The organism is Nocardia sp. NPDC019323, from assembly GCF_044389845.1.
GTDB lineage: Bacteria > Actinomycetota > Actinomycetes > Mycobacteriales > Mycobacteriaceae > Nocardia > Nocardia implantans.
Window position 1 is genome coordinate 305,652 of record NZ_JBIRYN010000008.1, and the last position, 56,101, is coordinate 361,752.

General features: G+C 68.3%; 57 protein-coding genes and 1 tRNA gene (1 of these 58 running past the window's edge). 24 read left to right on the plus strand and 34 right to left on the minus strand.

What is annotated here, in order from left to right; all coding sequences use genetic code 11:
- Nucleotides 1-43: 43 nt before the first annotated feature.
- From ACH49X_RS27030 to ACH49X_RS27040, 3 genes are all read right to left on the minus strand, one after another.
- Nucleotides 44-118, minus strand: a tRNA-Thr gene (locus ACH49X_RS27030).
- Nucleotides 119-336: 218 nt separating this feature from the next.
- Complete coding sequence (locus tag ACH49X_RS27035) at nt 337-576, minus strand: MbtH family protein (RefSeq protein WP_067795192.1); 240 nt, start codon at nt 574-576, stop codon at nt 337-339.
- 169 nt (nt 577-745) lie between these two features.
- Complete coding sequence (locus ACH49X_RS27040; protein ID WP_067795070.1) at nt 746-1,564, minus strand: alpha/beta fold hydrolase; 819 nt, start codon at nt 1,562-1,564, stop codon at nt 746-748.
- Between the two features lie 178 nt (nt 1,565-1,742).
- On the opposite strand from ACH49X_RS27040, the gene ACH49X_RS27045 reads away from it, so the two are divergent.
- From ACH49X_RS27045 to ACH49X_RS27060, 4 genes are all read left to right on the plus strand, one after another.
- A complete protein-coding gene (locus ACH49X_RS27045) occupies nt 1,743-1,913 on the plus strand; it encodes a hypothetical protein (RefSeq protein ID WP_168434172.1) in 171 nt (56 codons plus the stop codon).
- 85 nt (nt 1,914-1,998) lie between these two features.
- On the plus strand, nt 1,999-3,549 hold the full coding sequence (locus ACH49X_RS27050; RefSeq protein WP_195078414.1) for a trehalose-6-phosphate synthase: 1,551 nt from the start codon (nt 1,999-2,001) through the stop codon (nt 3,547-3,549).
- A 71-nt stretch (nt 3,550-3,620) separates the two neighbouring features.
- On the plus strand, nt 3,621-4,349 hold the full coding sequence (locus ACH49X_RS27055) for a response regulator transcription factor (RefSeq protein WP_195078138.1): 729 nt from the start codon (nt 3,621-3,623) through the stop codon (nt 4,347-4,349).
- Nucleotides 4,346-5,806, plus strand: coding sequence for a HAMP domain-containing sensor histidine kinase (locus ACH49X_RS27060; protein WP_357110192.1), 1,461 nt, complete (start codon nt 4,346-4,348; stop codon nt 5,804-5,806). The genes ACH49X_RS27055 and ACH49X_RS27060 overlap by 4 nt, the downstream gene beginning before the upstream one ends.
- Nucleotides 5,807-5,822: 16 nt before the next feature.
- On the opposite strand, the gene ACH49X_RS27065 is transcribed toward ACH49X_RS27060, so the two are convergent.
- The 12 genes from ACH49X_RS27065 to ACH49X_RS27120 form a co-directional block, all read right to left on the minus strand.
- Complete coding sequence (locus tag ACH49X_RS27065) at nt 5,823-6,311, minus strand: h domain protein (RefSeq protein WP_357206604.1); 489 nt, start codon at nt 6,309-6,311, stop codon at nt 5,823-5,825.
- 220 nt (nt 6,312-6,531) lie between these two features.
- Nucleotides 6,532-7,308, minus strand: a complete 777-nt coding sequence (locus ACH49X_RS27070) for a hypothetical protein (protein WP_357110195.1) — start codon at nt 7,306-7,308, stop codon at nt 6,532-6,534.
- Complete coding sequence (locus tag ACH49X_RS27075) at nt 7,305-8,729, minus strand: MCE family protein (protein WP_195078134.1); 1,425 nt, start codon at nt 8,727-8,729, stop codon at nt 7,305-7,307. Before ACH49X_RS27075 ends, ACH49X_RS27070 begins: the two co-directional genes overlap by 4 nt.
- The gene (locus ACH49X_RS27080; protein ID WP_397071175.1) at nt 8,726-9,979 is read right to left on the minus strand and encodes an MCE family protein; all 1,254 of its coding nucleotides are present in this window, start codon (nt 9,977-9,979) and stop codon (nt 8,726-8,728) included. The genes ACH49X_RS27075 and ACH49X_RS27080 overlap by 4 nt, the downstream gene beginning before the upstream one ends.
- Nucleotides 9,976-11,256 (minus strand): MCE family protein, encoded by a 1,281-nt coding sequence (locus ACH49X_RS27085; RefSeq protein ID WP_357206609.1) that lies wholly within the window; start codon nt 11,254-11,256, stop codon nt 9,976-9,978. Before ACH49X_RS27085 ends, ACH49X_RS27080 begins: the two co-directional genes overlap by 4 nt.
- Nucleotides 11,257-11,317: 61 nt before the next feature.
- A complete protein-coding gene (locus tag ACH49X_RS27090) occupies nt 11,318-12,379 on the minus strand; it encodes an MCE family protein (protein WP_195078132.1) in 1,062 nt (353 codons plus the stop codon).
- Entirely contained in the window at nt 12,376-13,404 is a 1,029-nt protein-coding gene (locus ACH49X_RS27095) for an MCE family protein (RefSeq protein WP_195078131.1), read from the minus strand. Before ACH49X_RS27095 ends, ACH49X_RS27090 begins: the two co-directional genes overlap by 4 nt.
- Entirely contained in the window at nt 13,401-14,615 is a 1,215-nt protein-coding gene (locus tag ACH49X_RS27100; protein ID WP_195078130.1) for an MCE family protein, read from the minus strand. The genes ACH49X_RS27095 and ACH49X_RS27100 overlap by 4 nt, the downstream gene beginning before the upstream one ends.
- Nucleotides 14,616-14,620: 5 nt before the next feature.
- Entirely contained in the window at nt 14,621-15,472 is an 852-nt protein-coding gene (locus ACH49X_RS27105; protein WP_039794910.1) for an ABC transporter permease, read from the minus strand.
- A 4-nt stretch (nt 15,473-15,476) separates the two neighbouring features.
- A complete protein-coding gene (locus ACH49X_RS27110) occupies nt 15,477-16,241 on the minus strand; it encodes an ABC transporter permease (RefSeq protein ID WP_067795040.1) in 765 nt (254 codons plus the stop codon).
- A 289-nt stretch (nt 16,242-16,530) separates the two neighbouring features.
- Entirely contained in the window at nt 16,531-17,433 is a 903-nt protein-coding gene (locus ACH49X_RS27115; RefSeq protein ID WP_357110209.1) for a 3-oxoacyl-ACP reductase, read from the minus strand.
- 44 nt (nt 17,434-17,477) lie between these two features.
- The gene (locus ACH49X_RS27120) at nt 17,478-17,666 is read right to left on the minus strand and encodes a ferredoxin (RefSeq protein WP_195078128.1); all 189 of its coding nucleotides are present in this window, start codon (nt 17,664-17,666) and stop codon (nt 17,478-17,480) included.
- Nucleotides 17,667-17,819: 153 nt separating this feature from the next.
- Here ACH49X_RS27120 and ACH49X_RS27125 point away from each other — a divergent pair, with 153 nt between their 5' ends.
- Nucleotides 17,820-19,013 carry an acyl-CoA dehydrogenase family protein gene (locus ACH49X_RS27125; protein ID WP_195078127.1) on the plus strand — a complete coding sequence of 398 codons (1,194 nt, stop codon included), beginning with the start codon at nt 17,820-17,822 and terminating at the stop codon, nt 19,011-19,013.
- A gap of 20 nt (nt 19,014-19,033) precedes the next feature.
- Complete coding sequence (locus tag ACH49X_RS27130; RefSeq protein ID WP_195078126.1) at nt 19,034-20,128, plus strand: acyl-CoA dehydrogenase family protein; 1,095 nt, start codon at nt 19,034-19,036, stop codon at nt 20,126-20,128.
- A gap of 64 nt (nt 20,129-20,192) precedes the next feature.
- On the opposite strand, the gene ACH49X_RS27135 is transcribed toward ACH49X_RS27130, so the two are convergent.
- Both ACH49X_RS27135 and ACH49X_RS27140 read right to left on the minus strand, forming a co-directional pair.
- On the minus strand, nt 20,193-20,324 hold the full coding sequence (locus tag ACH49X_RS27135; RefSeq protein ID WP_323124117.1) for a hypothetical protein: 132 nt from the start codon (nt 20,322-20,324) through the stop codon (nt 20,193-20,195).
- Between the two features lie 36 nt (nt 20,325-20,360).
- The gene (locus tag ACH49X_RS27140) at nt 20,361-20,948 is read right to left on the minus strand and encodes a TetR family transcriptional regulator (protein WP_357206611.1); all 588 of its coding nucleotides are present in this window, start codon (nt 20,946-20,948) and stop codon (nt 20,361-20,363) included.
- 100 nt (nt 20,949-21,048) lie between these two features.
- Between ACH49X_RS27140 and ACH49X_RS27145 the strand changes: the two genes are divergently transcribed.
- Nucleotides 21,049-22,236 (plus strand): FAD-dependent monooxygenase, encoded by a 1,188-nt coding sequence (locus tag ACH49X_RS27145; RefSeq protein ID WP_357206613.1) that lies wholly within the window; start codon nt 21,049-21,051, stop codon nt 22,234-22,236.
- A 65-nt stretch (nt 22,237-22,301) separates the two neighbouring features.
- Here the strand turns inward: ACH49X_RS27145 and ACH49X_RS27150 are convergent, their stop codons facing one another.
- On the minus strand, nt 22,302-23,951 hold the full coding sequence (locus tag ACH49X_RS27150) for an acyl-CoA synthetase (protein WP_357110224.1): 1,650 nt from the start codon (nt 23,949-23,951) through the stop codon (nt 22,302-22,304).
- A gap of 61 nt (nt 23,952-24,012) precedes the next feature.
- Between ACH49X_RS27150 and ACH49X_RS27155 the strand changes: the two genes are divergently transcribed.
- Nucleotides 24,013-24,795, plus strand: a complete 783-nt coding sequence (locus ACH49X_RS27155) for a crotonase/enoyl-CoA hydratase family protein (protein WP_195078121.1) — start codon at nt 24,013-24,015, stop codon at nt 24,793-24,795.
- A gap of 60 nt (nt 24,796-24,855) precedes the next feature.
- Here the strand turns inward: ACH49X_RS27155 and ACH49X_RS27160 are convergent, their stop codons facing one another.
- Nucleotides 24,856-25,275, minus strand: a complete 420-nt coding sequence (locus tag ACH49X_RS27160; RefSeq protein ID WP_357206615.1) for a VOC family protein — start codon at nt 25,273-25,275, stop codon at nt 24,856-24,858.
- A 181-nt stretch (nt 25,276-25,456) separates the two neighbouring features.
- Between ACH49X_RS27160 and ACH49X_RS27165 the strand changes: the two genes are divergently transcribed.
- Nucleotides 25,457-26,455, plus strand: coding sequence for a sigma-70 family RNA polymerase sigma factor (locus ACH49X_RS27165; protein ID WP_357206617.1), 999 nt, complete (start codon nt 25,457-25,459; stop codon nt 26,453-26,455).
- A gap of 174 nt (nt 26,456-26,629) precedes the next feature.
- Here the strand turns inward: ACH49X_RS27165 and ACH49X_RS27170 are convergent, their stop codons facing one another.
- Together ACH49X_RS27170 and ACH49X_RS27175 are read right to left on the minus strand one after the other, a co-directional pair.
- Nucleotides 26,630-27,472, minus strand: coding sequence for a helix-turn-helix transcriptional regulator (locus tag ACH49X_RS27170; protein ID WP_356963628.1), 843 nt, complete (start codon nt 27,470-27,472; stop codon nt 26,630-26,632).
- Complete coding sequence (locus ACH49X_RS27175; protein WP_357110235.1) at nt 27,469-27,969, minus strand: DUF6879 family protein; 501 nt, start codon at nt 27,967-27,969, stop codon at nt 27,469-27,471. Before ACH49X_RS27175 ends, ACH49X_RS27170 begins: the two co-directional genes overlap by 4 nt.
- Nucleotides 27,970-28,685: 716 nt before the next feature.
- Between ACH49X_RS27175 and ACH49X_RS27180 the strand changes: the two genes are divergently transcribed.
- Both ACH49X_RS27180 and ACH49X_RS27185 read left to right on the plus strand, forming a co-directional pair.
- The gene (locus ACH49X_RS27180) at nt 28,686-29,117 is read left to right on the plus strand and encodes a hypothetical protein (RefSeq protein WP_357206619.1); all 432 of its coding nucleotides are present in this window, start codon (nt 28,686-28,688) and stop codon (nt 29,115-29,117) included.
- Nucleotides 29,118-29,130: 13 nt separating this feature from the next.
- Nucleotides 29,131-29,337, plus strand: a complete 207-nt coding sequence (locus ACH49X_RS27185) for a hypothetical protein (RefSeq protein ID WP_357206621.1) — start codon at nt 29,131-29,133, stop codon at nt 29,335-29,337.
- A 198-nt stretch (nt 29,338-29,535) separates the two neighbouring features.
- Here ACH49X_RS27185 and ACH49X_RS27190 read toward each other — a convergent pair whose 3' ends face one another.
- Nucleotides 29,536-31,074, minus strand: coding sequence for an acyl-CoA synthetase (locus ACH49X_RS27190; protein WP_357110244.1), 1,539 nt, complete (start codon nt 31,072-31,074; stop codon nt 29,536-29,538).
- Nucleotides 31,075-31,156: 82 nt separating this feature from the next.
- Nucleotides 31,157-32,194, minus strand: a complete 1,038-nt coding sequence (locus ACH49X_RS27195) for an LLM class F420-dependent oxidoreductase (RefSeq protein ID WP_357206623.1) — start codon at nt 32,192-32,194, stop codon at nt 31,157-31,159.
- A gap of 115 nt (nt 32,195-32,309) precedes the next feature.
- On the opposite strand from ACH49X_RS27195, the gene ACH49X_RS27200 reads away from it, so the two are divergent.
- Genes ACH49X_RS27200 through ACH49X_RS27220 form a run of 5 tightly spaced genes read left to right on the plus strand, consistent with a single transcriptional unit; the run spans nt 32,310 to nt 36,820 of the window.
- The gene (locus tag ACH49X_RS27200) at nt 32,310-33,275 is read left to right on the plus strand and encodes an OB-fold domain-containing protein (RefSeq protein WP_357206625.1); all 966 of its coding nucleotides are present in this window, start codon (nt 32,310-32,312) and stop codon (nt 33,273-33,275) included.
- A gap of 12 nt (nt 33,276-33,287) precedes the next feature.
- The gene (locus ACH49X_RS27205) at nt 33,288-34,322 is read left to right on the plus strand and encodes a thiolase domain-containing protein (protein WP_357206627.1); all 1,035 of its coding nucleotides are present in this window, start codon (nt 33,288-33,290) and stop codon (nt 34,320-34,322) included.
- Entirely contained in the window at nt 34,319-35,485 is a 1,167-nt protein-coding gene (locus tag ACH49X_RS27210; RefSeq protein WP_195078109.1) for a thiolase domain-containing protein, read from the plus strand. The genes ACH49X_RS27205 and ACH49X_RS27210 overlap by 4 nt, the downstream gene beginning before the upstream one ends.
- Nucleotides 35,486-35,490: 5 nt before the next feature.
- A complete protein-coding gene (locus tag ACH49X_RS27215) occupies nt 35,491-36,375 on the plus strand; it encodes a TIGR03619 family F420-dependent LLM class oxidoreductase (protein WP_357206660.1) in 885 nt (294 codons plus the stop codon).
- Nucleotides 36,376-36,403: 28 nt separating this feature from the next.
- Nucleotides 36,404-36,820, plus strand: a complete 417-nt coding sequence (locus tag ACH49X_RS27220; RefSeq protein ID WP_357206629.1) for a nuclear transport factor 2 family protein — start codon at nt 36,404-36,406, stop codon at nt 36,818-36,820.
- A 54-nt stretch (nt 36,821-36,874) separates the two neighbouring features.
- Here ACH49X_RS27220 and ACH49X_RS27225 read toward each other — a convergent pair whose 3' ends face one another.
- Nucleotides 36,875-38,176 carry a cytochrome P450 gene (locus ACH49X_RS27225; protein ID WP_323124115.1) on the minus strand — a complete coding sequence of 434 codons (1,302 nt, stop codon included), beginning with the start codon at nt 38,174-38,176 and terminating at the stop codon, nt 36,875-36,877.
- A 101-nt stretch (nt 38,177-38,277) separates the two neighbouring features.
- Between ACH49X_RS27225 and ACH49X_RS27230 the strand changes: the two genes are divergently transcribed.
- Complete coding sequence (locus tag ACH49X_RS27230) at nt 38,278-39,441, plus strand: steroid 3-ketoacyl-CoA thiolase (protein ID WP_357110253.1); 1,164 nt, start codon at nt 38,278-38,280, stop codon at nt 39,439-39,441.
- A 359-nt stretch (nt 39,442-39,800) separates the two neighbouring features.
- Entirely contained in the window at nt 39,801-40,217 is a 417-nt protein-coding gene (locus ACH49X_RS27235; protein ID WP_011207048.1) for a helix-turn-helix domain-containing protein, read from the plus strand.
- Nucleotides 40,218-40,505: 288 nt separating this feature from the next.
- Here the strand turns inward: ACH49X_RS27235 and ACH49X_RS27240 are convergent, their stop codons facing one another.
- The 5 genes from ACH49X_RS27240 to ACH49X_RS27260 all read right to left on the minus strand — a co-directional run bounded on the left by ACH49X_RS27240 (nt 40,506) and on the right by ACH49X_RS27260 (nt 45,211).
- The gene (locus ACH49X_RS27240) at nt 40,506-41,504 is read right to left on the minus strand and encodes a hypothetical protein (protein WP_195078105.1); all 999 of its coding nucleotides are present in this window, start codon (nt 41,502-41,504) and stop codon (nt 40,506-40,508) included.
- Nucleotides 41,501-42,016, minus strand: coding sequence for an ImmA/IrrE family metallo-endopeptidase (locus ACH49X_RS27245; RefSeq protein WP_195078104.1), 516 nt, complete (start codon nt 42,014-42,016; stop codon nt 41,501-41,503). The genes ACH49X_RS27240 and ACH49X_RS27245 overlap by 4 nt, the downstream gene beginning before the upstream one ends.
- The gene (locus tag ACH49X_RS27250; RefSeq protein WP_357206631.1) at nt 42,013-42,387 is read right to left on the minus strand and encodes a hypothetical protein; all 375 of its coding nucleotides are present in this window, start codon (nt 42,385-42,387) and stop codon (nt 42,013-42,015) included. The genes ACH49X_RS27245 and ACH49X_RS27250 overlap by 4 nt, the downstream gene beginning before the upstream one ends.
- 1,101 nt (nt 42,388-43,488) lie before the next feature.
- The gene (locus ACH49X_RS27255; RefSeq protein ID WP_195078102.1) at nt 43,489-44,400 is read right to left on the minus strand and encodes an SDR family oxidoreductase; all 912 of its coding nucleotides are present in this window, start codon (nt 44,398-44,400) and stop codon (nt 43,489-43,491) included.
- Between the two features lie 28 nt (nt 44,401-44,428).
- Nucleotides 44,429-45,211 (minus strand): SDR family oxidoreductase, encoded by a 783-nt coding sequence (locus tag ACH49X_RS27260; protein WP_195078101.1) that lies wholly within the window; start codon nt 45,209-45,211, stop codon nt 44,429-44,431.
- Between the two features lie 62 nt (nt 45,212-45,273).
- On the opposite strand from ACH49X_RS27260, the gene ACH49X_RS27265 reads away from it, so the two are divergent.
- The 5 genes from ACH49X_RS27265 to ACH49X_RS27285 all read left to right on the plus strand — a co-directional run bounded on the left by ACH49X_RS27265 (nt 45,274) and on the right by ACH49X_RS27285 (nt 49,549).
- Entirely contained in the window at nt 45,274-46,038 is a 765-nt protein-coding gene (locus tag ACH49X_RS27265; RefSeq protein WP_195078100.1) for an enoyl-CoA hydratase family protein, read from the plus strand.
- Nucleotides 46,039-46,051: 13 nt separating this feature from the next.
- Nucleotides 46,052-46,927, plus strand: a complete 876-nt coding sequence (locus tag ACH49X_RS27270) for a CoA-transferase (protein WP_357206633.1) — start codon at nt 46,052-46,054, stop codon at nt 46,925-46,927.
- Entirely contained in the window at nt 46,927-47,685 is a 759-nt protein-coding gene (locus ACH49X_RS27275) for a CoA-transferase (RefSeq protein WP_357206635.1), read from the plus strand. Before ACH49X_RS27270 ends, ACH49X_RS27275 begins: the two co-directional genes overlap by 1 nt.
- Nucleotides 47,682-48,776, plus strand: a complete 1,095-nt coding sequence (locus ACH49X_RS27280; protein ID WP_195078097.1) for a nitronate monooxygenase family protein — start codon at nt 47,682-47,684, stop codon at nt 48,774-48,776. Before ACH49X_RS27275 ends, ACH49X_RS27280 begins: the two co-directional genes overlap by 4 nt.
- 311 nt (nt 48,777-49,087) lie before the next feature.
- Nucleotides 49,088-49,549, plus strand: coding sequence for a YbhB/YbcL family Raf kinase inhibitor-like protein (locus ACH49X_RS27285; protein WP_357111213.1), 462 nt, complete (start codon nt 49,088-49,090; stop codon nt 49,547-49,549).
- Between the two features lie 183 nt (nt 49,550-49,732).
- Here the strand turns inward: ACH49X_RS27285 and ACH49X_RS27290 are convergent, their stop codons facing one another.
- From ACH49X_RS27290 to ACH49X_RS27310, 5 genes are all read right to left on the minus strand, one after another.
- The gene (locus ACH49X_RS27290) at nt 49,733-50,926 is read right to left on the minus strand and encodes an acetyl-CoA C-acetyltransferase (RefSeq protein ID WP_397071193.1); all 1,194 of its coding nucleotides are present in this window, start codon (nt 50,924-50,926) and stop codon (nt 49,733-49,735) included.
- A gap of 10 nt (nt 50,927-50,936) precedes the next feature.
- Nucleotides 50,937-51,545: a TetR/AcrR family transcriptional regulator gene (locus ACH49X_RS27295; protein WP_039794829.1), complete on the minus strand. Its 609-nt coding sequence runs from the start codon at nt 51,543-51,545 to the stop codon at nt 50,937-50,939.
- Nucleotides 51,546-51,590: 45 nt separating this feature from the next.
- Nucleotides 51,591-52,364, minus strand: coding sequence for a hypothetical protein (locus ACH49X_RS27300; RefSeq protein ID WP_323124114.1), 774 nt, complete (start codon nt 52,362-52,364; stop codon nt 51,591-51,593).
- A 197-nt stretch (nt 52,365-52,561) separates the two neighbouring features.
- Nucleotides 52,562-53,359, minus strand: a complete 798-nt coding sequence (locus ACH49X_RS27305; protein ID WP_067794941.1) for an SDR family oxidoreductase — start codon at nt 53,357-53,359, stop codon at nt 52,562-52,564.
- Complete coding sequence (locus ACH49X_RS27310; protein WP_357206637.1) at nt 53,356-54,573, minus strand: acyl-CoA dehydrogenase family protein; 1,218 nt, start codon at nt 54,571-54,573, stop codon at nt 53,356-53,358. The genes ACH49X_RS27305 and ACH49X_RS27310 overlap by 4 nt, the downstream gene beginning before the upstream one ends.
- A gap of 75 nt (nt 54,574-54,648) precedes the next feature.
- Here ACH49X_RS27310 and ACH49X_RS27315 point away from each other — a divergent pair, with 75 nt between their 5' ends.
- A protein-coding gene (locus ACH49X_RS27315; protein WP_357206639.1) for a FadD3 family acyl-CoA ligase crosses the window boundary here: on the plus strand, nt 54,649-56,101 show its 5' portion. The gene runs 98 nt beyond the window's last position; 1,453 of the gene's 1,551 nt are visible here — the first part of the coding sequence; its start codon is at nt 54,649-54,651; its stop codon lies beyond the right edge, outside the window.

Sequence of the window (56,101 nt, forward strand, 5' to 3'; positions counted from 1 at the left end):
TGCACGGCCTCTACCACTGAGCTACAGCCGCGCAGCGGCTGGATGGAGCCCCCTGTCAGGATTGAACTGACGACCGCTCGCTTACAAGGCGAGTGCTCTACCACTGAGCTAAGGAGGCGGGAAAGCGGTTGTCATCATAGCCCGGCACGCCGTCCGCATCACAACGGATTCGCGTTCGGCACCGAACGCGGCCCACCGGCCCGACAACCGCTTTCGGCTCACAGCCGAGTGACCGCCGCGTCCGCGACGAAGTCGCGAGCGGCGGCCACTCGGACGTGAGCCATCAGGGGGCCGCGAACACGCCGCGCCGGAGCGCGGCAGATCGAGCGCTGCCGATCAGACCGAGCCCTGCCGAGCCGCGTCGTCCGCGGCCATGGCGTCGCGCAGGCTCTTCGGACGCATGTCGGTCCAGTTCTTCTCCACGTACTCGACGCAGGCGGCGCGGCTGTCCTCACCGAACACGACTCGCCATCCGGCCGGAACCTCTGCGAAGGCGGGCCACAGGGAATGCTGTTCCTCGTCGTTGACCAGGACGAAGAAGCGGCCGTCTTCATCATCGAAGGGGTTGGTGCTCAATTTCACCTCACTGGATACTGGCGCTATGTACGGGATCGCTCCTGGTTCGCACGGTGCCGGGTTGCTGCCAACCCCTGGCGCCGAGAGACCCCGAGCGTTGTTTCGACACTAGCAAGCAAGACGTTACGCCTGGGCGGTTACCTATGCTGGGACCTCGGCCGACTCGCGATCAGGCCGCGAAGAAGTCCAGGAGAATCTTGTTCACCGCTTCCGGCCGCTCCAAATATCCGAAATGCCCGGCATCCGGTACCTCTTGGTACCGCGCACCCGGAATGACCTCGGCGATCTCCCTGGACAGATACGGCGGAATCATCCGGTCGTCGGCGAATCCGACCGAAAGACATGGCACCCGGATCGCCCGGTAGGCCTGCACCCGGTCGAAATCGTGATCCATCCTGCGCTGGGCGCGAATGCCCGGCGAGACCGGCCCTCCGGTGAACTCGAACAGGTCGAGCCAGTCGCGCGCGGCGTTCGGCTCGGCCATGGTCGCCGGCGAGAGATTCATGACCGCGGTGATCGCCGCCTCGTATTTCGGCGGCAGTTTCACCCCGCTCGCGTCGAGTTCGTGTTCACCGAGCGACAGCGTCTTCTGGAACTGGTCCAGCCGCCCGTGCCCGGCCATGAACACGGCCTTGCGGACCAGGTCGGGGCGGGCCAGCGCCAGCTCCTGCGCCACGCGCGCCCCCATCGAGGTGCCCACCACCAGCGCCGGGCCCTCGTCCAGGAACTCGATCAGCGCGGCGGTGTCGGCGACCAGGTCGTCGATGGTCATGCCGGACGCGGCCTCGAACGACGGCGCGATCCCGCGGTTGTCGAAGGTGCACACCCGGTAGCCTGCCGCGACCAGCGCGGGCACCTGGTGCAGCTCCCACACCCGGCCGGGACTGCCGGTGCCCATGATCATGACCACCAGCGGCGCCGATCCCTTGGCGCGGTCACCCTTCACCTGATAGTTGAGGGAAATCCCGTTCACCGTGGCCAGCGGCATATCGACCCTTTCGTGGAGTTGGTGCTGCGCTCCCCACGGTATAGGGACCAGCGCGGAAGGTGCGCGGACCGGGGGTCGTGGCGCGCTCGCGCCAACGCCGCGGCAAGCGCACCTCCCAGCGTCGCATACCATTGATTTTTCGCAGGGTAAGTGCGCACTGAGCCGGGAGGACTTGACGATGGCCGTGAAGGGCAGCGCCAACGACATTGCGGACGACGATCTGGAACCGCTCGCCGACGAAACCGCGCGTCAGGCGCAGCGGGTGGTCGCGGCCTACGCCGAAGACGCGGACGAATGCCGGATGTTGTTGTCCATGCTGGGTATTGGACCGAACGCTCGGGGCGAATAACCTCGTTCTCGACGCCAACGGCGACGTCGACCACACAACTCCAGCGGGATACAGCAACGCGCAAAGGATGCGGTGAGTGGACCAGATGAATCCGTCCGACGATTCCGAGCACGCCGCAGGCACCTCGACTGCTGACGCCGCGGCGGAAACCACCGGCTCCGGCGCGGGCTCCGGTTTCGTCGTCGTCGCCAACCGGCTCCCCGTCGACCTCGAACGCCTGCCCGACGGCAGCACCCGGTGGAAACGCAGTCCGGGCGGTCTGGTGACCGCGCTGGAATCGGTCTTGCGCAACAACAAGGGGGCGTGGGTCGGCTGGGCGGGCGTCCCGAACGTCGATGTGGACCCGATCATCGAGGACGGCCTCGAACTGCATCCGGTCCCGTTGTCCGCGGACGAGGTGGCCGACTACTACGAAGGCTTCTCCAACGGCACCCTGTGGCCGCTCTATCACGACGTCATCGTGCGGCCGGTCTACGACCGCAGGTGGTGGAGCGCCTACGTCACCGTGAACCGGCGCTTCGCCGAGGCCACCGCCAAGGTCGCCGCCGAGGGCGCGACGGTGTGGGTGCAGGACTATCAGCTGCAGCTGGTGCCCAAGATGCTGCGCATGCTGCGCCCGGATCTCACCATCGGGTTCTTCCTGCACATCCCGTTCCCGCCGGTCGAGCTGTTCATGCAGATGCCGTGGCGAACGGAGATCGTGGAGGGCCTGCTCGGCGCCGACCTCATCGGCTTCCACCTGCCCGGCGGCGCGCAGAACTTCCTCTACCTGGCGCGCAGGCTGGCCGGCCAGCCGACCTCGCGCGGTTCGGTCGGTGTGCGCTCCAAGCTCGGCGTCGTCCAGGTCGGCTTCCGCACGGTGCGGGTCGGCGCGTTCCCCATCTCCATCGCCTCCGCCGAACTGGACGAGCACTCCAGGCGCAGGTCGGTGCGCGAGCGCGCCGCGAAGATCCGCGCCGAGCTGGGCAACCCGAAGAACATCCTGCTCGGCGTGGACCGGCTCGACTACACCAAGGGCATCGACATCCGCCTCAACGCCCTCGAAGAACTGCTGGTCGAGGGCCGGATCGACCCCGCGGACACGGTCATGATCCAGCTCGCCACCCCCAGCCGGGAGCGGGTCGAGAGCTATATCCAGATGCGCGGCGACATCGAACGCCAGGTCGGCCGGATCAACGGCGAGTTCGCCAGGGTGGGCTACCCGGTGGTGCACTACCTGCACCGCCCGATCCCGCGCGACGAGCTGGTCGCGTTCTTCGTCGCCGCCGACGTGATGCTGGTGACGCCGCTGCGCGACGGCATGAACCTGGTCGCCAAGGAATACGTCGCGTGTCACAGCGGGCTCAACGGCGCCCTGGTGCTGAGCGAGTTCACGGGCGCGGCGGCCGAGCTGCGGCAGGCCTACCTGTGCAACCCGCACGACCTCGACGACGTGAAGGACGCCATCGTCGCGGCGCTGGAGGACGAGCGCGACGTCAAACGCAGGCGGATGCGCTCGCTGCGCAGACAGGTGCTGGCCCACGACGTGGATCGCTGGGCGCGGGCCTTCCTCGACGCGCTGGCGCAGGACCAGGTCGCGGGCAGCGCGCTGCTGACCGACGACGACGTCTACCCGGAGGACCGTGAGCCGCGCTGAATTCCGGCGTTCACAGGAAGCTCCCAGCTTCGGCCCAGCGACATCGCAGCCCGAGAGCGGACGATGTAGCCATGAGTGGCGCCCCCGTGCAGACCCCCGAGGCCAGGGTTCTGGTGGTCGATGACGAGCCGATGATCGTCGAACTGCTCGCGGTGAGTCTGCGCTACCAGGGCTTCGAGGTCGACACGGCGTCCGATGGCGCGCAGGCGCTGGACAAAGCGCGCACCTTCCGTCCGCAGGCGCTGATCGTGGACGTGATGATGCCGGGCATGGACGGCTTCGGTCTGCTGCGCCGGTTGCGTGCCGACGGGATCGACGCGCCCGTGCTGTTCCTGACCGCGCGCGACGACGTACAGGACAAGATCACCGGTCTCACCCTGGGGGCCGACGACTACGTCACCAAGCCGTTCAGCCTGGAGGAAGTCGTCGCCCGGCTGCGGGTGATCCTGCGCCGCGCGGGGCACGCCGCTCCGCAGCGGGAGAGTTCGCGCCTCCGTTTCGAGGACATCGAACTCGACGACGACACCCACGAGGTGTGGAAGGCGGGCGAGCCGGTCGCGCTCTCGCCCACCGAGTTCACGCTGCTGCGCTACTTCATGGTCAACGCGGGCACCGTGCTGAGCAAGCCGCGCATCCTCGACCACGTCTGGCGCTACGACTTCGGCGGCGAGGTCGGCGTCGTGGAAACCTACGTCTCCTACCTGCGCAAGAAGGTCGACACCGGCGATACCCGGCTGATCCACACGCTGCGCGGCGTCGGCTACGTGATGCGCGCGCCCCACCGCAAGAGCGGTTCATGAGTCCGGGCCGCAGCGGCGCAGTGCGGGCGAAGGTCTCCGCCTGGCTGTCCGCCGTTCCGCTGCGGGTGACGCTGATGGTCCTGCTGGTGCTCACGGCGGGGCTCGGGCTGCTCGTCTCCGGCCTTGTGGTCACCTCGGCGCTGGAGCAGCAGCTGACCGACCGCACCGACCAGCAGTTGCGCGGTGGCGCGATGGAATGGTCCCGGCGCGGGCCGCCGCCCCCGGTCTTGCCGCCCGATCCGCGCCACGCTCCGAGTCAGTTCTGGGTGCGCTCGATCCGCGCCGACGGGCGCTTGTTCCTCATCCCGGCGTTCGCTGTCGACGCCGAGCCGAGCCTGCCCGACACCCCGCCCTCCGGCCCGTACACCGTCGACTCCGCGAACGGCGGCGCCATCCGGTGGCGGGTGCTGACGCTGCGCACACCGGAGGGCACGACGACGGTGGCGCTGCCGCTCACGCAGAACACCGACACGGTGCACCGGCTCGTGGTGCTGGAGCTGATCGTCGGGGCGGTGGTGCTGGCCGTGCTGGCGGTGCTCGCGTACTTCGTGGTGCGGCGCAGTCTGCGGCCGCTGCGCCGGGTGGAGAGCACCGCCGCGGCCATCGCCCGCGGCGACCTGCACCGCCGGGTGCCGGTGCGCGACACCAACACCGAGGTCGACCGGCTGTCCAGATCGCTGAACGGGATGCTGGCGCAGATCCAGCGCGCGTTCACCGCGACCGCCGCCTCCGAGGAGGCGGCGCGCCGCTCCGAGGAGCGGATGCGCCGCTTCATCGCCGACGCCAGTCACGAGTTGCGCACGCCGCTGACCACGATCCGCGGCTTCGCCGAGCTGTATCGCCAGGGAGCCACCGACGACCCCGCCGCGTTCATGGACCGGATCGAGCGCGAAGCCCAGCGGATGGGCGTGCTCGTGGAAGACCTGCTGATGCTCGCGCGGCTGGATGCCCAGCGCCCGCTGGAACTCGGCCCGGTGGACCTGCTCGCCGTCGCCAGCGACGGGGTGCACAACGCGCGCGCCGTGGTCGCCGCCGGACACTGCGAGGGGCCCGTCCGCACCATCGAGCTGAAGATCGAGCCCGGTGAGGGGACGCTCGAGGTGATCGGCGACGAGGCACGGCTGCGCCAAGTCCTTGGCAATCTGCTGAACAATGCCCTCACGCACACCGCGCCCGACGCGAAGGTGACGGTACTGCTCACTCCAGGCCCCGACGACGTGCTGCTCGAGGTGGCGGACACCGGTCCCGGCCTGGCGGCGGAGGACGCCGAACGCGTCTTCGAGCGCTTCTACCGCGCCGACACCTCCCGCGCCCGCAGCAGCGGCGGCACCGGGCTCGGCTTGTCCATCGTGCAGGCGCTGGTGACGGCGCACGGCGGCGAGGTCGGCGTGCGGAGTTCGCCCGAGGCCGGGACGACGTTCACGGTGCGGCTACCGCGCACACCGGCGTCGTCCTAGCGGGGCCGCAGCGGCGTCAGACCGGAGTCACCGCCGACACCAACCAGTGCGAATCGGACTTCGTCAGCGAGACCCGGACCCGGCTGCCGGTCGTGGTGCCCTGCGGGGTGTCCTTGCTCGTCATCACCTGGTTGAGGAACAGCAGGACTTGCGCGTGGGAGCGGTCGGCGGAGATGACACCGGCCGCCTGGGTGGTCGCGGTGACGGTGAGTTGCTTCTCCTTGGCGCCGGGCGCGATCTGCTTCTCGATCAGTGTCAAGTAGTCGGCGCGGAAGTCGCCGGTGAGGTTGTCGGCCGACTTGGGCAGTTCGGTGTCCACGGTCTGCGGGGTGTAGGTGAACATGGCCTCGACGGTGCGTCCCGCCGTCGCGACCGCGTCCTTGCGCGCCTGCTCGCTCTGCGCACGGTCCCAGTACCGGTAACCGTTGACGCCCCCGACCACCGCGGCCGCGGCGATTACCACGCCGAGCAGGGCGAGCAGGATCTTGGCTCGAATTCCGTTCATGCTGTGTCCTCTCCGGCATGAACGGGGCGCTGCGTGGTCACGCTGCGCTGCCGCCTCCGGGCCTGACCGTTCATGCTCTGTCCGATTCCGGCATGAACGGGGCCCTGCGTGGTCACGCTGCGCTGCCGCCTCCGGGCCTGACCGTTCATGCTCTGTCCGATTCCGGCATGAACGGGGCCCTGCGTGGTCACGCTGCGCTGCCGCCTCCGGGCCTGACCGTTCATGCCACGAACTCCACGTTGGACACCGTCAGCCCGGAATCGCCGCGCGACACGGTGACGCGGAACCGGTAGTACCTGGTCTGCGGCTCGGCCTGGCCCGCGTTGGTCAGCGTCTGTTTGGCGGCGACCAGCACCCGTCCGGAGGAGTCGTCGTCGCTTTCCAGGGCGGCTTCCACGATCTCGCCGCTGGAGACCACTTTGGCCTGCTGCACGATGCTGGTGAACGGGTCCACCCGGCCGTCGAACTCGGTCTTGAACTCCCCCGAGGCCAGCGAGAGGATCCGGTCGATGTCCTGCTTGGCCGTGTCGGCGCGAATAGTGGTCAGGTTGACGATCGCCTGCCTGGCGGTGTCCACGTATTCCGCGCGGCGCTCGTCGCGTTCGTGCGCCCGGTGCATCACGAGCGCCGAGACGACCGCACCGGTCACGAGCACGACGACCAGCAGCGCCGCCGCGGCCGTGGCGAGGATGCGCGAGAGGCCACGCCGCTCGCTGCGGGCGGGCTCGGCCGGTGTTGTCTCGGAAGCCGGCTCTGGGTCGGCTTTCCGCACAGAGACTTTCGGCGCGTCGGCGGGCAGTGGCTGGTCGGACGAGGTCTTCGGCTCCGCGGCAGCCGAACTCGGCTCGCTGTCCTTGACGTCGATACCGGTCGTGGCGACGGGGGCCCGCACGGTCACCGCCGGCACGCCGCCGGTCGCGTTCTCCTCGACCGGAGGCCCGGCCGAGCGCACCGCACGCCGTCGGGTGCGGTGACCTTCTCCGTTGCTCTCACTCATCGTTGCTGCTCCTCGAGCATCGCCTGCCAGCTCGACGGTACCGTGCCCGAACCGCTCGGTCCGATATCGCCCTGCCGGTATGTCCGACCGTCGGGGCCGATGTAGACGCCGGTGGCCGGGTCGTACGACCGCGCGGCGGCCGGTGTGCCGCCGCCGTAACTCGCCGGTGCGACGACCGGGGGCTCTTGCGCGGGCGCCGCGGCGGGCGCCACCGGGTGCGGCGGCCCGAACGGCGGGTTGTCGCCGATCGGAACGTACCCCGTGCGGCACAGTTCCGGCGTCGGGGCGCGCATGCCAGGCACCTCGGCGCACGGCGTGTTGCGGATGCCGCGCACCGCCTCCGGAGCGTCTTGCGGCACCTTGCAGTACAGGCCGGGCGGCGTGTCGGGGGTGTCGAGTTCGCTCGGCGAGCGCCGCTGGTCCGGCGGGAGGAAACCGGTCGTGCACGCGGGCGGGTCGTTGACCAGCGCCATGAAGTCGACCAGCGCGCCGTATTCGAGCGGACCGCGAACGGCGGTCAGCAGCGCGGCGACCAGCGGCGGATAGACCACCAGGATCTGCTCGAGCCCCGCGTGATACGTGACGGCGACCTGCCCGACGCTGACCAGATTCGACAGCAGCAGCGGCAGGGTCGGACGCAGGTCCTCGAACAGGTTGGTCACCCGCTGCATCGAGGACGGACCGTCGCGCAGGATGCCACGCAGCGCGGGGTCGTGCCCGCGCAACTGGTCGGTGACCGTCGCGAGATCGGCGGTCCAGGAACGGATCGCGGCATCCGAGCGGGTCTGGGTGTCCAGCAGCGGCCCGATCTGATCGAGCAGTCGCTTCGTCGGTTCCGCGTTCGCCTGTGCTTCCTGCACCAGCAGCGAGGCGGAGTCGATGAACCGTTGCAGGTCCGGTCCGGCGCCGTTGAACGCGAGGAACGCCTCGTCGATGACCTGCTTCAACCGGGTGTCCGCGACGCTCGACAGCAGCCGGTCGGCTTGGTCGAGCAGCGCGCCGACATCCTGCGGCAACTTGGTGCGCTCCACCGGGATCACGCTGCCGTCGCGCAGATTGCCGCCCGTGCGGTTCTGCGCGGGCACCAAGTCCACGTACTGCTCACCGACCGCGGAGACGCTGCGCACCCACGCGTCCACATCGGCGGGAATCTTGTAGTCGCTGGCGATGGACAGCTTCGCGTCCACCCCGACCGGCGTCAGCCGGACCTCCTTGACCACACCGACGTTGGTGCCGCGATAGGCGACGTTGGCCGTCGGGTAGAGCCCGCCGGTCGCGGCGAGTTTCACGGTGACCTCGTAGCGCCCGATGCCGAACATCGCGGGCAGTTTGACGTAAGTGCCGCCCATGACCACCAGGCCGACCACCGTCAGCACGGAGAAGATGATCAGCTGGGTACGGACGAACCGGGTGAGCTTCACTGTCCCGGACCCCCTTGCGGCGCGGTGTCGCCCGGCATGGGCACGGTCAACCCCGGAATGGCGGGAATGCCCGGGATCGGCGGCAGTCCCGGAATGGTCGGGGCCGGCTGGCTCGGCGCGGGCGGCGGCGCCTGCAACGGCCCGGTGGCCGGGTCGCCGTTCTGCGCGGCCGTGCCCGGCGCGAAGCTGCCGAGCGCGCCTTCCACGCCGCCGAACCGTCCGCCCAGCGGCGTCCCGGTGAGAAAGTTCGAATCCAGCCGCTTGCCGGTGATGTCCACGGTCATGAACAGATTCAGGTAGTCGCCCTTGATCGCGTGATCCAGGTTCTTCATCGGGAACGGGAAGGTCGCCAGGATCTTCAGCGCCTCGGTCAGGTCGCTGCCGGTGTCCGACAGCGATTTCAGCACCGGCACGAGGCTGCGCAGGTTGGCCTTCAGGTCCTCGCCGCTGGCGGCGACGATGCGCCGCACGACGTCGCTCAGCTCGCCCAGCGCCGTGATCGCCCTGGTGATGTTCGCGCGGCGATCGGCGAGCACGGTCAACGCCGGATGGATCTGCTCGATCGCCGCCGCCACCACGTCGCGCTGCTCGGCGAGCTGACCGCCGAGCCGGTCGAGTCCGCTCATCGCGGCGATGATGTCGCCGGTCTGGCGGTCCAGATTCGTGGTCAGCTCGTTCAGCTGCGGCAGCAGGTCCCTGATGGCGTCCTCGCGCCCGGTGAGCGCGGAATTGAGCTCGTGGGTGATGGTCTCCAATTGCGCGACGCCACCTCCGTTGAGCACGACCGACAGCGAGGACAGCACCTGCTCGGTGGTCGGATAGGCGCCCGCGCGAGCCAGCGGGATGACGTCGCCTGCCTGCAACTGGCCTTCGGGGGGCTGATCGGTCGGTTCGGAGAGCTCGAGATGGTTGGAGCCGAGCAAACTGGTCTGCCCGATCTCGGCGACGGCGTTCGCGGGCAGGCGCACGTCCGGGTTCAACGTGACGGTGACCAGCGCGTGCCAGTCCTGCACCTCGATCTTCGACACGGTGCCGACCGCCACGTCGTGCACCCGCACCGGCGAATTCCTGGTCAGCGTGGTGACGTTCGGCATCTGGATGCGCACCTCGTAGGAGCCGGGCGCGGTGCCCTCGGTGCCCGGCATCGGAAGCGAATTCAGTCCGTCCCACTGACAGCCGGCGACGCCGAGCGCCACCGTCAGCCCCGCCGCGACGGCGGCGGTGCGGCGCATCCGCCGCCTCGGCATCATCGCCCTCCTCCTGTCACGCCCGGAATGGCCAGTCCGGCGAGGCCGTCCGGGATGCTCACCGGCGCGGGCTGCGGCTGCGCCGGATTCTGGCTCGCCACCCGCCCCGCCAGGCTGGGATCGGTGTACACCAACTGGTCGGGGAACGCGGTCACGCCGCTGGCCGGGTTCGCCATGATCGGCACGTAGTTCATGCTCAGGCTGTTGATCACGGGCGCCAGGTACTGCGCGCACAGGTCGGCGCTGCGATCGGAGTCGTTGGTCTCCAGCGCGCGCACCGAGCCGCACAGGAAGCCGAGCGGGTCGGCCGGGTTGTTCAACGCGATCGCGCCGGTCAGGGTCCCTTGGGCCGGTTTGTAGATCTGGTAGAAGTTCACCAGCGCGGTCGGGCCGGAGTGCAGGACGCGCTCCAGTTCCGGGCGCTTGTCGACCAGCACCTGGGTGGCGTCGGCCAGCCGCTGCACCCCCTCGGTGAGTTCGGCTCCGCTGCCGTCGATGAACCGGCGCACGTCCACGATCGCCGCGTCCAGGTTGTCCAGTCCAGCGCCGAGATCCGCCGAGACGCCGCTCAGCACCGACGACACCGACGCGAGCCTGCCTTCGAACTGCACGATCTGCTCGTTGCTCGCCGACAGCACGTCGACGAACTTCTGCAAATTGCGCACGGTGCCGAACAGGTCGGTGCGGCCGTCGGACAGCGTGCTCAACGTGGCAGACAGCTCCCGCAGCGTGTCGCGGAAGCGCTGCCCGTTGCCGTCCAAGTTGTTCGCGGCGGTGTCGACGAAGCGGCCGAAGGACCCCTGTTTGTCGTCGCCGACCGGCCCGAGCGCGGTGGCCAGCTTGGACAGCTCGGCCTTGATGTCGTCCCACTCGACCGGCACCGCGGTGTGCTCGATCGGGATCACGCTGTTGTCCTTCAGCTTCGGGCCGCCGGTGTAGGCGGGCGCGAGCTGGATGAAACGCGCCGAGACCAGCGAAGGCGAGATGATCACCGCCTTCGGGTCGGCGGGCACGTCCACCCCGCGATTCAGGGTCATGGTCACCTTCACCCGGTCCGCGCCCGGCTCGATCGCATCGATGCGGCCGACCTTGACGCCGAGCACCCGCACGTCGTCGCCCGCGTACAGGCCCGACGTGGACGGGAAATAGGCGGTGACCTTCGTGGTCCCGATCCGGGTTATGCCGTTCCACGCGACCGCGACCACCAGCGCCGCGACGACCACGCCGGCCAGCACCAGCGCCCAGCGCGGCAGTCTTCGCACGGCGTTCAGCGCGCTCATACGTCCACCTCGCTGACGGTCGGCTCCGGCAAGACCGCGCAAGCGGCCGTGTTGCGCTCACTCATCGCGGCGGCTCCTGGGTCGCGGGAACGATCGACGGGGCGGGCGTGAGATAGCTCTGCAAGTCGTTCGGCAGGTGCTGCGGCCACACCAGCGCGTCCACCAGGGGTTGCAACGTCTTGCTCGCCGCGTTGATCACGTACGCCTGGAAGTAGGGGCCGCTGCCGACCTGTTCACCGAGGGCCGCGGCGAACGGGCCGAGCCCGTCCAGCGCGTCGGCGAGGTTCTGCTTGTTGCGCTGCAACAGCGCCACCACCGAATTCAGCTTGTCCAGGGCGGGTCTCAGCTGCGCCTCGTTGTCGGCGACCAGACCGGACAGCTGCTGGGCGAGTCCGTTGACGTAGACGATCAGCTGCCCGAGCGCGGTGCGCCGCCGGTCCAGTTCACCGAGCAGTTCGTTGCCGTCCAGCAGCAGCGCGTTGATCTGGTTGCCGCGGTCGGCGAGGATCTTCGTCACGTTCTGCGCCCGCTTCAGCAGATCCGTCAGCGCTTGGTCGCGCGCGTTGATGCTGCGGGAGAGCGCGGTGACGCCGTCCAGCGCGGAGCGCAACGGGGCGGGAGTGTCGGCGAAGGTCGCCGAGAGCACGTCCAGCGTCTGGTCGACACGGTCCAGGTCCAGGTCGTGCACCGTGCCCGCCAGTTCGCTCAGCGCCTCGTTGAGCGAGTACGGCGAGGTGGTGCGCTCGAGCGGGATGGTGTCGTCGGCGCGCAGCGCGCCCGGACCCGACGGCGTGACCTCGAGCGATTTGCGCCCGAGCACCGTGTTCGTCTTGATCGCCGCCGAGGTCTTCTCGCCGAGCACGATCGACTCCGCGAGCGTGAACCGGACCAGCACTTTCGCGCCGTCCAGGCTGACGTCTTCCACCCGCCCCGATCGCACGCCCGCCACCTGGACCGCGTCGCCGGGCAGCAGGCCGCCCGCGTCGGCGAAGTAGGCGGTGAACGTCGCGCCGGAGCGGATGAACGGTAAACGGTCGAATTGCAGGGCCGACAGCGCCACCGCCACCGCGAGCACGAGGCCGACGATGCCGATGGTGACGGCGGGTGATCGCTGCTCGTTCATCGGTTGTCCGCACACCTTCCGGTCGTCTGCGCCCCGGGCATATTGACCTTCATCGTCTGGCCGTTCGGGCCGTCCACCAGGAAGTTCGTCGAGCAGACGTAGAGCTGGAGGAAGGAGCCGTAGGAGCCGATGCGGATCAGCTGGCGATAGGTCGACGGCAGCCGGTCCAGCACCCACTGGACGGTGTCCGACCCGGCGTCGAGGTTCGTGGCAAGGCGGCCGGTCTGCTCGATGGTGCCGCGCAGGTCGGGACGGGCCTGGGAGAGCAGATCGGTCAGGTCGCCGGTGGCTCCGGCGATGCGCGGCAGCGCGTCGCCGATCTGGTCCTTGTCCGCGGCCAGTCCGCTGATCAGGCGCTGTAATTCGGCGATGGTGGTGGCGAATTGGTCGCCACGCTCATCGATGGTCCGCAACACCGCGTTGAGGTTGTTGATCACGCTGCCGATCAAGGCGTCCCGGTCGGCGAGGGTCTTGGCGAACGAGCCGCCGCTGTTGAGCAGGGACACCAGCGTGCCGCCCTGGCCCTGGAAGATCTGCAGCAGCGCGTTGGTCAGGTCGTTCACCTGGCCGGGGTCGAGACCGCGCAGCAGCGGACGGAAACCGCCGAGCAGCATGTCCAGATCCAGCGCGGGCGCGGTCTGCTCCTTGACGATGGTGCCGCCGGGCTGCAGGACACGGTTCGAGCCGGGTCCCTCCGACAGCTCGAGATAGCGGTCGCCGACCAGGTTCTCGTATTTGATCGCCGCACGGGTGCTGGTGAGCAGCCGGTACTTGCGATCGACGTCGAACTCGACGTGCGCCAGATAGTCCTTGCCGACTTTCACCGACGTCACCGAGCCGACCGGCACGCCGGCGATGCGCACCTTCGCCCCTGGCAGCATGCCGGAGGAACTGGTGAACACGGCGTGGTAGCCGTTCTCGCGCGCGAAGCGCATCTGGCTGAACACGACCGCGAGGCCGGCGAAGATCAGCGTCATCACCAAGGTGAAGACGGCCAGTTTGACGGTGGTCGCGGTATTCCTCACGGGCGCGGCACCCCCGGTAGGCCGGCGAACAGGAGCTGGAAGACCTTCGGCGGATTGACGGTCAGCGTCGTCGACGGTGTGTACACATGCCCCTCCGAGGTGTCGGTGACGACATAGTTCGAGTGGCTGCCCGGCACCCGGTCCAGGATGCCGCCGCACTGCGGGCCGCCGGTCGCGTTCACCTTGGGCAGATCATCCGGATAGGTGTAGGGCTTCGCTCCGTACATGAAGCCGGTGTTCAGCGCGACGCCTTCCTGCAGGCCGCCGAAGACCGCCTCACCCAGCGGCAGCGCCTTGCCGAGACCGCCGATCAGGCAGTACAGCGCGGGCGCGTACTCGTCGAGCAGCCCGGTGGTTGGGCGCAGCAGATCCAGGGCCGTGCCGAGCTGATTCTCGTTCTCGCGCAGGACCGCTCCGGTGGTGTCGGCCAAGCCGGTGAGATTCACCAGCACGTTGTCCAGGCTGTCCTGCTCCTGGGCCAGGGTCTTGCTGGTGACCGTGAAGTTGTCCACGGTGCGCAGCAGGTCGTTCACCGAGTCCGCGTACAGGTCGGTGACCTGGCCGGTCTTCGCCAGATCCTGTTGCAGCGTGGGCAGGTACGGGTTGATGTCACGCAGATAGGCGTCGCTCTGCTCGAGCAGTTCGCCGAGCTTCTGCCCGCGGCCTTGCAGCGCGGTGCCGAGCGCGGACAGCGTCGCGTTCAGCTTCTCCGGCTCGATCTTGGCCAGCACGTCGGACAGATGCTGGAACAGGGTGTTGAACTCGACGGTCACCCGCTGCGCGGTGACGACCGCGCCCGGTCGCAGCGACGTGGACGACGGCTGCCGCGGGACGATGAAGTTGACGTACTTCGCGCCGAACACCGTGGTGGACCTGATGTCGACGTCCGCGTTGGACGGCACCAGTTTCAGCAGTTCCGGATCGAGGGCCAGCTTCAGTCTGGCGCCCTCGTCGGTATGGTCGACCGAAGCCACCCGGCCGATCTCCACACCGCGGATCTTCACCTTGGCGTCCGGGTCCAGCACCAGCCCGCTGCGCGGCGCGTCCACCGTCACGGTGGCCGTCGGGGTGAACCCGCCGACGAACATGATCAGCGCGACCGTCACGATCGCGACCAGCGCCAGCACCATCGCCGCACCGGCCAGTTTCAGGCCGAGGCCGCCGCGCAGCGCCCGCACCAGGCGGTTTTCCGTTTGCTTCGATTCCGCCATATCGCTTATCCGGAGAGATGGAAGTTGCCGGAGGTGCCGTAGATGGCCAGCGAGATCAGCAGGGTCACCGTGACCACCGCGACCAGCGAGGCGCGCACCGCGTTGCCCACCGCGACGCCAACGCCGACCGGGCCGCCCGCGGCGTTGTAGCCGTAGTAGGTGTGGATCAGCATGACGGCCAACGCCATGAAGATCGCCTGGGCGAAGGACCAGAGGATGTCGCTGGGGATGAGGAAGGTGGAGAAGTAGTGGTCGTAGACGCCCGCCGACTGCCCGTAGATCACCACGGTGGCGAACCGGCTGGCCAGGAACGAGGCGATCACCGCGAGCGCGTAGAGCGGGACGATCGCGATCATCCCGGCCAGCACGCGGGTGCCGACCAGGTAGGGCACCGGACGGATCGCCATCGACTCCAGCGCGTCGATCTCCTCGGCGACCCGCATCGCGCCCAGCTGCGCGGTCGAACCGGCCCCGATCGTGGCCGCCAGGCCGATGCCGGAGATCACCGGCGCCGCGATCCTGACATTGATGAACGCCGCGAAGAAGCCGGTCAGCGCCTCGACGCCGATGTTGCCCAGCGAGCTGTAGCCCTGCACGGCGATGGTGCCGCCCGCGAAGAGGGTGAGGAACCCGACGATCACCACCGTGCCGCCGATCACCGCCAGCGCGCCGGAACCCATGCTGATCTCGGCGATCAACCGAATGGTCTCGGTGCGGTAGTGCAGTAGAGCTCGCGGAACGGAACCGAGCGCCTGGGCATAGAACACGGCATGCTTGCCCACCGAATCGAGCGAATCCGACATCCGGCGCACCCGTCGAACGGTACGGGGGAAGCGGGATTCGATTACGAAGGCCATCGGATCACCGCGCCGTGAACTTGATGCCGACGGCGGTGACCACCACGTTCACGACGAACAAGGCCATAAAAGCGAAGACTACGGTCTGATTCACCGCATCACCGACACTCTTGGGTCCGCCTTTGACATTCAGGCCCAGATAGCAGGCGACCAGTCCGGCGATCAGTCCGAACAATCCGGCTTTCACCTCCGAAATGATCAACTCGGGCAGATGGGTGAGCAGCGTGATGCCATTGACGAACGCGCCGGGGTTCACGTCCTGCAGAAACACCGAGAACAGAAATCCGCCGACGATGCCGATGGTGCACACCAGGCTGTTGAGCATCAGCGCGACGAACATCGATGCGAGCACCCGTGGCACCACCAAGCGGTGCACCGGGTTGATGCCGAGCACTCGCATGGCGTCGATTTCCTCGCGGATGGTGCGTGCGCCCAGGTCGGCGCAGATCGCGGTCGCGCCCGCCCCGGCGACGATGAGCACGGTGACGATCGGCCCCACCTGGGTGACCGCGCCGAACGCCGCGCCCGCTCCGCTGAGGTCGGCCGCGCCGATCTCGCGCAACAGAATGTTCAGCGTGAAGCTCACCAGAACGGTGAACGGAATGGCGACCAGCAATGTCGGCACGATCGATACCCGCGCGATGAACCACGACTGATCGATGAACTCGCGCCATTGAAAGGGTCTGCGCACGCTGGCACGTGCGACATCGGCGGTGAGTTCGAAGAATCCGCCGACGGCCCGCAACGGCACGGCAAGGACCTCGTTCATCGCGATCCTCCTTGCTCACCGGCGTACACAGCACACGGCGCGAATCTCACCGTGGCCGCACCGCCGGAACGATTAGAACATGTTCACCGTGTTGCCGGTAGCACTTTTCACACTTTTGACGTGCATTATTTCGAAAGATCGGCATATAAATTTGGAACCGGTGTCAGCGAGTGATGATCCCACCTTTGTGAGGTGGGACATAACCCGTCCCTATGTCTACCAAGCACCGATCACATGATCAACAGTTGGACAGCTGATCAGTAGCGCGCCCGCGGCGAGCCGCCGCGGCTCACCCCAACTCGGTCAGCGAAGACGCCGAGAAGGTCCGCCCGTCGGGGCGATCGGCGAAGTAGCCGCCCAGCGTGTCGGCCAGATCCCGCGGCGACCACTCCCCCTCGGCCGCGTCGAACCGGCGCTCGACGACGGGCGCCGCCATCAGCGCCACCATCCCCCCGTAGACGACGAACAGTTGCCCGTTGACCGCGTCGGCCGCGGGCGAGGCCAGATAGGCCACGAGCCGAGCGACGTGATCGGGCGACAGCGGGTCGGGCTCCCCCTCCGGGGCGGGGCTGAACACCGCCTCGGTCATCGCCGTGCGCGCCCGCGGGGCGATCGCGTTGGCGCGCACGCCGTAGCGCGACAGCGCCCGCGCGGCCGACAAGGTCAGCGCGGTGATGCCCGCCTTCGCGGCGCCGTAGTTGGCCTGCCCCTCCGGGCCCAGCAATCCGGCCTCCGACGAGGTGTTGACCAGCCTGCCGTACACCGGCGCGCCCGCCTGCTTCGACTTGCCGCGCCAGTAGGCGGCGGCGTTGCGCGACAGCAGGAAATGGCCGCGCAGGTGCACCGCGAGCACCGCGTCGAAGTCCTCGTCGGACATGTTGAACAGCATCCGGTCGCGGGTGATGCCCGCGTTGTTGACCACGATGTCGACCGAACCGAAGGACTCCTCCGCGGTGCGGATCAGCGCGTCGGCGGTGGCGCGCTCGGCGATGCTGCCCGCGACGAACTCCGCCTTGGCGCCGAGCGCACGGATCGCGCCGAGCGTGTCGGCGACCGCGTCGGACTCCGCGAGGTCGTTGACCACCACGGACGCGCCGGCCCCGGCCAGCGCGAGCGCCTCGGCCCGCCCAAGTCCGGCGCCGCCGCCGGTCACGATCGCTACACGGCCCGCCAGGCTCAGATCATTGCTCACGCGGCCGACTCTAGAACGTGTTCCAACTTACGGCAAGGCCCGGTTCACTGCAGCCGCAGCGCCGCCTTCGGGCACTGGGCGACGGCGTCCCGGACATCGGAGAGCCGATCGGGGGGCACGTCGGCTTCCGCGATGTGCAGTACATCCTCGTCATCGAGTTCGAACACGTCGGGGGCGATTCCGACACAGATTCCATTAGCTTCGCACTGGTCTGGATCGACACTGATCTTCATGGCAACTCCTTTACCACCACTCTGGCCGAAGCCTAACAAGCCGATCCGCTCCACCGGAGCGTCATCGGGGGGATTCGGTATCAATACTGGAACATGTTTCAGTCCATATGCAATGATCGGGGGAACCCGATCCAACGAGCATGAGGTATTGCCATGCGCATTGCGTACACGCCGCAACAGGAGCAGCTGCGCGCGGAACTGCGCGACTACTTCGCGCGGCTGATCACCCCTGAGCGCCGGGAGGCCCTGAGCGCGCAGACCGGCGAGTACGGGCAGGGCAATGTCTACCGCGAGGTGGTCCAGCAGATGGGCCGCGACGGCTGGCTGGCGCTGGGCTGGCCCAAAGAGTACGGCGGGCAGGATCGCCCGACCATGGATCAGCTGATCTTCACCGACGAGGCCGCGATCGCGGGCGCCCCGGTGCCGTTCTTGACCATCAACTCGGTGGCGCCCACGATCATGCACTACGGCAGCGAGGAACAGAAGAAGTTCTTCCTGCCCAAGATCGCCGCCGGTGAACTGCACTTCTCCATCGGCTACTCGGAGCCGGGCGCCGGCACCGACCTGGCAAGCCTGCGCACCACCGCGGTGCGCGACGGCGACGACTACGTGATCAACGGCCAGAAGATGTGGACCAGCCTGATCGCCTACGCCGACTACGTCTGGCTGGCCGTGCGCACCGATCCGACGGCCAAGAAGCACAAGGGCATCAGCATGCTCATCGTGCCGACCACCGCCGAGGGCTTCTCCTGGACGCCCGTGCACACCATGGCCGGGCCGGACACCAGCGCCACCTACTACCAGGACGTCCGGGTGCCCGCGAGCGCGCTGGTCGGCCAGGAGAACGGCGGCTGGGCGCTGATCACCAATCAGCTCAACCACGAGCGCGTCGCGCTCACCTCGGCCGCGCCGCTGGCGCTGGCGCTGCGCCAGACCGTCGAGTGGGCCAGGGACACCAAGGCGAGCGACGGCTCCCGCGTGATCGACCGGGAGTGGGTGCAGCTCAATCTGGCCAAGGTGCACGCCAAAGTCGAGTACCTCAAACTGCTGAACTGGGAGATCGCCAGCCGGGCCGACGCGGGCGGCGACGCGGCCCCGCGCCCGTGGGACGCTTCGGCGTGCAAGGTCTACGGCACCGAGCTGGCCACCGAGGCGTACCGGTTGCTCATGGAAGTGCTCGGCCCGCAGGCCTACCTGCGCCAGGACTCCCCCGGCGCGCAGCTGCGCGGCCGTTTGGAGCGGATGCATCGCGCCGCGCTCATCCTGACCTTCGGCGGCGGCACCAACGAGGTGCAGCGCGACATCATCGCCATGACCGCCCTCAAGCAGCCTGCCGCGGCGCGCTGATCGAAACAGGGAGAACTTCCATGGATTTCACCCCCACCGAAGCCCAACTGGATCTCGGCCGGCTGACCGGCGAGGTGTGCGGCAAGCTGGTCACCGCCGACCGGTTGCGCGAACTCGACAAGGCCGACGAGCGATTCGATCAGCAGCTGTGGAGCTCGCTGGCCGAGACCGGCGTGCTCGCGGCCGCGCTGCCCGAGTCGGTCGGCGGCAGCGACCTCGGCTCGCTCGAACAGACCGCGATCCTGCGCGAGCTGGGCAAGCACCTGGCGGCCGTGCCGTATCTGTGGTCGATCGTGCTGGGCGCCGGTGCGCTGGCTCGGTTCGGTTCCCCGGCGCACCAGGAGATGGCCACGCGGGCAGGCGAGGGAAGCGTCATCCTGACGGTCGCGCTGGCCGAAGAGAGCAACTGGGAACCCGCCGCGCCGACCACCACCGCCGTCGAGACAGACGACGGTTGGCGCCTGACCGGGGCCAAGACCACCGTGCCCTTCGCGAACCGGGCCGAGCGAATCCTGGTTCCCGCCACGGTCTCCGGAACCCCCGCGGTGTTCCTGGTCGATCCCGCCGTGGCGACCGTGACCGCACAGCAGGTGGTCGACCGCAGTCCCGAGTTCGCGGTCGAGTTCACCGATACCCCCGCCGAACTGGTCGGCACGGTGGCCGACGGAGCGGAGATCCTGGACTGGATTCTCACCCGCGCCTGGCTCGGACTGAGCGCCGCGCAACTCGGCACCCTGGAGCGCGCGCTCGAGCTGGTCGCCGACTACGCCAGGGAGCGCGAGCAGTTCGGCAAGGCGGTCGGCAGCTTCCAGGCCGTGGCCCAGCGGCTCGCCGATGCCTACATCGACGTGCAAGGCTTGCGTCTCGCGGTGACCCAGGCGGCCTGGCTGCTGTCGGAGGACCTGCCCGCCGCCGAAGCCGTGCACACCGCGAAGTTCTGGGCCGCCGACGCGGGCCACCGCGTCGCGCACACCGTCGTCCATGTGCACGGCGGCGTCGGCATCGACCGCGACCACATCGCGCACAACTACTTCACCGCCGCCAAACACAATGAGTTCGCCCTCGGCGCGAGCACCGACCACCTCCGCGCCCTCGGCGCGCTGCTGGCCGGCTGAGCACGACACGGTAGCCGATCCGGCCCGCACGGCAACACGCCGTGCGGGCCGTTTTCGTCGCACTTCAGGCGAGTCGCCGGTTCAACTCCGCGCTGACCCGCAATACGTGGTCGGCGGCGTCTTCGAACGCTTTGCGGCACGGGTCGAGCACATACGCGCCCGAGCTCTGGATACGCGCGGGCGGATCGTCGGCCACCGTTCGAAGGTACCGACCGGCCTGCACGAGCTGATTTCAGTCGACGGGGACGGACGTCAGGTAGCGCTGGAGGGTGGGCGCTATCTCGGCGATGATCTGGTCGCGGGTGAGGGCGACGACCGGGGGCAGGCGCAGGACGTAGCGGCAAAGGGCGAGGCCGAGCATCTGCGTGACGATCAGACCTCCCCGGCGTGGGGCGTCGGCGGGATCGCCGAAACGCAGCACGGCGGGCAATATCTGCTGGGTGAAGATGGCGCGGACGCGTTCGGCGACGGCCTCGTCGGTGATCGACGAGCGCAGCAGCGTCAGCAGCACCTCCCCGTTCGGCTGCTCTTCCCAGATCTCGAAGAAGCGGCGCACCAGCTGCTCGCCCAGGGTGTCCGGGTCCGCGGAACCGAGGTCGGGCAGATCGAGACGGACGTCGACCGCCGCGGCGAAGAGGCCGTCCTTGCTGCCGAAGTACCGCATGACCATGGACGGGTCGATGCCGGCGTCCGCGGCGATGGCGCGAATGGTGGCCTTGCGGAAACCTTCGGCGGCGAACCGCGCGCGGGCCGCTTCCAGGATCGCCGCGCGCGTCGCGTCCGAGCGGCGAGCGGGCGCTTGATCAGGCTCTACGGTCATGCCAACAAGTGTAGGCCAACAACTGTTGACTTCCTAGCCAGATCGGCCTACGGTTAGGTCAACAAACGTTGGCCTACAAACGTTGACCTGAGGAGTTCCGATGAACGCCACCCCGAACCCGCTGCCCGCCACCACTTCCGTCGTGATCGTCGGCGCGGGCCCCGCCGGACTCACCGCAGCCATCACGCTGGCCGACGCGGGGGTGGATTTCCTCCTGCTGGACCGACTGAGCGAAGGCGCGAACACCTCGCGCGCCGCGGTCGTGCACGCCAGAACGCTGGAAGTGCTCGAGCAGCTCGGCATCGCGGACGAACTGGTCGCGACCGGCGACATCGTCGCGCGCTTCACCGTCCACGACGGCGGGCGCACCCTGGCGACCATCGGGTTCGACGGACTGCCGACCCGCTACCCCTACACCTTGATGACCCCGCAGGACACCACCGAGGCGGTGCTGCTGAAGCGACTGCGCAAGGCGGGCGGGGAGGTCGAGCGGCCGTACCAGGTCACCCGGATCACCGAAGAGAACGACGGCGTCACGGTCGATTACACCGACGAGGCGGGCACGCCGGGCAGTGTCCGCGCGGACTACGTCATCGGAACCGACGGCATGCACAGCATCGTGCGCGAGCAGGCCGACATCGGATTCACCGGCGCGACCTACCCGGAATCGTTCGTCCTCGCCGACGTGCGGATGGACTGGCCGATCGCCCGCGACGAAGTGGCCCTGCACCTTTCACCGGAAGGCGTCATGGTGGTCGCGCCGCTCCCCGACGAAGAGCAGCCGAACCGCTTCCGCGTGGTGGCCACCTTGGAAACGGCACCCGAGCACTCGACCACGGAGGACATCCAGAAGCTCCTGGACGCCCGCGGCCCCGGCGGCACGGTGCGGGTTCGCGAAGTGCTGTGGAGCTCGCGCTTCCGCGTGCACCACCGCGTCGCCGACCACTACCGCAGCGGCCGCATCCTGCTCGCGGGCGACGCCGCCCACGTGCACAGCCCGGCGGGCGGCCAGGGCATGAACACCGGCATCCAGGACGCCGCCGCCCTCGGCCCGCTGCTGGCCCGCGTGCTGTCGGGCGAGCCGGACACCCTGCTGGACGACTACGAAACCACCCGCCGCCCCGTCGCCCTCGGCGTCGTCTCGTTCACCGACCGCATGACCAAGATGGCAACCCTGCACGCCCGCCCCGCCCGCACCGTGCGCAACCTGGTCCTCAGCACCGTGTCCCGCATCCCGGCCTTCCGCCACCGCCTCGCCTACCAACTGTCGGAACTCGCCAACCGCTGACAGGACACAGAAACGTGGTCGGCCACCGTTATAAGTAACGGTGGCCGACCACGTTTCACGCACTGCTACTTCGCGCTCGCCACGGCATTGTCGTCGGCGGGGCGGGATTGCGTTTGTTCCTTGGCCCAGCGGTAGTCGGGCTTGCCCGCGGGGGAACGCTTGATCTCGTCGACGAACCACAGGCTGCGCGGAAGTTTGTAGGGCGCGATCTCCTGGGTGAGCATGGGGCGCAGCTCCTCGAGGGTGGGGCGGGACTCGCCGCGACACTGCACCACCGCGACCACGCGCTGGCCCCAGCGCTCGTCGTCGATGCCGACCACGAGCGCGTCGAAGATCTCCGGGTGGGTCTTGAGCGCGCCCTCGACCTCCTCGGGGTAGATTTTCTCGCCGCCGCTGTTGATGCTGACCGAGCCGCGGCCGAGCATGGTGACCGTGCCGTCCTCCTCGACGCGGGCGAAGTCGCCGGGGATGGCGTAGCGGACGCCGTTGAACTCCTTGAAGGTCGCGGCCGTCTTCGCCTCGTCCTTGTAGTAGCCCAGCGGGATGTGCCCGCGCCGCGCCAGGATGCCGACCACGCCGGAGCCGGGCTGCACCGGATTGCCGTCCTCGTCGAGCACCTCGGTGGACGCGTCGATCTTCACGCGCGGCCCTCCGGTGTGCGTCGCGCCCTTGGCGACGATGGCGATGCCACCGAACCCGGTCTCCGAGGAGCCGATCGAATCGGAGATCATCCGGTTGGGCAGCAGCTCCAGGAACTGGTCCTTCAGCGCGGGCGAGAACAGCGCCGCGCTGCTGGCCATCACGTACAGGCTCGAAAGGTCGTAGGGCTGACCGGTTTCCGGATTGCCCTCGATCAGCGCGTCGAGCATCGGGCGCGCCATGGCGTCACCGGTGATGAAGATCAGGTTGATCTTGTGCTTGTCGATGGCCTGCCAGACGCCGTGCCCGGAGAACTCCGGGAGCATCACGGCCTTGCCGCCGCCGAACAGGCTGTGGAACGTGGCCCACTGCGCCCCGCCGTGGATCATCGGCGGGATCGGGAACCGCACCATCGGCGGGCTGCCCGCGCCGACCTTGGCCAGCTCCCACTCGTCCTGGACGTATTCGCCGGTGATGAAGTTGATGCCTGCGCCGAGCACGCGCCATACGTCCTCCTGGCGCCACATCACGCCCTTCGGCATGCCGGTGGTGCCGCCAGTGTAGACCATGTACAGGTCGTCCGGGGAGCGTTCGCCGAAGTCACGCTCACCGGAGGACTGCGCGATGACCGCTTCGTATTCCACCGAATCCGCTGCGGTGGGAATGGCGCCGGTCGTATCGTCATCGACGACGACGACGGTGCGCAGCAGCGGAGTCTTCGGCCGAACCGCGGCGACCCGGTCGCTGTAACGCCGCTCGTGGATCAGCGCCACCATGTCCGAGTTGTCGAAGATGTACTGCAACTCGTTCTCGACGTAACGGAAGTTCACGTTGATCATCACGGCCCGCGCCTTGAAGATCGCGACCATGGCCTCGACGGCCTCGATCGTGTTGCGTGAGTAGATACCCACCTTGTCGCCCGGCTGGACTCCCTGTTCTTGCAGGTAGTGAGCGAGTTTGTTGGCCCGCTCCTCCAACTGGGCGTAGGTGACCTCGCGGCCGTCGTCGGCCAGCGCGACGCGGTCGGGCATCAGGTCGATGGCATGTTCGACAAGGTCCGCTATGTTGTAGCTCACAGCCATAAAAATAGAACGTGTTACTGTTTCTGACAAGGCTCGGAAGTCAGGAGAATCAGCGATGCCGCACTGCCTCGTCGAGAAGCGCGACCACGTCCTCATCGTCACCATGAACCGGCCCGAGGCGCGCAACGCGCTGTCGGGCGAGATGATGGCGATCATGAAGGACGCCTGGAACCAGGTGGACGAAGATCCGGACATCAGGGTCGCGATCCTGACCGGCGCCGGCGGCGCGTTCTGCGCGGGCGCCGATCTCAAGGGCATGACCTCCGAGCACCCCGGCGACACCATCGACGGCGGGGGGTGGAATCCGGCCAAGCTGGAGGCGCTGCTCAAAGGCCGCAGACTGACCAAGCCGCTGATCGCGGCGGTGGAGGGTCCGGCCATCGCGGGCGGCACCGAGATCCTGCAGGGCACCGACATCCGGGTGGCCGGGGAGAGCGCGAAATTCGGTGTCTCCGAAGCGCGTTGGGGCCTGTTCCCGCTGGGCGGCTCGGCGGTGCGGCTGGTCCGCCAGATCCCCTACACCGTCGCCGCGGAAATCCTGCTCACCGGACGGCACCTCAGCGCCGCGGAGGCCAAGGAGATCGGCCTGATCGGGCACGTGGTGCCGGACGGGACGGCGCTGGACAAAGCGCTGGAGATCGCGGCACAGATCGCCGCCAACGGCCCGCTCGCCGTGCAGGCCATCCTGCGCACCATCCGGGAGACCGAGGCCATGCCGGAAGAGGACGCCTTCCAGATCGACGCCAAGCTCGGCATGTCCGTATTCCGCTCGGCCGACGCCAAGGAAGGGCCGCGTGCGTTCGCGGAGAAGCGTAAGCCCTCTTTCACCGGAAACTGAGTTTCCACCCGAGCCCTACGCCCCCGATGCGCACGCATCGGGGGCGACCCCTCGCCGGGCTCAGTTCGCGCCCGGGTAGTCCATCCAGAACGGCTCCCACTGGTGACCGTCCGGGTCGATGAAGGTGCGGCCGTGCATGCCCACCTGCGCCTCCTGCGCCCGCTTGTCCTCGTTCACCTCTTCGGTCGCGCCCGCAGCGAGCGCCGCCTCGGTCAGGCTGTCGACCTCATCGGCGCTGCCGAGGGCGAGCGCGTACGCGGCGTTGATCGCCGCTTTGGTGTCGACCACCGGGCGCTTGCTGAACGTGGTGAAGAAATCCCTGATGAGCAGCATCAAGCAGATGTTGTCGTCCACCACGATGCAGGCGGCGTTGTCGTCGGTGAACTCCTGGTTGACCTTCCAGCCCAGCGCCTCGTAGAACGCCATCGACCGGTGCAGATCGGCGACCGGGAGATTGATGAAGATCATCTTGCTGCTCATGGCCTCTTCCTCTCGAGCAAGTCCGTTCGTGTCACTGGATAGGACGGGTTCCGGTGGGCGAACTCATCGTCGCGGCGTCCGTGACAGGTCCCACATGCCAGTAGGTTTAGTGATCTTGATCGGGGCTGCGCTCGAGTTCGCGGGCCTGTTTTGTGTCGGTGGCCTGTGGCAGGGTGACCCCATGACCGACTCGCCAGCCTCCCCCGCCGGCCTCGCTCCCGATCTGCTCGCCGCGTTCGAGACCCATCGCAGGGAGCTCTGCGCGTACGCCTACCGCATGCTCGGCTCCTCCTTCGAAGCGGAGGACGCGGTGCAGGAGACGCTCACCAGGGCGTGGAAGTCCTACGACTCGTTCGAGGGCCGCGCCAGCCTCCGCTCCTGGCTGTACAAGATCACCACGAACGTCTGCCTGGACATGCTCGACGGTCCGCAGCGCCGCGCCCGGCCGATGGATCTGTCCGGTCCGTCCCGGCCGGACGCGCCGTTGCCCGCGCCGCAGCCGGATTACGTCTGGATCGAACCGATCCCGAACGCCCTGGCCTTCGGCGCCGACCCGGCCGAGCACGCCACCGCCAAGGACACGCTGCGCCTGGCCTTCGTCGCCGCCTGCCAGCACCTGCCAGCCACCCAGCGCGCCATCCTGATCATGCGCGAGGTGCTGCGTTTCTCCGCCAACGAGACCGCCGAGGCGCTCACCATGTCGCCCGCGTCGGTCAACAGCGCACTGCAGCGAGCGCGCGCCACCATGTCCAAGGTCCAGCCCGCGGCCACCGACACCTACGACGAAACCGACGAGGGTCAGCGCAAACTGGTGGACGGTTTCGTCAAAGCGTTCGAGGCCTACGACATGGACACGCTCACCTCGCTGCTGAAAGCGGATGTGGCGCTGTCCATGCCGCCGATCGAGCTGTGGATCTCCGGCCCGGAGAACGTGGCCGCGTTCATGCTCGGCCACGGAAGCGCCTGCCGCGATTCGCGACTGGTCCGGCTGGAAGGCGCCAACGGCCTGCCCGCCTTCGGCCACTACAAGCCGAGCGGCGAGCCGGGCGTGTGGGTCCCGTGGTCGATCACGGTGCTGGAGCTCGACGGCGACACCATCGCCGGACTGAACTTCTTCCTCGACACCGAGAAGTTGTTCCCGCTGTTCGGCCTCGCACCTGAACTGCGCGAGAGCATCTGACCCGAGGCGCCCTTCGCGGCATAAGCGCCGTGGATGCGTCGTGTGAACAGCACCGCTTCGAGCCCTGCTGTTCGGGCGCGAGTAGGCGCCGCCGTCCTCTTGCACCGTGCGCGAAGATCGACGTGGAGAAGGTTCCCGAACCGCTGACCAGCGAATCCCCCTGCACGGTCACGGTCACGGTCGGGGCGTACGGGCGTCCAGCGCCTTGCGGATCAGCTCCCGTGCTGCTTCGCCGGTCACGGACTGACCGGCCAGGACATCGAACGTCCGGTGATACACCGCTATCTCTCGCGGCTGAGTGATCGACAGCTCTGCTGTTATGTTTTCGACCAGGACACGGCTCGAATCGAACATCAGAAACGACGTGGTAGCCGTCTCGAACGGTGCCAGCATCGGCACGATACCGAGCGTCACACGTGGCATACCTTGGACAGCTAAGAGCCGGTCGAGCTGGCCGACCATCGTCTGAGCGTCGCCAACGGTGGTATACAACGCTTGTTCACCAAGGACGAAGTGGAACAAGTGATCCCGCTGATACAAGACTTGTTGCCGCTGCAACCGCTTGGATACACCCGCGTCCAGATCGTTCGGAATCTGCTGGAACTCGATCACCTTCCGCAGGATGCCCGCCGCGTAGTCGGCGGTCTGTAGAAGACCGGGAACCAAGACCGGTTCAAACGATCGGATGATCCGAGCTTCGGATTCCCACTTGATCGACGCTTGCTGTCTGCGCTTGGTTCCGGTACCGAGAATCTTCCGCCACTCGAGGTACGCGGTATCGATGCTCTGCCGCGCCGCGTGGAGGTCTGCTAGTTGGTCACCCGCGTTGCAGTGTCGGCAGTACACCGAGATGTCCTCTAGAGACGGGCGTATCCGGCCGTATTCGATCTTTGAGACCTTGCTTGGGTCCCATCCGCTACGGCGTGCCAACTCCGCACCGGACAACCCGGCGGCAACGCGAATACCTCGGAGTTGCGCCCCGAGATACTCGCGCTGCTGGTCAACTGAACCGGTCACTGTGTGACGTACTCCGGAAACGGAGTGGCAAGAGGCCAGAACCGGGCTCGGAGCCCGCGACAGTACGCGGCAATGTGCGGGTCGGTAGTTGCCGCACCGGACCAACCTCCGGACTCCCCGAACGCTGAGAAGACCACTGTTTCGTCATCAAGTAGCCAGTAGTCATCCGAAGGGACTTCCCCGGCATGATGCCGGGGAAGATATCGAATGTCTTCGCCTGCCCGTACATTGAGCGCTGCCACGGCAAGCGCGAACCGGGTGTAGTCGGTGTGCGGTTCGGTGACGATTCGTACCCGTGTGACCGCTACACCCCGGCTGGTCGTCTCCTGTATCAGCTCGGTCCACGGCTGGAACCATGCGTAGTCATCCGGCTCGTCTGCCAGGAATCGCCGGAACGGTTCATGCTCGTTCGGTTCGGCGTAAGTGTCGAGCACTTCGAGATGAAACGCTTCCCGCTTGCAGGTCCGGAGTAGGTCCGGGAACCCTTCATCGGGCACTAGCAGCACCGTAGAATGTCCTTTCTAGCTTCGGAACCTCTATAGCGGTTTCGTCGGCCGCGATGTCGAGCTGGGCGAGTAGTTCCGGTTCAGTGACCGGCCGACCGGTGAGCCGGAATGTTCCCCGGCCGGTGTCGGTCAACGTCGCACCGATGAACGTATCCGGTTCCAAGAACCCGAGTAGCAGGTGTGGCAACTCGACTGTATCGGCCTGGTCCGTTTTCCATGCTTGGACGACGTACCCGCCGGGATCATTCGCCAGCAAAGTAGGACACCCGTTGTTGGTGCTTCCGCCTTTGCCAAGGAAACGTAACGGCATCTGTGTACCTCCGAATCATGTCGTGCACGAGATTGCACGTACAGAACCGATGCTCGGGCGTTCGGCCCTGGTGAAGCGGAACGACTCGGTTCGGCGGACGACGAGACGGAGCCCGCGTGATGGGGTTGTTCATAGCCTTCGCTGTCCCGTTGGTCGCGTTCTTCGCGGTGGTGTTCTGGCCTCAGCGGATACCGAAACAGGGGCGGGACCGGATCGAACGCGAAGATACGTGTCAGCAAGGCGGTATCTAGATGACCGGCGAGGGTTTTCCGGAACGTGATCCCGGTACGAGATCGGGTCTGTTTCTTCTCTCCAGCTTTGACGAGTGGGAACCTCCAACGCCCGATCTTCTGGAGCGAGTTAGGTCCGGTCTGACATCGAAATCGGGGGATAACCGTTGAAAACCATTACTGGGCTGATCGCTGCGGCTGTGCTGATCGGCATGAGTCCAGCGGCTACCGGCGCGGCCCACGCCGCCCGCAGTTGCGATTTCGAGTTCACGCACTCGGTGCCGACAGTGCTACCGCCCCAGATCACGGGCGACGGTATTGCCGCGTGTGATTTCCCGCCGGACGAACACATAGTCGTCCTGGCGTTGCAGCACGAGGAAGGCGGTCGGTGGGAGGTTGTCTCTACCCGAACCGATTCGACCATCCCCCCACCGTTCCGGGGCGGTGGACACTCCTACGCGGCGTCGGCTGCGTGCTACGCCGGGAAGTGGCGTGTCAGCGTCGGTATACGCGGCAAGATTCAGGGGCACCAGTTCACCTACAACAATGCCTCCGGCGCGGTGGAGGTCCCGACCTCCAAGTGGCATCACCGGTTCTGACCAGAGGAGCGGTATGTCTACCACGGACCCCCCCGGCGCACTCGACAAGGAAACCTCGGTGCGGCTACGAGACCAGCTCCAACAGATCACAGAGGAAGCGGGCCGGTACCTCGGTCCCGAGCACCGGGCCATAGCCGCATTGACCCAAGCTGCACGGGAATTGGCCCTAGCCACCTTCCCCACGTCGGGGCGGTACGCCGAGTACACACCGGACGAGTGAGCCGGAGCGGAATCGAGACGACGTAAGCCCCCAGAGTCCGATCTCGCGGGGACACGAATGCGCCCTTCACGGGAATCGTGAAGGGCGCATGCGCTTTCGGCGTCGTCGCGTGGCCGGGTCACAGCCCCAGCGGCCCGGCTACGCGGCGCCTACCGTCTGCCGGACGCTGCCCGACAGCCGTCCGTCCGGGGGCGGGTCTCAGGAGGCGGGAATGTACCGCTCCCGCAGCTTGCGCTTGTAGAGCTTGCCGTTGGGATCGCGCGGCAGTTCGGGCAGATAGTCGATCGACTTGGGCATCTTGTACTTCGCCAACTGGGTGGCGGCGAAGGCGAGCAGTTCCTCGGTGAGCGTGTCGTCGCCGTCGGTTCCGTCGGCGGGCTGCACGACGGCCTTCACTTCCTGGCCCCAATCCGGATGCGGGATGCCGAAGACCGCGACGTCGGCGACCTTCGGGTGGGTGATCAGCACGTTCTCGACCTCCGCCGGGTAGATGTTCACACCGCCGGACAGGATGAGGTCCGAGCGCCGGTCGTGCAGGTAGAGGTAGCCGTCCTCGTCGAGGTGGCCGATGTCGCCGACGGTGAACAGGTCGCCGACGCGCGAGTCCTCGGTCTTGGCCTTGTCGTGGTGGTACTCGAAACTCGACGCGCCCATGCGCATGTAGACCAGGCCGGTTTCGCCGACCGGCACCTCGGAGCCGTCCTCCTCGCTGAGCACCTTGATCACCGACCACGGCCACGCCTTGCCGACCGAACCCGGCTTGCGCAGCCACTCCGTGCCGTTGATCACCGTGCCGCCGCCCTCGGTGGCCGCGTAGTACTCGGTGACCGTCGGACCCCACCACTCGAGCATCTGCCGCTTGGTCTCCTGCGGGCAGGGCGCGGCGCCGTGCACCATGCTGCGCAGCGAGGACACGTCGTACTTGGCGCGCACCTCCTCCGGCAGCGCGAGCAGCCGATGGAACTGGGTGGGCACCATGTGGCTGTGCGTCACCCGGTGCTTGTCGATCAGCCGCAGCATGTCCTCGGCGTCCCAGCGATCCATCAGAACCAGCTTGTGGCCCAGCTGGATCGAGATGGTGGCGAAGTTCAGCACCGCCGTGTGGTACAGCGGCGAGCCGCAGATGTGCACGTGGTCGTCGTAGGGCGCGAGCTCGAACAGGCCGAAGAACGCGGTGGTGTGCGGCGGAACGACATCGGGGTCCGCGCCGGTGAGCGGCCGCCGGACGCCCTTGGGCCGTCCGGTGGTCCCGGAGGTGTAGAGCATCGGCGCGCCGGTGCTGCGGTCGGAGGGACGGCCGGTGTCGGCCGCGCCGAGCCAGGCCACCGACTTGAAGCCCTCGATCTCGCCCACCGCGAAGCGCGCCGTCGCGGGCAGCCCCGCCTCGTCGGCGGCGGCCTTGGCGGCGGCGGCGAAACGATCGCTGGCGATGAACGCCTTGGCTTCGCTGTCGGACAGGATGTAGGCCACTTCCGGACCGGTGAGATGCCAGTTCACCGCGACGATGTACAACCCGGACTGGTAGGCCGCGAAATACGCCGCGATCGCCTCCACGCAGTTGTGCACCATGGTCACCAGCACGTCACCGGTGTTCAAGCCGAGCCCGCGCAGGCCGGTGGCGTAACGATTGGCCAGCGTGGCCAATTCGCGATACGTCACCTCCCGGCCCCAGGGATCGACCATCGCGATCCGATCGGGTTCGGCTTCGGCGATGTTCCACAGACCGAGAATTTGCACTGGCTCCTGCGCGGGGGGCTGGTGAGGAGGCGGAGCCGACGGGGCGGGTGAGGCAGTCACCCCATCGAATTTAGAACGTGTTCTACTGTTCGACAAGGGGTGCGAGCCGATGCAATTGCGCGACATCGGGAACCGACACCAGCATCATGGTGACGCCGGCGGCCTCCCAGACCCGCAGTTGTTTGCGGACATGTTCCTCGTCGCCGATGATCGCGGTGTCCAGAATCAGCTCGTCCGGCACCGCCGCGGCGGCCTCGGCCTTCTTGCCCGACTGGAACAGCTTGCCGATCTCGTCGACCTCGCGGTCGTACCCCATGCGCCGGTACACCTGGGCATGGAAATTGAGTTCCGGCGCGCCCATGCCGCCGATGTAGAGCGCCATGATCCAGCGCATCCGTTCCAGCTCGCTCGCCGGGTCGTCGGTGATGACCACCTGGCAACTCGCGGCGATCTCGAAGTCCGCCCTGCTGCGCCGCGCGCCCGCGCGCGCGAAGCCCTCGTCGAGCCACTCGTCGTACATCCCGGCGAGCCGCGGCGCGTAGTAGATGGCCAGCCAGCCGTCGGCGATCTCGGCGGTGAGCGCCACGTTCTTCGGCCCCTCCGCCCCCAGCCAGATCGGCAAATCCGCACGTAGCGGATGCACGATCGGCTTCAGCGGCTTGCCGAGCCCGATCGAGCCAGGCCCGGTGTACGGCAGCGGGTAGTGCGGGCCGTCGCTGGTGACCGGCGCCTGCCTGGCCAGCACTTGGCGCACGATCCCGACGTACTCGCGGGTGCGCTGCAACGGCTTGGCGAACGGCTGGCCGTACCACCCCTCCACCACCTGCGGACCCGAGACGCCCAGACCGAGAATGGCGCGGCCACCGCTGAGATGATCGAGGGTGAGCGCGTGCATGGCGGTCGCCGCGGGCGTACGCGCCGACATCTGCACCACCGACGTGCCCAGGCGCACCCGCCGCGTGGACGAACCCCACCAGGTGAGCGGACCGAAGGCATCCGAGCCCCACGACTCGGCGGCGAAGACGGCGTCGAACCCGGCTTCCTCGGCCGCCACCACCAGCTCCCCCGCGTTCGCGGGCGGCTGGGCCATCCAGTACCCGAGTTGCAATCCGAACTTCACGCCGGACCCCTTTCCGATCAACTGCTTGCCACCAGAGTTAGAACCTGTTCTACTCGATATCGTGACTCAGGGGAATACTGCATCCACGGCAATCGCTGGTGGTAGCGGCACGGCATTGAACACGGACGCCGTGCCCGAGGTACTCAGCGCGCCCCTGCGGGTGCGTTTCGATTACACCCGCTCCGTCGGCTCCACCATCGGAACCTTCCTGACCCGGTTGCGCGACCACAAGATCGTCGGCGCGCCCGGCTCGGACGGCCGGGTGATCGTGCCGCCGCCGGAATACGATCCGATCACCGCCGAACCGCTGACCGAATTCGTCGACGTCGCCGACACCGGCACCGTCGAATCGTGGACCTGGGTGCGCGAGCCGCTGCCCGGCCAGCCGTTCGACCGGCCGTTCGCGTGGGCCCTGATCCGGCTGGACGGCGCCGACACGACGCTGTTGCACGCCGTCGACGTCGCCGCGCCCGAGGACATCCACCAAGGCTTGCGGGTGACCGCCCGCTGGGCCGAGCAGACCGAGGGCAGCATTCGCGACATCCTCTGCTTCGAGCCGGGCGAGAAGTCCTCCGGACCCGTCGAGTCCGCCGCCGCCGACCCGGTCACCATGATCACCACGCCGGTCGACCTGTCCTACAAGCACACCGCCTCGCCGCAGGAGACCGTCTACCTGCGCGGACTCGCCGAAGGCAAGCTGATCGGCGCGCGCACCGACGCCGCGGGCAAGGTGTACTTCCCGCCGCGCGGCGCGAATCCCACCGACGGCAGGCCGACCGACGAGTTCATCGAACTGTCCGATCACGGCACCGTGACCACCTTCTGCATCGTCAACGTGCCGTTCATGGGCCAGCGGATCAAGCCGCCGTACGTCGCGGCCTACGTGCTGCTGGACGGTGCGGACATCCCGGTGCTGCATCTGGTGCTCGGATGCGACGCGAGCGAAGTGCGCATGGGCATGCGGGTGCAGGCGGTGTGGAAGCCGCGCGAGGAGTGGGGCTACGGCCTGGAGAACGTGGACCATTTCCGCCCCTCCGGCGAGCCGGACGCCGACTACGAGACCTATAAGCACCACCTCTGAGAGAGGCGCACGTTGACTGACAACGCCACCGACATCGCGGTCGTGGGTTTCGCCCACGCGCCGCACGTGCCGGAGACCTTCGGCACCACCAACGGTGTCGAGATGCTGGTGCCCTGCTTCCAGCAGCTCTACGACCGACTCGGCATCACCAAGTCCGACATCGACTTCTGGTGCTCCGGCTCGTCCGATTACCTCGCCGGACGCGCCTTCTCGTTCATCTCGGCGATCGACGCCATCGGCGCGGTGCCGCCGATCAACGAATCGCACGTCGAGATGGACGCCGCGTGGGCGCTGTACGAGGCGTGGGTGAAACTGCGCTCGGGGCAGGCGACGACGGCGCTGGTGTACGGCTTCGGCAAGTCCTCCGCCGGCACGCTGCGCCAAGTGCTCACCATGCAGCTGGACCCCTACCTGGTCGCGCCGCTGTGGCCGGACGCCTGGTCCATCGCGGGCCTGCAGGCGCGCGCCGGTCTGGACGCGGGCCGCTGGACCGAGCGGGACATGGCAGCCGTCGCGGCAGGTGACGGTGATGTCGACAGCCTGCTCGACCAGCCCTACGTCGCCGATCCGCTGCGCGCTCACGACATCGCGCCGATCACCGACGGCGCGGCCGCGATCGTGCTCGCCGTGGGTGACCGCGCCCGCGAACTGTGCGAACGTCCCGCCTGGATCACCGGCATGGCGCACCGGATCGACACTCCCGTGCTCGGTGCGCGCGACCTCACCGTCTCGCCCTCGACGGCGGCCGCCGCCAAGGCGGTCACCGGCGGCGACGTGAGCGATTTCGACATCGCCGAACTGCACGCGCCGTTCAGCCATCAGCAGCTGATCCTCGCCGAGGCGATCGGGCTGAAGAACGGCACGAAGGTGAACCCGTCCGGAGGCGCACTCGCGGCGCACCCGATGTTCGCCGCGGGCCTGGAACGCATCGGCTTCGCAGCCGAGGCCATCATCGCGGGCTCGGCGAATCGCGCGTTGGCGCACGCCACCAGCGGCCCAGCGTTGCAGCAGAACCTTGTGACCGTCTTGGAATCGGAGAACCGATGAGCTTGCCCGCCGCGGTGCTCGGCACCGGACAAACCCATCACGTGACGAAACGGACCGACGTGTCCATGTCGGGCATGTGCCGCGAGGCCATCGATCGTGCCCTGGCCGACGCCGGTCTCACCATCGCCGACATCGACGCGGTCGTGGTCGGTAAGGCGCCCGACGGCTTCGAGGGCGTCATGATGCCCGAACTGTTCATGGCGGACGCGCTCGGCGCCACCGGCAAGCCGCTGCTGCGGGTGCACACCGCCGGTTCGGTCGGCGGCTCCACCGGCATCGTCGCGACCAACTTGATCCAGGCGGGCGTGCACAAGCGCGTGCTCGCCGTGGCCTGGGAGAAGCAGTCGGAGTCGAACGCCATGTGGGCGCTGTCGATCCCCGTGCCGTTCACCATGCCGGTCGGCGCGGGCGCGGGCGGATACTTCGCCCCCCACGTGCGCTCCTACATCCGGCGCTCCAACGCCCCCGGTCACATCGGCGCCATGGTGGCGGTGAAGGATCGCCGCAACGGAGCCAAGAACCCGCTGGCGCACCTGAAGCAGCCCGACATCACGCTGGAATCGGTGCTCGCCTCGCAGATGCTGTGGGACCCGATCCGCTTCGACGAAACCTGCCCGTCCTCCGACGGCGCGTGCGCGATCGTGCTGGGCGACGCGGACGCGGCCGAAGCGGTCGAGGCCACCGGACGGAAGGTCGCTTGGGTACACGGCACCGCGATGCGCACCGAACCGACCACGTTCGCCGGACGCGACCAGGTCAATCCGCAGGCGGGCCGGGACGCGGCCGCGGCGCTGTGGCAGACGGCGGGCATCACCAACCCGCTGGAGGAGATCGACGTGGCCGAGATCTACGTCCCGTTCTCCTGGTTCGAACCGATGTGGCTGGAGAACCTCGGCTTCGTGCCGCAGGGGGACGGCTGGAAGCTCACCGACAAGGGCGAGACCGAGATCGGCGGCACCCTTCCGGTCAATCCGTCCGGCGGCGTGCTGTCGTCCAATCCGATCGGCGCCTCCGGACTCATCCGGTTCGCCGAGGCCGCCAAGCAGGTCATGGGACGGGCCGGGGACTATCAAGTCGAGGGCGCGCGCAAAGCGCTCGGCCACGCGTACGGCGGTGGTTCGCAGTACTTCTCGATGTGGGTGGTCGGATCGGAGCGACGGTGACCGCGCTGAAGTTCACCGTCGGCATAGCGCTGAGTCCGCTGGACCAGCTGACCGAACTGGCGAAGACCGCCGAAGAGTGCGGTTTCTCGTCGATCGCGCTGCCGGACTCACTGTTCTACATGAAGTCGGCGTCGGCGAAGTACCCCTACACCCCGGACGGCAGCAGGTTCTGGGGGCCGGACACCCCGTGGGTCGATCCGCTTATCGGCGCGACCGCCATGGCGGCCGGCACCAGCCGTATCCGCTTCTACACCAACGTGCTGAAGCTGGGCTCGCGCAACCCGCTGCTGCTGGCCCGGCAGGTCGGCTCGGTGGCCAACCTGTCGGGCAACCGCTTCGGTTTCGGCGTCGGAATCGGTTGGGCGCCGGAGGAATTCGAGTGGTGCGGCGTGCCGTTCGCACGCCGCGGCGCGCGGGTGGACGAGATGATCGAAGTGATCAAACTGGTGCTCGCCGGCGGCATGGTCGAGTACCACGGCGAGTTCTTCGACTTCGATCCGCTCCAGATGAGTCCGGCCCCGAGCGAGCCGGTGCCGTTCTACATCGGCGGACACACCGAGGCGGCGCTGCGCCGCGCCGCACGGGTGGGCGACGGCTGGACCTCGGCCATGATGACCTACGACGAACTGCGGAACACCATCGGCAAGCTCGCCGCGCTGCGTTCGGAGTACGGCCGCGCCGACGAGCCCTTCGAGATCCAGGCGGTGTGCGTCGATCGCTTCGGCCGGTCCGGCTATCAAGATCTCGCGGACGCGGGCGTCACCGACGCGATCGTGGTGCCCTGGCTGGCCGACGGCATCGGATTCGACGGCGAACTGGCCGCCAAGCAGGACTCGCTGCGCAAGTTCGCCCAGCAATACATCGCCGAACCCGTCCTCGCCGCGCGGTGAGGCCCGTCAACCGGTCGAGGGAGGCCGTATGACCACCACCGAACATCCGGCCCGCGCCGCGGGCCTCGCCTCGCAGGCCGCGGTGCGCGCCCGGGACAAGCAGGCCTGGGTCGCCCTGTTCGCCGAGGACGGCGTCGTGGAGGACCCCATCGGCCCGTCGGGCTTCGACCCGGAGGGCAAGGGTCACCGCGGCACCGAGGCCATCGCCGCGTTCTGGGACAAGGCGATCGCGAAGACCGATCTGATCGAATTCCTCTTCGGAGACTCGTTCGCCTGCGGCCGCGAGATCGCCTTCACCGGCACGATCCGCAGCACCATCGGCGGGCACCTGATCGACGCCGACGGCGTGTTCACCTACCGGGTGAACGAGGAGGGCAAGATCGCCGCACTGCGGGCATTCTGGGAGGTCGATCGCGCCATGAAGACCGCGCGGCCGATCGGCTGACTCGGTACCGGACGAAAAGGCCCTCGCACCGAAGTGCGAGGGCCTTTCTATGTCTCAGTGCGCCACCGGGCAGGTCTTGTAGTCGACCGGGAACTCCTTGATCCCGTTGAGCCAGCCCGAACGCAACCGCTTGGGGTCGGCGACCTTGGTGATGTCGGGCAGGTGGTCGGCGATGGCATTGAAGATCAGGTCGATCTCCAGCCGGGCCAGGTTCGCCCCGATGCAGAAGTGCGCGCCGGTGCCGCCGAAGGCCAGGTGCGGGTTGTCCTTGCGCATGATGTCGAACTTCTCCGGGTGGTCGAAGACCTCCTCGTCGAAGTTGGCCGAGCGGTACAGCATGACCACGCGCTGGCCCTTCTTGATCTGGACGCCGCCGAGTTCGGTGTCCTCCAGCGCGGTGCGCTGGAACGAGGTGACCGGGGTGGCCCACCGGATGATCTCGTCGGCGGCCGTGGCGGGGCGTTCCTTCTTGAACAGCTCCCACTGGTCCGGGTTCTCCAGGAACGCGATCATGCCGTGTGAGATGGCGTTGCGCGTGGTCTCGTTGCCCGCGACGGCGAGCATGATCACGAAGAAGCCGAACTCCTCCTCGGTGAGCTTGTCCCCGTCGACATCGGCCTCGATCAGCGTGGTGACGATGTCGTCGGCCGGGCACTGCTTGCGCGCGGCCGCCATCTGGTAGGCGTAGCCCAGGATCTCCGCCGACGCCGCGACCGGGTCGGCCGTGCTCTCCGGGTCGTCGTAGCCGGTCATGTCGTTGGACCAGGAGAAGACCTTCATCCGGTCTTCCTGCGGCACGCCGATCAGCTCGGCGATGGCCTGCAACGGCAGTTCGCAGGCGATCTGGGTCACGAAGTCGCCCGAGCCCGACTCGGCCGCCGCCTTCACGATCGATTCGGCGCGGGCCGACAGCTCCGCGCGCAGGCCGTTGATGGCACGCGGGGTGAAGCCGCGCGAGATGATCTTGCGCAGCTTGGTGTGCTCCGGCGCGTCCATGTTCAGCAGGACGATCCGCTGCAGCTCGATCTGCTCGCGGGCGATGTCGTCGTTGAACCGCGGGATGGCGGTGTTCTCGAAACTGGAGAACACGTCGCTGCGCCGCGAGACCTCTTTGACGTCGGCGTGCTTGCTGACCACCCAGAAGCCGTCGTCGTGGAAGCCGCTGACGTCAGGGGACTGCGGATTCCACCAGATCGGCGCGGTCCGGCGCAGTTCGGCGAACTCCTCGACCGGAACACGCTCGGCGTAGATGTCCGGGTCCGTGACGTCGAACCCGTCCGGGAGATTCGGCCGGGCATTCCGAGTGTCTACCACCAGATGTCTCCTTCGACAAACTGAAACACGTTCTATAATCATTGAAGCACAGGCGCGAGAACGAGGAAAGAAACCGGACAGATCTGCCTCTGGCAAGTGCTATGAACGCGTTTCAGTTTTCTGTCCCAAGGGAAAGGTTGGACATGGGCACACCGGTGATCGTCGAGGCCGCACGGACCCCGATCGGCAAGCGCGGCGGCTGGCTGTCGGGCCTGCACGCGGCCGAACTGCTCGGCGCGGCCCAGCGCGGGGTGCTCGAGCGCGCGCACCTGGACCCCGCGCAGGTCGAGCAGGTCATCGGCGGCTGCGTCACCCAGGCGGGCGAGCAGTCCAACAACGTCACCCGGGTGGCATGGCTGCACGCGGGCCTGCCGTGGCAGGTCGGCGCCACCACGATCGACACCCAGTGCGGTTCCGCGCAGCAGGCCAACCACCTCATCGCGGGCCTGATCGCGGCCGGCGCCATCGACATCGGCATGGCCTGCGGCGTGGAGGCGATGAGCCGGGTTCCCCTGGGCGCCAACGTCGGCGAGCACGCCGGGCCGCGCAGGCCCGCGTCGTGGAACATCGACCTGCCCAACCAGTTCGAGGCGGCGGAGCGAATCGCCAAGCGGCGCGGCATCACTCGCGCGGACGTGGACGCGTTCGGCGCGCGCTCGCAGCGGCTGGCCGGCCAGGCGTGGGCGGAAGGCCGGTTCGATCGCGAGGTGCTCACCGTCACCGCTCCCGCGGTCGACAAGGAAGGCAATCCCACCGGCGAAAAACTCGACGTGACACGGGATCAGGGCCTGCGCGAGACCACCGTCGAGGGCCTGGCGAAGCTGAAGCCGGTGCTGGAGGGCGGCGTGCACACCGCCGGGTCGTCCTCGCAGATCTCCGACGGCGCCGCCGCGGTGCTGCTGATGGACGAGAAGGCCGCGCAGCGTGCGGGTTTGCGACCGCGGGCACGGATCGTCACACAGGCGGTGGTCGGCGCGGAGCCGGAGTTCCACCTCGACGGCCCCGTGCAGGCGTGCACCAGGCTGCTGGAACGGTCCGGCATGAATATCGGCGACATCGACCTTTTCGAGATCAACGAAGCGTTCGCCTCGGTTGCACTTTCCTGGGCTTCTGTACACCAACCTGACATGGATCGGGTTAATGTCAACGGTGGCGCCATCGCCCTGGGGCATCCGGTCGGCTCGACCGGATCACGCCTCATCACAACGGCTTTGCACGAACTGGAGCGCTCCGACCGCAGCACCGCAATGGTTCTCATGTGCGCCGGTGGCGCACTCGCGACAGGAACGATCATCGAACGTTTGTGACTTCAACCATTTCATGCGCGTTGGTTGAACGTTCATCCCCCACGGGCGCAAACGTGTCGTACGCCACACAAACCCATGTACGGCCGAGTTCATGAGATGTCAGCTATCTTGCGGCTATCAAGACCCCTTGCGGCGAGACCGCAGCGACGGGCCAGAACCGGTTCGTACCGCGGCTTCTCGAGAGGCCTTGGGGTGACCCGCAAACGCGACCGTCCCAGTACCTTCGCCGCCTTCCGACCTAGAAGCTTCAAGGAAATCCGGAATCAGGCGTAGGTTTTCAGTTACTGAGCCGCTAATATCAATGATACGTATCCGAGATAACGACTGTTAGTACAGCGAAGGGAATTGGGCGGCTCACAATGGCTGATTTCGCGGCGCGGCTGAACAAGCTGTTCGAAACCGTGCATCCCCCGGGGCGTAAGCCGCACACCAACGCGGAGGTTGCGGCAGCGCTGACGGCCTCCGGACATCCGATCTCGAAACCGTACCTGTCGCAGTTGCGGTCGGGACAGCGGACGAACCCGTCCGATGAGACGGTGGCCGCCCTGGCGAAGTTCTTCAAAGTCAAGCCGGACTACTTCTTCAACGACATCTACGCCGCCAAGATCGATCACGATCTGGAGCTGCTGTCCCAGCTGCAGGGCTACGGACTGCGACGGCTGTCGAGTAGAGCGTTCGACTTGTCCGAAGAATCACAGAATCTGCTCACCTCCATGGCGGAGAAGTTGCGGGCAAGCGAGGGCTTGCCCGAAATTCCTCCGGATGGAACCGAATAGGTTCATCTGCACGGCAGCACAGTGCGACCCACCGGGTCGCACTGTGCTGTGTTATGCGCGCGTAAGCGGGCGAAGCACACAACCGGCGCGTGGTCGCCCCCAGAGAAATTGGGGCGTGACCGCGCGCCGGTTAGTGCCGCGCCACCGATGGTGTACTTACATATGCACTTTCGGCGGGGTTCGCCGACGGCCGTTCGCAGCGAAGAGGATTCCCGGTCCCACCGGTCTGTCCGAATAGTCCGATCGACCGGCTATTGCGCCCGATTGATCGCATTCGCGCGAAGTCGATCAATTTCGAGCGGAGCCGGGCGCGGTTGTCCGATAGGCGCGTGCGACGGCCTGCACCCAGCCGCGCGGACTAATCCCCTCCGGCGGAGCAATCCACCGCGCGTCCACCGCGGCCGCCCCCGCGGGATCGCGCGCCCACCGGGCCACCCGATCGGCCCGGTCCGCCACCGAAGCGGGCGGCGCAGCGAGTTCCGCCAGCACGAGGCCGCCGCCGGACTGCAGATACAGCGCGTCGATGATCTGCGCCACCTGGTCGGAAGCCCTCAACTGCGTGGAGAATCCGCTCTGTTCGTGCGCGACCACCTCGGGAAAACGACCGACCATGGTCCGATGCAGCGGGCGGATCCGGCGCAGCAGCAGCCGCGCGCGCACCCAGAGTTCCACCACGATCCACACCGCGCCCAGCGCGATGACCAGGCTCGCGACCGCCCGAGCGGGCCAGGCCCAGCCCGGATCGCCGGGCACGACGCGCGGCGCGTGCCGAATGCGGTCCACGGCCAGCACCGCGATCACCGCCGTGCCCGCCGTATACAGCGCGATGCCGCGGCCGAGCGCTGTCCAGTCCAGGTTGCGCAGACCGGTGACGACGACGAACGCGCACCCTGCGGCCACCACCGCCCAGCCGAGTGTGAACGACCAGGCCAGCGTGAGCACGACCGCGCACAGGCCGACGCCGTGGATCGCCAGGGCGATTCGCCGCAGATGCCGCCGCGACACCACCGGCCAGGCCGCCGCTGCGACCACCGAGGTGGCCGTCGCGAACGCGATCCAGCTCGCGGTGGCGACGCCATCGGACAGCAGGCCCGCGTGCAGGCCCCTCGGCACGAGATGGTCCACGGCGAGCGCGATCTCGGGCACCGCGACGGTCGCGGCGAGCGCGACGGCGGCGACCGCGACGACGATGGCGACGCGGGCCGTGGTCGCCGGCTTGACCAGCACGCGCCCCACCCGCGCGCCGGCCGCCATCCAGACCAGCAGAGCTGTCGCCCACAGGATCATCCGAGCGCCTCGTCGAATCGAAGGACCGAGACGCCCGCGCCCCGGCTGTTGAACACGCGCAGTCTGGTCATCAGCATGGCGGCGAACGTCTCGGCTTCCCATTCGGCGAGCTCGTCCGTGCCGTCGTCGACGATCCGCTGATGGGCGCGCTGACTGAGCATGTAGGCGATCAGGTCGTCGCTCGCCTCCAGGGTCACTTCCGGTGCGGGCGCGCCTTCGTGGTCGAAAACGATGTGCCCCAGTTCGTGGGCGAGGGTGTGCTCGCGGCTCGGTAGCGTCTCGGCCAGCACGATCACGTCGCGGTCGGGATAGAACCTGCGCTGGCCGCAGACGCCGGGACCCAGTCTTGCGCTGGCGATCTCGATGTCGCGGCGGCGCTCGTCCGCGATCGCACCGACCACTTCGTCCAGCGTTGTCGCGTCGAAGTCGGCCGCCACCGCGCACACCGCGTCGACGGCGGCGGCGACCCGGCGATAGGAACGCAGGTCATCGCGTATCCGGCTCACGCTCATCGACGGTCCTCTCCCGGCCTCGGGAAGAATTGGGCGCGGGCCGCGTCGATCCTGGCCTGCGTGGCCGCGGCGCTCCGGAAACTGATCACGCCGGACGCCGCGCCCGCGAGGGCGAACGCGATCAGTCCGCCGATCACCGGCAGCAGCTGCGGGGCGGGCAGATCGTCGGCGACGGCGGCCGGACGGACCGCAGGAAGGGAACCCGGCCCGCGCGCCTGTGGCGGGGCGGGGTCGGTGAGGTCGGGCAGGGGCGCGTCGAGTGGCGGAATCGACGGCGCGCCTACCGGTATCGGTGCGCGCCCTGGCGCCTCGCGAGCGGGAACCGATGGCACGGTTATCGGCGGGAGCGCGGGAGTGGGCGGAGCGGTCACTTGCGGAAGCGGAATCAACAACGGCAGAAGCGGACTCGCGGACCCGACGGCGGCCGAACCGATTGCCGCCGAACCCACCGCGGCGGAACCGGTTGCGGCCGAACCCACAGCCGCCGACCCGGTCGCCGCGGAACCGGTACCAGCAAGGACGGCTGAGCCGGTCCCCATTGCGGCGGAACCGGTTGCGGCCGAACCCACAGCCGCCGACCCGACCGCTGCCGAACCGGTGCCACTCAGGACCGCGGACCCGGTGCCCACCGCAGCCGAACCGAGCCCGAGGACAGCCGAACCGGTGCCCACCGCGGCCGAACCCAAGGCGGCAGAACCGGAGCCGAGCACCACACCAAGACCAGCGGAACCAGTGCCCAGCGCAGCCCCAAGACCAGCCGAACCAGTGCCCAGCGCGACCCCGAGACCAGCCGAACCAGTGCCCAGCGCAGCCCCAAGACCAGCCGAACCAGAACCCAGCGCAACACCGAGACCAGCCGAACCAGTGCCCAGCGCAGCCCCAAGACCAGCCGAACCAGTGCCCAGCGCAGCCCCGAGACCAGCCGAACCAGTGCCCAGCGCGACCCCAAGACCAGCCGAACCAGAACCCAGCGCAACACCCAGTCCAGCCGAACCGGAGCCGAGCACCAGGCCCAGACCGGCCGAACCGGTGCCGAGTGCGATCCCCGATCCCGCCGAACCGGTGCCGAGACCGGCCGTACTTGCCCCCGCCGGACCCGGCGCGGCGGTGCCGGTCCCCGTGGTCGGCCGTGCCGGGACCGTGCTGATCTTCGACGGCTGCCCCGGCACGGTCAGGGGAAACCAGGGATCGCCGCTGTCATAGGGCGGCGGAGCGGGATCCGCCACGCACGAGGGGCAGGAAGACGGCACGTCGGCGGAGGCAGGGCTGCCGAGCAGCGCGGAGCCGGCGACGGCGCCGGATGCCGCCAGCACACGGAATGCGCGACCTACCTCCATGCGCCGAGCCTTCCCCTCATCAGTCGAAGCGCAGTTCTGTGCCCGGTCGCCACTCTCACACGGGACTTCCCAAACGGACGGGTGCCCATACTAAACCCCGGTCCGCGAACGCGCCCCCGAAAGGGTCGAGGCCGGTCAGGCCCCGTACACGGGCTCCGGCGGAGTCGCTTTGGCGATCAGATCGGCCACGACCGGCCCGAGTTCTGCCGGATCCCAGCGGGCGCCGCGGTCGACGGGCACGCCGTGCCGCCATCCGTCGGCCAGCGCCACCTTGCCGCCCTCCACCTCGAACACCCGTCCGGTCACCGCCGCCGACTGCGCGCTGCCCAGCCACACGACCAGCGGAGACACGTTCTCCGGCGCCATCGCGTCGAAGCCGCTGTCGGGCTTGGCCATCATGTCCGCGAACACCGTCTCGGTCATCCTGGTGCGCGCGGACGGGGCGATCGCGTTCACCGTCACGCCGTAGCGGGCGAACTCGGCGGCGGCGGTCAGCGTCAGGCCCGCGATGCCCGCCTTGGCCGCGCCGTAGTTGCTCTGGCCGACGCTGCCCTGCAGACCGGCGCCGGAGCTGGTGTTGATGATCCGCCCGTCGACCGGACGGCCGGCCTTGGACTCCGCACGCCAGTATTCGATCGCGTGCCGCATGGTGGCGAAGTGGCCCTTCAAGTGCACGCGGATCACCGCGTCCCACTCGTCCTCGCCCAGGTTGACCAGCATCCGGTCGCGCACGAATCCGGCGTTGTTGACCAGCACGTCCAGCTTGCCGAAAGTATCGACGGCCTGGTGGACGAGCCTGCGGGCGCCTTCCCAGTCCGCCACGTCGTCACCGTTGGCCACCGCGCGGCCGCCCAGCGCCTCGATCTCGGCGACCACCTGCGCGGCGGGCGTTTCCGCGGTGGCCGCGCCGTCGAGGGTCGAACCGATGTCGTTGACCACGACGCTGGCGCCCGCCGCGGCGAAGGCGAGGGCGTGCGCGCGGCCGATGCCCCGGCCCGCGCCGGTGACGATGACGACGCGCCCGGCGCAGATCTGCTCGGTGTCCATATGTGTCCTTCTTCGTGTCCGGTCGTGTTCAGGACTGCTGGTCGGCGTTGGAGGCGGCGAGGAAGGCGGGCCGTTCGCCGCCGCCGTGCACCAGCAGGGTCGCGCCGCTGACGTAGTCGGCCAGCGGCGAGGCCAGGAAGACGGCGCAGCGGCCGACATCGTCGGGACGGGCCATGCGACCGAGCGGGATGGTCCGGCCCACCGCGTCGACGCCGTCCTGATCGCCGTAGTGCATTCGGCTCAACTCGGTGTCGACCGGCCCCACCACCAGCGAGTTCACCCGCACCTTCGGCGCCCACTCGACGGCGAGCGAGCCGGTGAGACTGTCCACGCCCGCTTTGGCCGCGCCGTAGGCGGCGGTGCCGGGCGACGGACGGTGCCCGCTGACGCTGGAAATGTTGACGATGGAGCCGCCCTCGTCCTGCCGCTGCATCACCGCGTTGGCGGCCTGCGCCAGCAGCAGCGGAGCGAGCAGGTTCAGCTCGACGATCTTGGCGTGGAAGTTCTTGCTCGCGTCGGCGGCGAGTGCAAAGGGAGCGCCGCCCGCGTTGTTGACCAGATGGTCGAGCCGGCCGTGACGCTCGGTGATCGTGTCGATCAGTGCGCGCACCGCGCCCTCGTCCCGCACATCGCACGGCACGAAGTCGATCGCGCGGCCGCAGGCTTCGACGGGCGCGTCGGCCGGTCGGCGCGCGCACGCCACGACGGTCGCGCCCGCGGCCAGGAACGCCTTGCTCACGCCCGCGCCGACACCGCGCACACCGCCCGTCACCAGAACGACGCGGCCGGACAGATCGATTTCGAGTGGCACCGTGCTAACCTACCAAGCAACTGCTTGCTTTGCCAATGCGTGCACACACGATGGGACTCGCCATGGGGATCAATCGCCACTCGGAATCGACCGGCATCAGCGTGGTCACGGTGGACTATCCGCCGGTCAACGCCATCCCGACGGACGGGTGGTTCACGATCGCCGATGAAGTGCGCGCGGCGGGCCGCGACCCGGACACCAAAGTGGTGGTGCTGCGCGCGGAGAACCGGGGCTTCAACGCGGGCGTCGATATCAAAGAGATCCAGAGCAAGCCGGGCCACCAAGCGCTGATCGACGCCAACCACGGCTGCTTCGAGGCGTTCGCGGCGGTGTACGAGTGCCAGGTGCCGGTGATCGCGGCGGTGCAGGGCTTCTGCCTGGGCGGTGGCATCGGCCTGGTCGGCAACGCGGACGTCGTGATCGCCTCCGACGACGCCACCTTCGGACTGCCCGAGGTCGACCGCGGCGCACTCGGCGCGGCGACCCACCTCGCACGGTTGGTCCCCCAGCACTTGATGCGGGCGCTGTTCTACACCGCGAGCACCATCACCGCACAGCAGCTGCACCACTACGGCTCGGTGTACCAGGTGGTGCCGCGCGCCGAACTCGACGCCGCCGCCTTGGAGCTGGCCAAGAACATCGCGGCCAAGGACGGCCGGGTGATCCGCGCGGCCAAGCGCGCGCTCAACGGCATCGATGTGCAGGACGTGCACCGCAGCTACCGGTACGAGCAGGGCTTCACCTTCGAACTCAACCTCGCCGGCGTCGCCGACGAGATCCGCGCCCGGTTCGACGACGATCTCGCGGCGCGCAAGAGCGGGCAGTAGAGAGGAACCACCCATGCGAGACAAGCGGATGTCGCTCGACGAGGTCGTCGGCGAGTTGCGCAGCGGGATGACCATCGGCATCGGCGGCTGGGGGTCGCGGCGCAAGCCGATGGCGCTGGTGCGGGCCATCCTGCGTTCGGACATCACCGACCTGACCGTGGTGAGCTACGGCGGCCCCGACCTCGGGCTGCTGTGCTCGGCGGGGAAGGTGCGCAAGGCGTACTACGGCTTCGTGTCGCTGGATTCGCCGCCGTTCTACGACCCGTGGTTCGCCAAGGCCCGCACCTCCGGCGCGCTGGTCGCCCGCGAGATGGACGAGGGCATGCTCAAGTGCGGGCTGGAGGCGGCCGCGGCGCGGCTGCCGTTCCTGCCGATCCGCGCCGGGCTCGGCTCCGACGTCCCGAACTTCTGGGAGGGCGAGCTGAAGACGGTCGAATCGCCCTATCCCGTGGACGGCACGCCGGAGACCCTGATCGCCATGCCCGCGCTGAATCTGGACGCGGCGCTGGTGCACCTGAACCTCGGCGACGCGCACGGCAACGCCGCCTACACCGGCGTCGATCCCTATTTCGACGATCTGTTCTGCCTGGCGGCGCAGCGCCGCTACGTCTCGGTCGAGCGCGTGGTGGAGACCGACGAACTGGTGAAAACCGTTCCGCTGCAGGCGCTGCTGCTCAGCCGCATGATGGTGGACGGCGTGGTCGAGGCCCCCGGCGGCGCGCACTTCACCCTGGCCGCCGACGACTACGGCCGGGACGAGAAGTTCCAGAAGCACTACGTCGAGTCCGCGAAAACGCCGGAGGCGTGGCAGCGGTTCGCCGACACCTATCTGGCCGGCTCGGAGGAGCAGTACCAGGCCGCCGTCCGCCGATTCGCCGAGGAGGCGTGATGACCAGCACCGAAACCGTCACCCGCGCCGAGATCTGCGCCGTCGCCTGCGCGGAGATCTTCAGTGGCGCGGGCGAGATCATAGCCAGCCCCATGTCGCCGATGTCCATCATCGGCGCGCGGTTGGCCAAACTCACCACCGAACCGGATCTGCTGCTGTCCGACGGCGAGGCGCTGCTGTTCGCCGAGACTCCCCCGCTGGGCGGGAAAGCGCCGATCGAAGGCTGGATTCCGTTCCGGAAGGTCTTCGACGTGGTGGCCTCCGGACGCAGGCACGTGGTGATGGGCGCCAACCAGATCGACCGGTTCGGCAACCAGAACCTCTCGGCCTTCGGCTCGTTGCGGCAGCCGACCCGCCAGATGTTCGGTGTGCGCGGCGCGCCGGGCAACACGATCAACCACGCCACCAGCTACTGGGTCGCCCGGCACACCAAGCGGGTGTTCACCGACCAGGTGGACATCGTCTCCGGGGTGGGATACGACAAGGTCGACGCGGCCAACCCGGCATACCGCTTCCACCACCTGCACCGCGTGGTGACCAATCTGGGCGTTTTCGATTTCGAAGGCCCCGATCACACCATGCGCGTCCGCAGCCTGCATCCCGGCGTCACCGCCGAGGAAGTCGCGGAGAACACCTCCTTCGAGATCGCCGGGCTCGCCGAAGCGGCCGAGACCCGGCAGCCGACGGCCGAGGAGCTGCGGTTGATCCGGGAAGTGCTCGACCCCAGGAAGATTCGCGAAACCGAGGTCCCGTCATGAGCCCGCGCTTGCGTACCCCGCTGACCGATCTGGTCGGCATCGAACACCCGATCGTGCAGACCGGCATGGGCTGGGTCGCGGGCCCGAGCCTGGTGTCGGCCACCGCCGAAGCGGGTGGACTCGGCATCCTCGCCTCGGCCACCATGACCTTCGCCGAACTCGAGGCGGCCATCGCGAAGACCAAGGCGCACACCGCGAAACCGTTCGGCGTGAATATCCGAGCCGACGCGGCGGACGCGCCGGAGCGGATCGATCTGCTGATCCGGGAGAAGGTGGCGGTCGCGTCGTTCGCGCTCGCCCCCAAGCAGGACTTGATCGCGAAGCTGAAAGATGCGGGCGTGGTGGTCATCCCGTCGATCGGCGCGGCCAAGCACGCGGTCAAAGTCGCCTCGTGGGGCGCGGACGCGGTGATCGTGCAGGGCGGCGAGGGCGGCGGGCACACCGGCCCGGTCGCCACCACCCTGCTGCTGCCCTCGGTGCTGGACGCGGTGGACATTCCCGTGGTCGCGGCCGGCGGGTTCTTCGACGGGCGTGGCCTGGCCGCAGCGCTGGCCTACGGCGCGGCCGGCGTCGCGATGGGCACCCGGTTCCTGCTCACTCGGGAGAGCACCGTCCCCGACGCGGTCAAGCAGGAGTACCTGCGCCGACAGCTCCAGGACACGGTGGTGTCGCTCAAGGTCGACGGCATGCCGCACCGCGTGCTGAACACCGAACTGGTGCAGCGGCTGGAACATTCGGGCCGCTGGCGCGGCCTCACCGCGGCGGTGGGCAACGCGGCCCGGTTCAAGAGCATGACCGGCATGAAGTGGTCCACCATGATCCGCGACGGCCTGGCCATGCGGAAGACCAAGGATCTCACCTGGTCGCAGGTCGTCATGGCCGCGAACACGCCGATGCTCCTGCGCGCCGGATTGGTCGAGGGCAACACCGAGGCGGGCGTCCTCGCGGCGGGACAGGTCACGGGGATCATCGACGATCTGCCCACGTGCAAGGAGCTGATCGATCGGATCGTCACCGACGCGGTGGAGCGGATCGAGACGATCGCGGCGCTCTCCGAGCACGAGCAGTCCGCGGGGACGGGGTCGAACTGAGGGATGGCGGCCGCCGGTTCAGCCTGGGCCGCCCTATCCGTTCGAATCGAAATGACCGCCGCGTCGGGACGACGGCCCGCATATCCCGCCGCGCGGGCCGTGAAATAGCCGATTTCGCGACGGCTGTAGCCTAGCGGCAGCGATAACGGCAGATTCGCTCATTGCCTGGATGGTCCCGCAATGTCGTCTTACGCTGGACTGACAACGACATAACGGGGTTCGCCTGTCGATCGCCATATTGCGCCAGCCCGTCCTGCGACAGACGAACCGTCGGACTCGATCACCATCCCTCGACTCGAGCGGAGGCCGCGATGCCCGCGACGAACGAGATCTCCGTGCGCAGTAGCGCTTTCGACCATGGCGACCCGATCCCGGTGGTCTACACCTGCAAAGGCAGGAACGAACCGCCGCCGCTGAACTGGACGACTCCCCCGGAAGCCGCCACGTCGGCGTTGATCGTGGACGACCCGGACGCCCCGAGCGGCCTGTTCACCCATTGGGTGGTCAGCAATATTCCGCCGAGGACCACGTCCACCGCGGAGGGCGAGACACCCGCGGGCGGGGTGGTCAGCCTGAACAGCGCTGAGCGCGCCGAATACTTCGGACCGTGCCCACCCGCGGGCACCGGCGTCCACCATTACCGATTCATCGTCTACGCGCTCTCACATCCCGTGAAAGTGGACGCGCGAACATCAGCCAGCGACGCGAGGTCCGCGATCGTCGACGCGAGCATGGGAGACGGCCAGCTCATCGGCACCTACACCGTCGACTAACTGGATCACCCATCAGCCGAGGGTCAGGCACCGCCTGACGCCTCGTCGAGTGGCACATGACGGAGGGCCTACTCGCGGTTCGCCGCAGCCATGTGCCACTCGGGTCGCAGGTTCAGATACGACTGGCCCGACGACGCGCGAACGGCACGCCGGACTCGCCGGCGTGCCGTTCGTCCACGCCGGTCAGCGCGGCAGGCGCTCGATGATGGTCACGTTGGCGGTGCCGCCGCCCTCACAGATGGTGAGCAGGCCGTAGCGGCCCTCGATCCGCTCGAGCTCGTTGAGCAGTGTCGCGAAGAGCTTCGCTCCGGTCGCGCCGAGCGGGTGGCCCAGCGCGATGGCGCCGCCGTTGACGTTGACCTTCTCCGGGTCGGCTCCGGTCTCCTTCAGCCAGGCCAGCACCACCGGCGCGAACGCCTCGTTGATCTCGACAACGTCGATGTCGTCGATGGTGAGACCGGCCTTCTCCAGCGCCCATTTCGTCGCCGGGATCGGCGCGGTGAGCATGTAGATCGGGTCCGCGCCCCGCGCGCTCACGTGGTGGATGCGCGCTCGCGGGGTCAGGCCGTACTCCTGCACCGCCCAATCGGAAGCGAGCAGGGTGGCGCTGGCGCCGTCGGAGATCTGGCTGGCCACCGCGGCGGTCAGCGGGCTGCCCTCGGCCAGCGCGGGCAGCGAAGCCATCTTCTCCAGGCTGGTCTCGCGCGGGCCCTGGTCGATCCAGAAATCGCCGACCGGCACGATCTCCTTGTCGAAGCGGCCGTTCTTGATCGCGTCGCGGGCGCGCTCGTGGCTGCGCAGCGCCCAGCGCTCCATGTCCTCGCGGCTGATGTCCCACTTCTCGGCGATCAGCTGCGCAGCGCGGAACTGCGTCACCTCGCCGGTGCCGTAGCGGTGGTCCCAGCCCTGCGATCCGACGAACGGCGAGTCGAAGCCGTACTCCTTGCCCGCGAACATGGCCGCGGAGATCGGGATCGCGCTCATGTTCTGCACGCCGCCGGCGACGATCAGCTCGGCGGTGCCGCTCATGATGGCTTGGGCGCCGAAATTGATGGCCTGCTGGCTGGATCCGCACTGCCGGTCCACGGTGACGCCGGGCACCTCTTCGGGATAGCCCGCGGCCAGCCACATGGTGCGGCCGATATTGCCCGCCTGCGGGCCGACGTTGTCGACGCAGCCGACGATGACGTCGTCGACATTTCCCGGGTCGATCGGGTTGCGGTCCAGCAGGCCGCGCAGCGCGGCCGCACCCAGATCGGCCGGGTGCACGCCCGCCAGCGCGCCGCCGCGCTTGCCGACCGGGGTGCGTACCGCGTCGATCACGTAGGCGTCCCGCAGCGGGGCATACGGACGACGGGACGCGGAAGGTGCTGACATGTAAGGACTCCTACGTGGTGCGCGCGCCGGCGGTGAGCCCGTCGAGCACGATGGTCAGGTACTGCTTCGCGAGGTTCTCGACGGTGACCGGGCCGCCGGGGCGGTACCACCGCACCGCGACCCACACCGTGTCACGCAGGAACCGGTAGGCCAGTTCGACATCCAGCTCCGGCCGGAAGCTGCCGTCCTGGACGCCGTTGGTCAGCACCCGGTGCCACAGCTCGCGGAATTCGCGGTTGTACGCGGCGATGTAGGTGAACCGCTCCGAGTCGCGCAGTCGCTTCGCCTCGGCCTGGTAGATCGCCACCGCGGCGTGCCAGCGGTCGAACGACTCGTAGGACGCGAGCACCAAGGCTTCCAAGGTGTCTCGCGAACTCAGTCCGGAGGCCACGATCTCCCGATAGCGGCCGAACAGCTCGTCGAGGAACCCGCGCAGGATCTCGTCCACCATCGACTCCTTGGAATCGAAGTGGTGATAGAGGCTCCCGGAGAGGATCCCGGCCGCGTCGGCGATGTCGCGCACTGTGGTGGCGCGCAATCCCCGCTCGGCGAACAATTCGGCCGCCAAGGCGAGCAACTCGCTGCGCCGTGCTGATTTCGAGGCGTCTGGTGCGGGCACACGGCCATCATACAACCAAGCATTTGCTTGGTCGAGGGCCCCCGCTCAACGCGCCGAGTAGCGCAGCGGCGAGGAGACCGAGAGATCGGCGAGCAGGCGATCGCAGATGATCACCGGCGACACGCCCGCCCGCGCCATCCTGGCGACAAGCGCGAGACGACGTTCGCAACTGTCCCACTCGACGGTGAGCTGCCCGCGGCCGGGACCGGCGTCCACCGTGGCCATCACCCGTGGCGGACCGCCGCGCACCGGCTCCTCGCTCAGCTTGAGCACCATGCCGCGCTGCCAGGCGTGGTAGGTGTCCATATCAGCCCCGATCACCAGTTTGTCGGTGGCCGCGCACAGGCCCTGCGCGATCTCGTCGGCGAAGGTCACCTGGTCGAAGCGGAATTTCCGGCATTTCGCGACCACGGCGAGCAGATCGGCGCGCACCTCGCACAGCAGCGCCGTCTGACGCTGCCTGCGCTGCTCCTGTTCGCTCTCCGTGCCGTCGGCGCTGAGGCCGATGCGCCGGGCGCGCTCGCGATCGCGCGCCAGATCGGCCCGCAGCGCGCCGCGCGGATCACGGGCGACTTCGCCCTCGTCGACGGCGTGCTGCTGGAGAATCCGTGTGGCGGCCGTGGCGACCGCGCTTTCGGAGGTGTGCTCGATGAGTTCGGCGCCGAGGGTGAGCGCGGAGAGGACGAGGCTGTCGAGCCGTCGCCTGGCCAGTACGACTTCGCGCACCACATCGAGTTCCAGTTGTTCGCGGGCAGGTGGGCGATCCAGGCCCATAGCCATCGCCCCCTTGAAGAGCGCTGATCCGATCTCATCCAGCATGGCACACCGCGGTGTGCCTCGGCTCGGCCTTTTCGACCTGATCAGCCGCCCATTTCACCCGGCGGGCGCGATGCGAGAAGGCGATCGCAATAGGGCGCGGAAGATCGCGCCGGGCGTGGCGCGCGAGCGGCTGCTCGGTGGTCGCCAGGGTTGCTCGTCCGCCCGCGCGGAGCGGACGAGCCCGGAATGCTTCCCGCTCAGGCGCGTTGGCTGCTGATCGAGACCACCTCGCCGGTGAGGTAGGTGGTGTAGTCGCTGGCCAGCATGGCGATCGTCGCGGCGACCTCCCACGGTTCGGCCGCGCGGCCGAACGCCTCGCGCTCGGAGAGCCGGTCGAGCAGTTCGGTGGAGCTGACCTTGTCCAGGAACGCGTGCCTGGCGATGCTCGGGGCCACCGCGTTGATCCGGACGCCGAGTTCGGCGGCCTCGATCGCGCTGCACCTGGTCAGCGCCATGACGCCCGCCTTCGCCGCCGCGTAGTGCGCCTGGCCGTATTGCGCACGCCAGCCGAGCACGCTGGCGTTGTTCACGATCACCCCGCCGTGGCCCGCGTCGCGGAAATAACCGAGAGCGGCCCTGGTGCAGCGGAAGGTGCCGTTGAGGGTGATGTCGAGGACGCGGTCCCACTGCTCGTCGGTCATGTCGACCACGGGCGTCTCCCCGCCCAGACCGGCGTTGTTGACCATGATGTCGATCCGGCCGATGGCCTCTGCGGCGCCGCGGACCAGCGCGTTCACCTGTTCGGTGCTCTGCACGTCGCACGGGATCGATGCGACCCGCCGGTCCGGGAATTCCGCGGCCAGCTCGGTCGCGGTCTCCGCCAGCCGCCGCTCGTGCCAGTCGGAGACCACCACGTCCGCGCCCTCGGCCAGCAGCCTGCGCGCGGTGGCCGAGCCGATGCCCGTACCGGCCGCCGCGGTGATCACGGCCGAACGCCCGGTCAGCAGGCCGTGCCCGGCGACGGGCGCGGGGGCGACCGACAGCGGCCCCGTCACGGGCGGGCCTCGCGCGGCAGGCCGAGCACCCGCTCGGCGATGATGTTGCGCTGCACTTCGTTCGAACCTCCGTAGATGGTGTCGGCGCGGGTGAACAGATACAGCCGCTGCCATTCGTTGAGATTGTCCTCGCCCGCCACCAGGCCGCGAGCGCCGAGCACGGCCATCGCCAGCTCCCCCAGGCCGCGATGCCAGTTGGCCCACAGCAGTTTCGCCACCGAGGCCTGGCCCGCGCCGTCGTCCACGCCCGCGCCCTCCATCGTGCGCATGGCGTGCGCGCGCAGCACCCGCAGTCCGACCCAGGCCCGGTCGATCCGGTCGGCGATCAGCGGGTCGCCGGCCGCGCCGGTGCGGCGGGCCAAGGCCTCGATGTCGGCCAGTTCCCGCGCGAAACGGATCTGCTGGCCCAGGGTGGAGATGCCGCGCTCGAAGGTGAGCGTGCCCATGGCGATCCGCCAGCCGTCGCCCGGCTCGCCGACCACCAGGTCGGCCGCGGTGCGGGCGTCGTCGAAGAAGACTTCGTTGAATTCCGAGGTGCCGGTCAGCTGGATGATCGGGCGCACGTCGATGCCCGGCTGCTTCATCGGGACCAGCAGGTAGGACAGGCCCTTGTGCCTGGTGGAGCCGCGCTCGGTGCGGGCGACGACGAAGCACCAGTCCGCCACGTGGGCCAGCGAGGTCCAGATCTTCTGCCCGTTGATCGACCACTCGTCGCCGTCCAGGTGCGCCGCGGTGGTGATGGCGGCCAGGTCGGAGCCCGCGCCGGGTTCCGAATAGCCCTGGCACCACAGTTCGCTGACATTGCGGATGCCGGGCAGGAACCGGTCCTTCTGCGCCTGGGTGCCGAACGCGAGCAGGGTCGGGCCGAGCAGTTCCTCGCCGACGTGCGAGACCCGCGCCGGCGCGTTCGCCTTGGCGTATTCCTCGTGGAAGATCACCTGCTGTCGCACCGTGGCCTCGCGGCCGCCGTACTTTTTCGGCCAGCCGAGACAGGTCCACCCGGCTGCGGCCAAGTGGCGGTCCCAGGCCAGGCGTTCGTCGAACGCCTCGTGTTCGCGGCCTGGGCCGCCGAGGCCGCGCAACGAGCGGAATTCACCGCTGAGGTTCTCCTCCAGCCACTCGCGCACTTCGGCGGCGAATCGCTCGTCCTGCGCGGCGGAAAACCGCCCGTCCGGAGCGGCGGTGTCGGATTCTGAGGTCTGGATCGCACCCACGCCGGTAGGATAACCTACCAAGCACTTGCTTTGTAGAGTGCACGCATAACTCGCTCGCGGACGGTAAGGACAACCGTGACAACCCCTGCTCAGACCACACCGATGGCACTGCGCCACGCCGCTCGGACCTTCGGCGAAGCCCCAGCGATCGCCGACGGCCCGGTGCGGCTGAACTGGACCCAGTTGCTCGGCGCGGTCCAGGAAGTGGCGCGGGCGCTCATCGCACGCGGGGTGCGCACGGGCGACCGCGTGGCCATGTGGGCGCCCAATACCCACCACTGGGTGATCGCCGCGCTGGCCGCGCACTACGCGGGCGCGGCGCTGGTGCCGCTGAACACCCGCTATGTGGCCGACGAGGCCGCCGACGTGCTCGGCCGGGTGAACGCGAAGGCCCTGTTCATCGCGGGGCCCTTCCTCGGCCGCGACCGGCTGGCCGAACTGCGCACATCCGCGCCCGATCTGGCCATCGACACGGTGGTGGTGATCCCGGTGGAAGGCACCCAGAACACCGACATCGCCGCGCTGGACTGGTCGGAACTCGCGACCGTCGCCGCGCCGGTCACCGTGGCCGACGCCGAGGAACGCGCCGAGTCGGTCGGCCCCGACGACATCTCCGACATCCTGTTCACCTCCGGCACCACCGGCCGCAGCAAGGGCACGCTGGTCGCGCACCGGCAGGCGCTGTCGGTGGTCCGGGCCTGGGCCGAGTGCGCCACCTTGCGCGGCGACGACCGGTATCTGGTGGTGAACCCGTTCTTCCACAACTTCGGCTACAAAGCGGGCATCCTCGCCTGCCTGGTCACGGGGGCCACGATCATCCCGCAGGCCGTTTTCGACGTGCCGGAGACTATGCGGTTGATCGGCGCGGAGCGGGTCACCGTGCTGCCCGGTCCGCCGACGATCTATCAGACGATCCTGGATTTCCCGCGCCGCGCCGAATTCGATCTGAGCTCGCTGCGGGTGGCCGTCACCGGAGCGGCGACCGTGCCGGTGGTGCTGATCGAGCGGATGCGCTCGGAACTGGCCTTCGACGTCGTCATCACCGCATACGGCCTGTCCGAGAGCGCGGGTTTCGGCACCATGTGCCGCGCCGACGACGACGCCGAGACCATCGCGAACACCTGCGGCAGGCCGATCGCGGATTTCGAGCTGCGCCTCGGCGAAGCGGGCGAGGTCCTGCTGCGGGGGCCGAACGTGATGCTCGGCTACCTCGACGACCCGGACAGCACCGCGGAGACGATCGACGCCGACGGCTGGCTGCACACCGGCGACATCGGCACGATCGACGACCGCGGGTACCTGAAGATCACCGACCGGCTCAAGGACATGTACATCTCCGGCGGCTTCAACGTCTACCCCGCCGAGGTCGAACAGGCGCTGGCCCGGCTGGACGGCGTGGCCGAGTCGGCGGTCATCGGCGTGCCCGACACCAGGATGGGCGAGGTGGGCAAGGCGTACGTGGTGCGCAAGCCCGGCTCCGGCCTCACCGAGAACCAGGTGCTCGCCCACGCCACCGCCGTGCTGGCCA

Bases quoted from the DNA above. Each gene is read 5' to 3' on its own strand.
- ACH49X_RS27040 (WP_067795070.1), bottom strand. From the start codon at position 1,564: ATGCCGCTGGCCACGGTGAACGGGATTTCCCTCAACTATCAGGTGAAG.
- ACH49X_RS27045 (WP_168434172.1), top strand. From the start codon at position 1,743: ATGGCCGTGAAGGGCAGCGCCAACGACATTGCGGACGACGATCTGGAA.
- ACH49X_RS27050 (WP_195078414.1), top strand. From the start codon at position 1,999: ATGAATCCGTCCGACGATTCCGAGCACGCCGCAGGCACCTCGACTGCT.
- ACH49X_RS27055 (WP_195078138.1), top strand. From the start codon at position 3,621: ATGAGTGGCGCCCCCGTGCAGACCCCCGAGGCCAGGGTTCTGGTGGTC.
- ACH49X_RS27060 (WP_357110192.1), top strand. From the start codon at position 4,346: ATGAGTCCGGGCCGCAGCGGCGCAGTGCGGGCGAAGGTCTCCGCCTGG.
- ACH49X_RS27065 (WP_357206604.1), bottom strand. From the start codon at position 6,311: ATGAACGGAATTCGAGCCAAGATCCTGCTCGCCCTGCTCGGCGTGGTA.
- ACH49X_RS27070 (WP_357110195.1), bottom strand. From the start codon at position 7,308: ATGAGTGAGAGCAACGGAGAAGGTCACCGCACCCGACGGCGTGCGGTG.
- ACH49X_RS27080 (WP_397071175.1), bottom strand. From the start codon at position 9,979: ATGATGCCGAGGCGGCGGATGCGCCGCACCGCCGCCGTCGCGGCGGGG.
- ACH49X_RS27085 (WP_357206609.1), bottom strand. From the start codon at position 11,256: ATGAGCGCGCTGAACGCCGTGCGAAGACTGCCGCGCTGGGCGCTGGTG.
- ACH49X_RS27090 (WP_195078132.1), bottom strand. From the start codon at position 12,379: ATGAACGAGCAGCGATCACCCGCCGTCACCATCGGCATCGTCGGCCTC.
- ACH49X_RS27100 (WP_195078130.1), bottom strand. From the start codon at position 14,615: ATGGCGGAATCGAAGCAAACGGAAAACCGCCTGGTGCGGGCGCTGCGC.
- ACH49X_RS27105 (WP_039794910.1), bottom strand. From the start codon at position 15,472: ATGGCCTTCGTAATCGAATCCCGCTTCCCCCGTACCGTTCGACGGGTG.
- ACH49X_RS27110 (WP_067795040.1), bottom strand. From the start codon at position 16,241: ATGAACGAGGTCCTTGCCGTGCCGTTGCGGGCCGTCGGCGGATTCTTC.
- ACH49X_RS27120 (WP_195078128.1), bottom strand. From the start codon at position 17,666: ATGAAGATCAGTGTCGATCCAGACCAGTGCGAAGCTAATGGAATCTGT.
- ACH49X_RS27125 (WP_195078127.1), top strand. From the start codon at position 17,820: ATGCGCATTGCGTACACGCCGCAACAGGAGCAGCTGCGCGCGGAACTG.
- ACH49X_RS27130 (WP_195078126.1), top strand. From the start codon at position 19,034: ATGGATTTCACCCCCACCGAAGCCCAACTGGATCTCGGCCGGCTGACC.
- ACH49X_RS27140 (WP_357206611.1), bottom strand. From the start codon at position 20,948: ATGACCGTAGAGCCTGATCAAGCGCCCGCTCGCCGCTCGGACGCGACG.
- ACH49X_RS27145 (WP_357206613.1), top strand. From the start codon at position 21,049: ATGAACGCCACCCCGAACCCGCTGCCCGCCACCACTTCCGTCGTGATC.
- ACH49X_RS27155 (WP_195078121.1), top strand. From the start codon at position 24,013: ATGCCGCACTGCCTCGTCGAGAAGCGCGACCACGTCCTCATCGTCACC.
- ACH49X_RS27160 (WP_357206615.1), bottom strand. From the start codon at position 25,275: ATGAGCAGCAAGATGATCTTCATCAATCTCCCGGTCGCCGATCTGCAC.
- ACH49X_RS27165 (WP_357206617.1), top strand. From the start codon at position 25,457: ATGACCGACTCGCCAGCCTCCCCCGCCGGCCTCGCTCCCGATCTGCTC.
- ACH49X_RS27185 (WP_357206621.1), top strand. From the start codon at position 29,131: ATGTCTACCACGGACCCCCCCGGCGCACTCGACAAGGAAACCTCGGTG.
- ACH49X_RS27210 (WP_195078109.1), top strand. From the start codon at position 34,319: ATGAGCTTGCCCGCCGCGGTGCTCGGCACCGGACAAACCCATCACGTG.
- ACH49X_RS27220 (WP_357206629.1), top strand. From the start codon at position 36,404: ATGACCACCACCGAACATCCGGCCCGCGCCGCGGGCCTCGCCTCGCAG.
- ACH49X_RS27225 (WP_323124115.1), bottom strand. From the start codon at position 38,176: ATGATTATAGAACGTGTTTCAGTTTGTCGAAGGAGACATCTGGTGGTA.
- ACH49X_RS27230 (WP_357110253.1), top strand. From the start codon at position 38,278: ATGGGCACACCGGTGATCGTCGAGGCCGCACGGACCCCGATCGGCAAG.
- ACH49X_RS27235 (WP_011207048.1), top strand. From the start codon at position 39,801: ATGGCTGATTTCGCGGCGCGGCTGAACAAGCTGTTCGAAACCGTGCAT.
- ACH49X_RS27240 (WP_195078105.1), bottom strand. From the start codon at position 41,504: ATGATCCTGTGGGCGACAGCTCTGCTGGTCTGGATGGCGGCCGGCGCG.
- ACH49X_RS27245 (WP_195078104.1), bottom strand. From the start codon at position 42,016: ATGAGCGTGAGCCGGATACGCGATGACCTGCGTTCCTATCGCCGGGTC.
- ACH49X_RS27255 (WP_195078102.1), bottom strand. From the start codon at position 44,400: ATGGACACCGAGCAGATCTGCGCCGGGCGCGTCGTCATCGTCACCGGC.
- ACH49X_RS27265 (WP_195078100.1), top strand. From the start codon at position 45,274: ATGGGGATCAATCGCCACTCGGAATCGACCGGCATCAGCGTGGTCACG.
- ACH49X_RS27270 (WP_357206633.1), top strand. From the start codon at position 46,052: ATGCGAGACAAGCGGATGTCGCTCGACGAGGTCGTCGGCGAGTTGCGC.
- ACH49X_RS27275 (WP_357206635.1), top strand. From the start codon at position 46,927: ATGACCAGCACCGAAACCGTCACCCGCGCCGAGATCTGCGCCGTCGCC.
- ACH49X_RS27280 (WP_195078097.1), top strand. From the start codon at position 47,682: ATGAGCCCGCGCTTGCGTACCCCGCTGACCGATCTGGTCGGCATCGAA.
- ACH49X_RS27285 (WP_357111213.1), top strand. From the start codon at position 49,088: ATGCCCGCGACGAACGAGATCTCCGTGCGCAGTAGCGCTTTCGACCAT.
- ACH49X_RS27290 (WP_397071193.1), bottom strand. From the start codon at position 50,926: ATGTCAGCACCTTCCGCGTCCCGTCGTCCGTATGCCCCGCTGCGGGAC.
- ACH49X_RS27300 (WP_323124114.1), bottom strand. From the start codon at position 52,364: ATGCTGGATGAGATCGGATCAGCGCTCTTCAAGGGGGCGATGGCTATG.